Origin of the sequence: Enterococcus crotali, from assembly GCF_000633635.1 — a bacterium.
Taxonomy (GTDB): Bacteria; Bacillota; Bacilli; order Lactobacillales; family Enterococcaceae; genus Enterococcus_L; species Enterococcus_L crotali.
The window spans coordinates 57,672-115,342 of record NZ_AYPQ01000008.1 but is presented as its reverse complement, the minus strand read 5'-3'; the positions used below and the strand labels follow the sequence as shown (position 1 = coordinate 115,342).

54 protein-coding genes and 2 pseudogenes (2 of these 56 cut by a window edge) are annotated in these 57,671 nt (G+C 36.9%); 44 read left to right on the top strand and 12 right to left on the bottom strand.

The genetic code is table 11. From position 1 onward, the window contains the following. The 6 genes from V192_RS21465 to V192_RS0116830 all read left to right on the top strand — a co-directional run. Positions 1–749: the 3' portion of a WxL domain-containing protein gene (locus tag V192_RS21465; protein ID WP_025873465.1), read on the top strand. It extends 241 nt beyond the left edge of the window; the window shows 749 of its 990 coding nt (coding positions 242–990); its start codon lies off the left edge, out of view; the stop codon is at positions 747–749. A 25-nt stretch (positions 750–774) separates the two neighbouring features. After that, positions 775–1,467 (top strand): WxL domain-containing protein, encoded by a 693-nt coding sequence (locus tag V192_RS0116850; RefSeq protein WP_025873464.1) that lies wholly within the window; start codon positions 775–777, stop codon positions 1,465–1,467. Between the two features lie 21 nt (positions 1,468–1,488). After that, entirely contained in the window at positions 1,489–2,118 is a 630-nt protein-coding gene (locus V192_RS0116845; RefSeq protein WP_025873463.1) for a WxL domain-containing protein, read from the top strand. A gap of 23 nt (positions 2,119–2,141) precedes the next feature. Then, the gene (locus tag V192_RS0116840; RefSeq protein ID WP_025873462.1) at positions 2,142–2,855 is read left to right on the top strand and encodes a WxL domain-containing protein; all 714 of its coding nucleotides are present in this window, start codon (positions 2,142–2,144) and stop codon (positions 2,853–2,855) included. Between the two features lie 129 nt (positions 2,856–2,984). After that, entirely contained in the window at positions 2,985–4,091 is a 1,107-nt protein-coding gene (locus V192_RS0116835; RefSeq protein ID WP_025873461.1) for a WxLIP family cell surface protein, read from the top strand. Between the two features lie 34 nt (positions 4,092–4,125). Further along, entirely contained in the window at positions 4,126–6,471 is a 2,346-nt protein-coding gene (locus V192_RS0116830; protein ID WP_025873460.1) for a hypothetical protein, read from the top strand. A 91-nt stretch (positions 6,472–6,562) separates the two neighbouring features. Here the strand turns inward: V192_RS0116830 and V192_RS0116825 are convergent, their stop codons facing one another. Continuing rightward, positions 6,563–7,579, bottom strand: a complete 1,017-nt coding sequence (locus V192_RS0116825) for a LacI family DNA-binding transcriptional regulator (RefSeq protein ID WP_275574556.1) — start codon at positions 7,577–7,579, stop codon at positions 6,563–6,565. 228 nt (positions 7,580–7,807) lie between these two features. On the opposite strand from V192_RS0116825, the pseudogene V192_RS20545 reads away from it, so the two are divergent. From V192_RS20545 to V192_RS0116800, 5 genes and pseudogenes are all read left to right on the top strand, one after another. Beyond that, a pseudogene (locus tag V192_RS20545) lies at positions 7,808–8,433 on the top strand (ribulose-phosphate 3-epimerase). 44 nt (positions 8,434–8,477) lie between these two features. Beyond that, positions 8,478–8,915: a ribose 5-phosphate isomerase B gene (gene rpiB / locus V192_RS0116815; protein ID WP_025873458.1), complete on the top strand. Its 438-nt coding sequence runs from the start codon at positions 8,478–8,480 to the stop codon at positions 8,913–8,915. A 125-nt stretch (positions 8,916–9,040) separates the two neighbouring features. Beyond that, positions 9,041–9,967, top strand: a complete 927-nt coding sequence (locus V192_RS0116810; protein WP_025873457.1) for a sugar phosphate isomerase/epimerase family protein — start codon at positions 9,041–9,043, stop codon at positions 9,965–9,967. Between the two features lie 51 nt (positions 9,968–10,018). Continuing rightward, positions 10,019–11,392: a PTS transporter subunit EIIC gene (locus V192_RS0116805; RefSeq protein WP_025873456.1), complete on the top strand. Its 1,374-nt coding sequence runs from the start codon at positions 10,019–10,021 to the stop codon at positions 11,390–11,392. A gap of 122 nt (positions 11,393–11,514) precedes the next feature. Beyond that, positions 11,515–12,252, top strand: a complete 738-nt coding sequence (locus V192_RS0116800) for a DeoR/GlpR family DNA-binding transcription regulator (protein ID WP_025873455.1) — start codon at positions 11,515–11,517, stop codon at positions 12,250–12,252. An 89-nt stretch (positions 12,253–12,341) separates the two neighbouring features. Here the strand turns inward: V192_RS0116800 and V192_RS0116795 are convergent, their stop codons facing one another. The 3 genes from V192_RS0116795 to V192_RS0116785 all read right to left on the bottom strand — a co-directional run bounded on the left by V192_RS0116795 (position 12,342) and on the right by V192_RS0116785 (position 14,470). Beyond that, a complete protein-coding gene (locus tag V192_RS0116795) occupies positions 12,342–13,112 on the bottom strand; it encodes an ABC transporter permease (RefSeq protein ID WP_025873454.1) in 771 nt (256 codons plus the stop codon). Between the two features lie 119 nt (positions 13,113–13,231). Continuing rightward, a complete protein-coding gene (locus tag V192_RS0116790) occupies positions 13,232–14,143 on the bottom strand; it encodes an ABC transporter ATP-binding protein (RefSeq protein ID WP_029948318.1) in 912 nt (303 codons plus the stop codon). Continuing rightward, entirely contained in the window at positions 14,144–14,470 is a 327-nt protein-coding gene (locus tag V192_RS0116785; protein ID WP_025873453.1) for an ArsR/SmtB family transcription factor, read from the bottom strand. A gap of 240 nt (positions 14,471–14,710) precedes the next feature. On the opposite strand from V192_RS0116785, the gene truA reads away from it, so the two are divergent. Then, positions 14,711–15,454, top strand: coding sequence for a tRNA pseudouridine(38-40) synthase TruA (gene truA / locus V192_RS0116780; RefSeq protein ID WP_025873452.1), 744 nt, complete (start codon positions 14,711–14,713; stop codon positions 15,452–15,454). A gap of 173 nt (positions 15,455–15,627) precedes the next feature. On the opposite strand, the gene V192_RS0116775 is transcribed toward truA, so the two are convergent. Next, entirely contained in the window at positions 15,628–16,500 is an 873-nt protein-coding gene (locus tag V192_RS0116775) for an alpha/beta hydrolase (protein ID WP_025873451.1), read from the bottom strand. 252 nt (positions 16,501–16,752) lie between these two features. On the opposite strand from V192_RS0116775, the gene V192_RS0116770 reads away from it, so the two are divergent. From V192_RS0116770 to V192_RS21010, 3 genes and pseudogenes are all read left to right on the top strand, one after another. Further along, positions 16,753–17,430, top strand: a complete 678-nt coding sequence (locus V192_RS0116770; RefSeq protein ID WP_025873450.1) for a DUF998 domain-containing protein — start codon at positions 16,753–16,755, stop codon at positions 17,428–17,430. A gap of 4 nt (positions 17,431–17,434) precedes the next feature. Continuing rightward, a pseudogene (locus V192_RS21460) lies at positions 17,435–17,533 on the top strand (TMEM175 family protein); the annotation flags it as partial. Between the two features lie 189 nt (positions 17,534–17,722). Next, the gene (locus tag V192_RS21010; protein WP_025873449.1) at positions 17,723–18,688 is read left to right on the top strand and encodes an immunoglobulin-like domain-containing protein; all 966 of its coding nucleotides are present in this window, start codon (positions 17,723–17,725) and stop codon (positions 18,686–18,688) included. Between the two features lie 66 nt (positions 18,689–18,754). Here V192_RS21010 and V192_RS0116755 read toward each other — a convergent pair whose 3' ends face one another. Next, positions 18,755–20,215: a helix-turn-helix domain-containing protein gene (locus V192_RS0116755; protein ID WP_025873448.1), complete on the bottom strand. Its 1,461-nt coding sequence runs from the start codon at positions 20,213–20,215 to the stop codon at positions 18,755–18,757. Between the two features lie 346 nt (positions 20,216–20,561). Here V192_RS0116755 and V192_RS0116750 point away from each other — a divergent pair, with 346 nt between their 5' ends. The 3 genes from V192_RS0116750 to V192_RS0116740 all read left to right on the top strand — a co-directional run bounded on the left by V192_RS0116750 (position 20,562) and on the right by V192_RS0116740 (position 23,444). Beyond that, the gene (locus V192_RS0116750) at positions 20,562–21,485 is read left to right on the top strand and encodes a phosphatase PAP2 family protein (RefSeq protein ID WP_025873447.1); all 924 of its coding nucleotides are present in this window, start codon (positions 20,562–20,564) and stop codon (positions 21,483–21,485) included. 206 nt (positions 21,486–21,691) lie between these two features. After that, entirely contained in the window at positions 21,692–23,005 is a 1,314-nt protein-coding gene (locus V192_RS0116745) for an NCS2 family permease (RefSeq protein ID WP_025873446.1), read from the top strand. A 163-nt stretch (positions 23,006–23,168) separates the two neighbouring features. Next, positions 23,169–23,444, top strand: coding sequence for a hypothetical protein (locus V192_RS0116740; RefSeq protein WP_025873445.1), 276 nt, complete (start codon positions 23,169–23,171; stop codon positions 23,442–23,444). A gap of 368 nt (positions 23,445–23,812) precedes the next feature. Here the strand turns inward: V192_RS0116740 and V192_RS0116735 are convergent, their stop codons facing one another. Further along, positions 23,813–25,369 (bottom strand): WD40/YVTN/BNR-like repeat-containing protein, encoded by a 1,557-nt coding sequence (locus V192_RS0116735; protein WP_025873444.1) that lies wholly within the window; start codon positions 25,367–25,369, stop codon positions 23,813–23,815. Between the two features lie 198 nt (positions 25,370–25,567). On the opposite strand from V192_RS0116735, the gene V192_RS0116730 reads away from it, so the two are divergent. After that, positions 25,568–26,026 carry a GNAT family N-acetyltransferase gene (locus V192_RS0116730; protein WP_239644719.1) on the top strand — a complete coding sequence of 153 codons (459 nt, stop codon included), beginning with the start codon at positions 25,568–25,570 and terminating at the stop codon, positions 26,024–26,026. 18 nt (positions 26,027–26,044) lie between these two features. On the opposite strand, the gene V192_RS0116725 is transcribed toward V192_RS0116730, so the two are convergent. Beyond that, complete coding sequence (locus V192_RS0116725; protein ID WP_025873442.1) at positions 26,045–26,452, bottom strand: Lrp/AsnC family transcriptional regulator; 408 nt, start codon at positions 26,450–26,452, stop codon at positions 26,045–26,047. A gap of 140 nt (positions 26,453–26,592) precedes the next feature. On the opposite strand from V192_RS0116725, the gene V192_RS0116720 reads away from it, so the two are divergent. Continuing rightward, a complete protein-coding gene (locus tag V192_RS0116720) occupies positions 26,593–27,186 on the top strand; it encodes a DJ-1/PfpI family protein (RefSeq protein ID WP_025873441.1) in 594 nt (197 codons plus the stop codon). Between the two features lie 198 nt (positions 27,187–27,384). Next, the gene (locus V192_RS0116715; RefSeq protein WP_025873440.1) at positions 27,385–28,581 is read left to right on the top strand and encodes a DUF998 domain-containing protein; all 1,197 of its coding nucleotides are present in this window, start codon (positions 27,385–27,387) and stop codon (positions 28,579–28,581) included. Between the two features lie 292 nt (positions 28,582–28,873). On the opposite strand, the gene V192_RS0116710 is transcribed toward V192_RS0116715, so the two are convergent. Then, entirely contained in the window at positions 28,874–29,731 is an 858-nt protein-coding gene (locus tag V192_RS0116710) for a sce7725 family protein (protein WP_025873439.1), read from the bottom strand. Continuing rightward, positions 29,731–30,402, bottom strand: coding sequence for a hypothetical protein (locus tag V192_RS0116705; protein WP_025873438.1), 672 nt, complete (start codon positions 30,400–30,402; stop codon positions 29,731–29,733). Before V192_RS0116705 ends, V192_RS0116710 begins: the two co-directional genes overlap by 1 nt. Positions 30,403–30,772: 370 nt before the next feature. Between V192_RS0116705 and V192_RS22940 the strand changes: the two genes are divergently transcribed. From V192_RS22940 to V192_RS0116620, 18 genes are all read left to right on the top strand, one after another. Further along, positions 30,773–32,197: a hypothetical protein gene (locus V192_RS22940; protein WP_338030889.1), complete on the top strand. Its 1,425-nt coding sequence runs from the start codon at positions 30,773–30,775 to the stop codon at positions 32,195–32,197. After that, the gene (locus V192_RS22935; protein ID WP_338030888.1) at positions 32,194–33,789 is read left to right on the top strand and encodes a hypothetical protein; all 1,596 of its coding nucleotides are present in this window, start codon (positions 32,194–32,196) and stop codon (positions 33,787–33,789) included. Before V192_RS22940 ends, V192_RS22935 begins: the two co-directional genes overlap by 4 nt. Then, on the top strand, positions 33,768–34,466 hold the full coding sequence (locus V192_RS22930; RefSeq protein ID WP_338030887.1) for a bacterial Ig-like domain-containing protein: 699 nt from the start codon (positions 33,768–33,770) through the stop codon (positions 34,464–34,466). Before V192_RS22935 ends, V192_RS22930 begins: the two co-directional genes overlap by 22 nt. Beyond that, complete coding sequence (locus V192_RS22925; RefSeq protein WP_338030890.1) at positions 34,373–35,233, top strand: bacterial Ig-like domain-containing protein; 861 nt, start codon at positions 34,373–34,375, stop codon at positions 35,231–35,233. Before V192_RS22930 ends, V192_RS22925 begins: the two co-directional genes overlap by 94 nt. A 103-nt stretch (positions 35,234–35,336) precedes the next feature. After that, entirely contained in the window at positions 35,337–35,939 is a 603-nt protein-coding gene (locus V192_RS0116695; RefSeq protein WP_051581976.1) for a bacterial Ig-like domain-containing protein, read from the top strand. Then, positions 35,940–37,373, top strand: coding sequence for a helix-turn-helix domain-containing protein (locus tag V192_RS0116690; protein WP_025873436.1), 1,434 nt, complete (start codon positions 35,940–35,942; stop codon positions 37,371–37,373). A 1,033-nt stretch (positions 37,374–38,406) separates the two neighbouring features. Then, the gene (locus tag V192_RS0116680; protein ID WP_025873435.1) at positions 38,407–38,730 is read left to right on the top strand and encodes a nitrous oxide-stimulated promoter family protein; all 324 of its coding nucleotides are present in this window, start codon (positions 38,407–38,409) and stop codon (positions 38,728–38,730) included. Beyond that, positions 38,727–39,128 (top strand): YbaN family protein, encoded by a 402-nt coding sequence (locus V192_RS0116675; RefSeq protein WP_025873434.1) that lies wholly within the window; start codon positions 38,727–38,729, stop codon positions 39,126–39,128. Before V192_RS0116680 ends, V192_RS0116675 begins: the two co-directional genes overlap by 4 nt. Then, positions 39,118–40,836: an ABC transporter ATP-binding protein/permease gene (locus V192_RS0116670; RefSeq protein WP_025873433.1), complete on the top strand. Its 1,719-nt coding sequence runs from the start codon at positions 39,118–39,120 to the stop codon at positions 40,834–40,836. Before V192_RS0116675 ends, V192_RS0116670 begins: the two co-directional genes overlap by 11 nt. After that, positions 40,837–42,486, top strand: a complete 1,650-nt coding sequence (locus tag V192_RS0116665; RefSeq protein WP_025873432.1) for an amino acid ABC transporter ATP-binding/permease protein — start codon at positions 40,837–40,839, stop codon at positions 42,484–42,486. A 697-nt stretch (positions 42,487–43,183) separates the two neighbouring features. Then, positions 43,184–44,731, top strand: coding sequence for an ABC-F family ATP-binding cassette domain-containing protein (locus V192_RS0116660; protein WP_025873431.1), 1,548 nt, complete (start codon positions 43,184–43,186; stop codon positions 44,729–44,731). Between the two features lie 11 nt (positions 44,732–44,742). Continuing rightward, positions 44,743–45,144: an FAD-dependent oxidoreductase gene (locus tag V192_RS0116655; protein ID WP_025873430.1), complete on the top strand. Its 402-nt coding sequence runs from the start codon at positions 44,743–44,745 to the stop codon at positions 45,142–45,144. A 31-nt stretch (positions 45,145–45,175) separates the two neighbouring features. Continuing rightward, positions 45,176–46,012: a GNAT family N-acetyltransferase gene (locus V192_RS0116650; protein WP_025873429.1), complete on the top strand. Its 837-nt coding sequence runs from the start codon at positions 45,176–45,178 to the stop codon at positions 46,010–46,012. A 188-nt stretch (positions 46,013–46,200) separates the two neighbouring features. Continuing rightward, positions 46,201–47,013 (top strand): helix-turn-helix domain-containing protein, encoded by an 813-nt coding sequence (locus V192_RS0116645; protein WP_025873428.1) that lies wholly within the window; start codon positions 46,201–46,203, stop codon positions 47,011–47,013. 525 nt (positions 47,014–47,538) lie between these two features. Continuing rightward, positions 47,539–47,856: a PadR family transcriptional regulator gene (locus V192_RS0116635; RefSeq protein WP_025873427.1), complete on the top strand. Its 318-nt coding sequence runs from the start codon at positions 47,539–47,541 to the stop codon at positions 47,854–47,856. Then, complete coding sequence (locus tag V192_RS0116630) at positions 47,849–48,436, top strand: DUF1700 domain-containing protein (RefSeq protein WP_025873426.1); 588 nt, start codon at positions 47,849–47,851, stop codon at positions 48,434–48,436. The genes V192_RS0116635 and V192_RS0116630 overlap by 8 nt, the downstream gene beginning before the upstream one ends. After that, complete coding sequence (locus V192_RS21675; RefSeq protein ID WP_167331084.1) at positions 48,433–48,588, top strand: hypothetical protein; 156 nt, start codon at positions 48,433–48,435, stop codon at positions 48,586–48,588. The genes V192_RS0116630 and V192_RS21675 overlap by 4 nt, the downstream gene beginning before the upstream one ends. Before the next feature lie 185 nt (positions 48,589–48,773). Next, positions 48,774–49,862 carry an acyltransferase family protein gene (locus V192_RS0116620; RefSeq protein WP_025873425.1) on the top strand — a complete coding sequence of 363 codons (1,089 nt, stop codon included), beginning with the start codon at positions 48,774–48,776 and terminating at the stop codon, positions 49,860–49,862. A 152-nt stretch (positions 49,863–50,014) separates the two neighbouring features. Here the strand turns inward: V192_RS0116620 and fabI are convergent, their stop codons facing one another. Continuing rightward, positions 50,015–50,767 (bottom strand): enoyl-ACP reductase FabI, encoded by a 753-nt coding sequence (gene fabI, locus V192_RS0116615; RefSeq protein WP_025873424.1) that lies wholly within the window; start codon positions 50,765–50,767, stop codon positions 50,015–50,017. Between the two features lie 304 nt (positions 50,768–51,071). On the opposite strand from fabI, the gene fabF reads away from it, so the two are divergent. Together fabF and fabZ are read left to right on the top strand one after the other, a co-directional pair. Then, positions 51,072–52,310: a beta-ketoacyl-ACP synthase II gene (fabF, locus tag V192_RS0116610; RefSeq protein WP_025873423.1), complete on the top strand. Its 1,239-nt coding sequence runs from the start codon at positions 51,072–51,074 to the stop codon at positions 52,308–52,310. A gap of 2 nt (positions 52,311–52,312) precedes the next feature. Next, entirely contained in the window at positions 52,313–52,747 is a 435-nt protein-coding gene (gene fabZ / locus V192_RS0116605) for a 3-hydroxyacyl-ACP dehydratase FabZ (protein ID WP_010763756.1), read from the top strand. 92 nt (positions 52,748–52,839) lie between these two features. On the opposite strand, the gene V192_RS0116600 is transcribed toward fabZ, so the two are convergent. Next, positions 52,840–54,516 (bottom strand): PucR family transcriptional regulator, encoded by a 1,677-nt coding sequence (locus tag V192_RS0116600; RefSeq protein ID WP_025873422.1) that lies wholly within the window; start codon positions 54,514–54,516, stop codon positions 52,840–52,842. 170 nt (positions 54,517–54,686) lie between these two features. On the opposite strand from V192_RS0116600, the gene V192_RS0116595 reads away from it, so the two are divergent. The 3 genes in view from V192_RS0116595 to V192_RS0116585 are tightly spaced (at most 49 nt apart) and all read left to right on the top strand, a layout consistent with a single transcriptional unit that may run on beyond the window. After that, positions 54,687–55,577: an oxamate carbamoyltransferase subunit AllH family protein gene (locus V192_RS0116595; protein WP_025873421.1), complete on the top strand. Its 891-nt coding sequence runs from the start codon at positions 54,687–54,689 to the stop codon at positions 55,575–55,577. A 49-nt stretch (positions 55,578–55,626) separates the two neighbouring features. After that, a complete protein-coding gene (fdrA, locus tag V192_RS0116590; protein ID WP_025873420.1) occupies positions 55,627–57,177 on the top strand; it encodes an acyl-CoA synthetase FdrA in 1,551 nt (516 codons plus the stop codon). Further along, positions 57,174–57,671, top strand: partial view of a YlbE family protein gene (locus V192_RS0116585; RefSeq protein WP_025873419.1) — the beginning only. Its footprint extends 927 nt past the window's final position; only the first 498 of its 1,425 coding nucleotides appear in the window; it begins with the start codon at positions 57,174–57,176; the stop codon falls past the right edge of the window. The genes fdrA and V192_RS0116585 overlap by 4 nt, the downstream gene beginning before the upstream one ends.

The following is a 57,671-nucleotide window of genomic DNA, read 5'->3' as shown; positions in this document are numbered from 1 at the left end:
ACTTATGTATAGGAGGCTTGTTATTAATTGCCCTAGTGATGATTATCTATAGTAGAAAAGGAGGAAAAAAAGTGAAAACAAAAGAAAAAGTAATTGCAGGTTTGATTTTATGCGGTGGTATGGGGCTTCTTGCACCAAGCATGGCTAGTGCAACAGCAGCAGAAGGGATTCAAGGTACAGAAGATGGCAAAGGAGCTACTTCATATGGATCTTTGAAACTTGATTCAAATACAGAAGGAACCGTTCCACCGATCCAACCTTCTGTTCCTAGTGGTGAAACAGGGAATACAGGTGCATTGACGATTGATAATGTAAGTCCATTACTATTCGGTGAACACAAAATCGATGGCGGCGAAGCTATTTTTGAAACAATAACAACTACTCCTAACGTTCAAGTATCTGACAGACGTGGTGAGGGCCAAGGCTGGAATTTACAAGTCCGTATGTCTGAGTTTGCAGACAAAGAAGAAAAGACAAAGATTTTAAAAGGAGCAGAAGTCACATTACCTGCCGGTACAGTTGGTAAAAGTGAAGGCAATATCGCACTTCCACCTGAAACCAAAGAAGTAGTGATCGCAGGTAGCGTAGAGAGTGCACAAACACTCTTTTCTGCAAAAGAAAAAACAGGTTTAGGAACTTGGACGGACGAATTCGACGCGTCACAAGTAAAACTAAAAGTTCCTGCTGGGAACTTAAAAGGTGATTACCAAGCAACATTGACTTGGTCATTATTAGATGCACCAAAATAATAACATAGACAGGGAGCAATGAAAAATGAAAACACTAAAATTAACAGTAGTAGCAGCGACACTTTTTTCAACAACATTATTAGGAACAACAGTTTTTGCAGCAGAGGACGAACCAGTAACGCCTGACGAACCAGCTGTTGTAAACAAAGATGTATCAAGAAAAGCACAATTTGTTTTAGAACCAGGTAGTGACGATAACGGACCAGTAGATCCAATCGTACCAATCAAACCACCAACCAATCAAAAAGGAAATTTAACGATCGATGCTGTTTCAAATTTTGACTTTGGTACAAAGAAAATCGATAAAATCACAAGTTCATATGATGCTGTACTTCAAGAAGGCGAAGTTTTAGGTGCGCAAGTAACCGACGTTCGTGGTACAGGTGCTGGCTGGAACTTAACAGCTAAAATCAGTGCTTTTGAAAATGCAGATAAAACAAGAATCCTAAAAGGGGCTGAAGTAACGATCCCAACAGGAAAAGTCAGCACAAATAGCATAGACGATTCAAAACCAGCAGTGGCGCAAGCACTGACATTAAATGAAACAGCAGCAACCGTCTTTTCAGCAGCAAAAGAGAGTGGTATGGGAACATGGGCGAATGAATTTGAAGGCTTAGGCGGCGAAGACTCAAAAGTTCAATTAAAAGTCCCAACAGGAAACTATGCAGATACATACACTGCAGAAATCACTTGGTCACTAGCTGACGCACCTAAATAATAGAGAGAGTAGGAAAAAAGAATGAAAGCAATTAAAACAACCGCATGTCTAGCACTTATGGTAAGTGCAACAGCAATAGCAACACCAGCATTTGCAGAACAAGCAAGTACAGCTGCATCAAAAGCGAATGTTGAAATCATAGCAGGGGATGATACAAATGAAATCATCGATCCAATTGATCCTCCAACTGGGAATAAAGGGCCATTAGTAATCGATGCCGTATCATCATTTGATTTCGGTAAAATTAAATTAGGTACTCTTACAAAAGATGCCGAAGTACCAGAAGGTAAGCAGTTAGGTGTTCAAGTAACAGACAAACGTGGTACAGGTGCAGGCTGGACTCTTTTAGCAAGCATCACTGAATTTGAAAATGCCGATAAAACAAAAACATTAAAAGGAAGCGTTAAAATCCCAGCAGGTAAAGTCAATACATCTGCTTCGGATAGTTCAAAAGCAGCGGTTGCAAGTGGAATCACATTGAATAGCACTGCAGCAACTGTTTTTAGCGCAGCCAAAGACAACGGAATGGGTTCATGGTCTGATTTATTTGAAGGCAATGGCCAAAAAGTAGAATTGTCCGTACCATCTGATGCTTATGTTGCAGCTTATGAAGCAACAATCAACTGGTCATTACAAGACGCACCAAAATAATTTAATAAGAGGAGAAATTAAAAATGAAAAAAACAACAGGATTATTAACAGTCGCATTAATTACAGGAGCTGTTTTATACGCACCACAAGCAATGTTTGCAGAAGAAACAGGAATCAAAGCTGTAGATTCAAAGAATACAGTCAACTTCAAATCTGGAGAAGGCGAAGTAACAAACCCAGTTGATCCAACAGATCCAACAAACCCAGTCGTTCCAACACCAATCGACGTTACCGATCCAGATAACCAAGGGACAGGCAATCAAGGACCGTTATCTATTGACTATGCATCAAATATTAAATTTGGCGAGCAAAAAATTGCCGGTAAAGATATGGTTTATTCAGCAGTCAATAAAGATCCATTCATCCAAGTAACGGATACAAGAGGAACAGGCGCTGGTTGGCATGTCTCTGCAACAGCAACACCCTTCCAAAATGAAGATAAAACAAAAACCCTAAAAGGTGCAGAACTATCTTTTAAAGCTGGACAAGTAAAAGCAACAAGCGATAATTCAGTATCAACAGCACCAACCGCTTCTGATGTTGTCTTTTCTAATACAGATGCAAAACTGGTATTAAATGCTAAAGCCGGTGAAGGCCGTGGTACATGGTTAAATGTTTGGAGTGCAACAGGTGAAAAAAATGAGAATGTTCAGTTGAAAGTATTAGCTGGTTCAGCAGATGCCAATACAGAATACCAAGCAACAATTAGTTGGGAATTAGCAGACGCGCCAAAATAAGGGGTTGATTTTAGCACAATTCTCTAAATAATTTAGTCCAACCAGTAAAGCGATAGAAAAATGAAGTAGGTCATGGGTATGTAGGGTTGATCGTAACTATTTAATAAAGTAATGGAGGCATAAATTAATATGAAGTATAAGGTAACGGCTCTAGTAGCTTTAATAGTTGGATGTTTCTTTTTCAGCCATTCAGCATCTGCTGATACAATGGCCTATTCAGTTAAAGCAAATATTCCAGAGAATCAAATAGATAAGAGTAAAACGTATTTTGATTTAAAAATGACACCAGGACAGAAGCAAGATGTGTCATTAACTATCAGCAACAGTTCCAAAGAAAAAGTAACAATCATCATAACGCCTAATATTGCTGTAACCAATCAAAATGGTGTGATTGATTACAACCAAGAAAAAGTAAAACCAGATGCATCATTAAAAACACCAATTACGGATATCATTTCTGACAAACAAAAAGTCACACTAGAACCACAAGAAACCAAAGATGTTGTTTTTACCCTGCAAATGCCGGAAACGCCTTTTGATGGGACGATCTTAGGTGGATTTTACGTCACCAAGGAAGCAACAGAAAAAGAAGAAAAAGATAGTGAAAGTGTTCAAATCAAAAATCGTTATTCTTATGTTATTGGGATTCAATTACGGGAAAATGAGCAGGCTGTAAAACCTGTACTTCAGTTAAATGATGTCAAACCAACGCTTCAAAACTATCGCACGGCCATTTCAGCAAATCTACAAAATACGCAAGCCACGATCATTAATGATTTGGAGGTAGAAGCGAAAATCAGCAAAAAAGGCAGTACAGAAGTATTATATGAAACAACGAAAAAAGACATGTCGATGGCGCCGAATTCAAACTTCTACTTCCCGATCATGATGGATAATCAACCGTTAAAAGCAGGTAAGTATACCCTACGCCTGAGCGCAAAGGATAAAACAGAAGCGTGGAAATTTGAACAAGATTTTGACATATCACCAGAAGATACGAAAAAACTCAACAAAGAAGCGGTAGATTTAGTCGAAGAGCCAACTGACTGGCTGAAAATCGGACTGATGATCGGCGGAGGTGTTCTGGCACTCCTTGTGGTAGTAGGATTCGTTATCTATCGTCATAAGAAGAAAAAGAAAGAAGCCGAACGTCAAAAAAGATTGCGCAAAAAGAAACAAAAACAAAAAAGGGATCGTCTAGCCAATGAAAAGAAAACTAAAAAAAGACCCCAATGATCGGGAGATAAAACAAAGAGGAGGTGAGAGGAAAATGAAAAAGAAAAGAATATTTTTGTTAAGTGGACTTACATTACTCATGGGACTAGCTGTTTATTCTGCTGTATTTACGAGTAAAATCGCAGCGGAGGAAAAAATACAAGGTCCAGCTACTGTGCAGCCGAAAAGTGCGTCAACCCCTACTACGATGAATGGGCCAAGTCCATTTGCAATGACTAGTGTTTTGGGAAATAGTAAGTTCAACCAATTGAGCGCAAGTGATACCATGCCCGAGGGATATTATTTTTCTGCGAGACCCAATAGAAAGACTAAATATTATAGAGTGAATAAAAAAACTAGAGCAAAATTAGAAGAGTTTAAACACAAGCCGGCGACATGGACTGGTAGTGATCCTAATTATTTTTATCTTAAAAACGGGGAAGGAGCCTATTTTGCTAATGTTGGTGAATATCAGGGGAAAACTGTGGACCTTATGATGAACCTAGAAGATGGGTTTATTTGTATTGTTGGCTACAGTCATCTTGGTTCACAAATGGCGTATAATTTTGGTTCACTTAGTTCTCTTGAAAATATTAGAGCTAATATTACAGCTAATACTACGGTAACTTATTCTTATTTTGATAATGCAACAGGGGAACCGCTTGTTATCAAAGGCTTGTTCAGTAAATATGTTGGTGGTGTTTATAATAAAGCTATTTATGATACTAATCAGGGAGATGGCTTGTATGTTACTGATAAAGCATTAATAAACTATGATACGGCGCTAGAAACCGCAACGAAAACATATCTCATAGAGTCAAAACCTACAGATGGTGCAAAAGATCCTAATTGTTATGTGACGGACACTTTTACCGCTAGTACGTATAAAATATTTACTAACGGAACCTACCGAGACGAATATCTTTCAGGATTGATCTATGCTACCAATCCAGTAGCGAGAATCAAAACGCCGTCTCATTCACTAACTGGTTCACTTGAAGAAGATGGTTCTAAGCATAAAACGTCATTTTCAGTTACGATCAACCAAGAAATTCCTGATCGAATGCCTAACTTTGAAAAATATGGAAGTTTTGAGTATATAATACCAGAAAATGACTTTTACAAAGTAACATCCTTTAGTGCAGTCAATGCTTTAGATGGAAGTAATATAAGTAGTAATTTTACTTTATCAGGTAATAAGCTGCAGATAAAACCAAGCTTCATGAGTACAGATGCATTTTATGGGAAAAATTATGAAATCACGTTGAACTATAGCCTAGATACAACAAAGGATTACTTTAGCTTCTATCAAGATGGTTATTTGGACATACCAGTTGAGCCAATTACCCAAACAACGGATTTAGATGGGAGTCAATTGTCAAATGCGGTAACCTCAAGAATCAAATGGGATTATGAATTAGGCATTGAAGCGAATGATGTTGAGTATGGTCAGGGAGATATCAAGCGATTTAACAAAGATCCTGAGGCGTTTAAAGAAAAAGTTCTGAAAGATTCCGAAGCCAAAGGAACAAACTTAAATTTAAACACGGACATTCCTGTGACAATAACTGACTTTGTTGTCGACTCTAAAGTAGGGACCTATCCGATAACGTTATCTACACAAGATGGCGACATTACATTTACGAAAAAAATCAATGTAAAAGTCAAAGCTGTACCGCCTGTAGTCACCATTCCAGAAGCGGGTACAAGAGTTGTTAGCAGTAAAGGAATGCCTTATTCCTTTAGCGGAACCGTGTCAGATGAAGACAGTGAAGACATGTCACTTTTTGTCACTGTTGATGATGGAGCACCAACGACAATCTGGGAGAAACAGGAAAATACAGAGCTTAACCAGCCAATCGATTTTACCTACGAAATTCCAGGTGCCCAATTGTTAGTTTTGGGAGATCATACCGTGAAAGTTTATGCGAAAGATTCAGAAGGCAATCAATCCGAAGTAGCTCAATTTACCTTAGATGTTCGTGGCTATTTAGCTTTTAAAGATATGCCGCCAGAAACATTGGACTTTGAACAAGCGAAGATCGGTTCAAAAGGTTCTTATTCGAAGTTGAATAAGAGTGTGGATTTTAGCGTAGAAGACTACCGCGGAAGCAATACAAGTTGGAAATTAGTTGGCTCGCTCACCTCAGAACTACAAGATAGTGCCACGAAAACAACCATAAAAGATGGAATCATTTATCGTGATGAGGACGGGAATGAGACACCATTTACCACAGATGCCACCGTGAAATTAAGCACAGGTAAAGCAACTGCAAGCAAAGTCCTTTTCCCAATCAAATGGGGGTCAGATGATAAAGGAATCTTTATCAAAACACCATCAGATGTAAAAAAAGGAACGTATACAGGCGGCATTGAAATGAGTTTAGTCGATGCGCCTTAAAGAAAATGAAAAAAGGTTGTTATATACTATAAATAAAAAAGTTGAAGCTGGCTGATCTTTGCAAAGATCAGCCAGCTTCAACTTTTTTTGACTAGGATGTACTTGATTCTCTTAAAACAAGTGAGACTGGGACAACAATTTGTCGACCGAGTTCTCCTTTATTATTGATCAATTCTAGCAATGTCTCCACTGCGTGAGTGGCGATCAATGCTGTATTTTGTTTAACAGATGAAAGGGAAGGGGTGGTATATTTTCCAGAAGTAGTATCATCAAAGCCGATCAATTTTATTTTTTGCGGGACACTAATATGCTTTTTCTTCAGAAGAAGCAGTAATTCTAAGGCGATCAAATCATTTATCGAAAAAATTCCATCTGTCGTTGGATTCTTTTTCAGAAAAGTATGGAGACTTTTTTCAAAATCAGTACTTTGAATATCGATTGAAAGTAAATGGTGCGCTGGATCGAAGGAGATACTATTTTTCTTCAAGGCATCTTTAAATCCTTTCAACCGTTCCTTGGCACTGGTGGATTTTTGATTATGCATCGCAATCACAGGATGTTGACAGCCTTCACGGATCAATTCTTCTGCGCTTTCAAATGCTCCTTGATAGTGGTTGGATGAGATAAACACAGTGTCTTCCTTCTTTTTCGGTTCCCGATCGATACAGATATAAGGAATTTTCTTTTCCGCACTGGAAGAAGCAAATTCAAACGCCTCAGCTCCAGAAATCACGATCAACCCATCCACGCCTTTTCCTTCTAAGATACGCAAATAAGCCAGCTCCTTTTCCGAACTTCTGGACGTATTACAAATAATCGTGGAATACCCCTTCGCAAATAAGATCTCCTCTAAACGCTGAACCACATCAGAAAAGAAATAGTTACTGATATCCGGCACCAATATGCCAATTGTAAATGATTTGTTCATTCGTAAGTTTTTAGCACTATAATTCATTTTGTAGCCTGTTTCTTCAATGACCTTCAGCACTTTTTTTCTTGTCTCTTCAGAAAAGCGGCCGTTATCATTGATAACTCTTGAAACAGTTGCCACAGAAACCCCTGCTAATTCAGCAATGTCTTTGATTGAATAGTTTTTCATAGCTCGTATCCTCTTGAGTAATCGTTCTCTTTTTTTCTTTGATATTTGCTTATATTTTCTCACAAAAAGCGACTAAATACAAATGTTCAAGTTAAATTATGGTTGACAGGTCAAAATATTGATGATATATTATCCGTAAATAAAGGTAAACGATTACTCAAGTGTTTTTTTAAGGATTGAGTAATCGATATCTCAAAAGAGGAGGAAGTTGTTGTGGCAAAATTATTATGCCCGTCTATGATGTGTGCAGATTTCGCTAATCTAAAACAGGCTACACAAGAGCTTGATCAAGCGGGGATCGATATTTTTCATATGGATTTTATGGACGGCAGTTTTGTTCCTAATTTTGGTATGGGGCTGCAAGATTTTGAATTAGTCCGTTCTGTTACAGATAAGCCGGTAGATGTCCATCTAATGATCCAAGAACCAAGTAAGTATGTGGAGAAATTTGCGAATCTTGGGGCAGATATTATTTATATTCATCCAGAAGCAGACCAACAGGCTGGGCGAACATTGGATATGATTCGGCAAAAGGGTAAAAAGGCTGGGATCGCAATAAATCCAGGAACATCCATTGAAATGATTCAAGAATTATTACCGTTAGTCGATTATGTCATGGTGATGACGGTCAATCCAGCTTTGCAGGCCAAAAGTATTTAGAGTATACAGATTCTAAGATAGAAAAGCTAGTGGGTTTATCAAAAGAATATACGTTTGAAGTGCTGGTCGATGGAGCGATTTCTCCGGAAAAAGTTGAACAACTTAGTAAAATTGGCGTGACTGGTTTTGTCTTAGGAACCTCGGCTTTATTTGGAAAAGCTGGAACCTATGAGGAAACACTTGCAAGATTACGAGAGTGTTAGTAAGGCAGATGTTCAAAAACGAGAGAAATAGGAGGCATCATTGTATGAGATTAGCAATAGGCAGCGATCATGTTGGTTTTGAATTGAAACCGATCATTATCGACTATGTAAAAGCGTTAGGACATGAGATTGAAGATTTTGGACCAGACTCATCAGAACGGACGGACTATCCATTATATGGCAAAAAAGTGGCGGAAGAAGTCGCTTCTGGAAAGTATGACGGAGGAATATTGATTTGCGGTACCGGAGTAGGCATTTCGATTTCAGCGAACAAAGTAAAAGGGATACGGGCAGTTGTTTGCAGTGAACCTTATTCCGCTAAGCTCTCTAAGGAGCATAATAATACCAATATCTTAGCATTTGGCTCTCGCGTAGTTGGCAGCGAACTTGCCAAAATGATTGTAAAAGAATGGTTAGACGCAACTTTTGAAGGGGGAAGGCACGCCAAACGAGTAGAAATGATCCGTCAAATCGAAAATTAAAAGGGCTATTTTGTTCAAATTTGGCTATTTTTGATAAAAAATGGAATAAAATGAAAAATAATGGTTGATAATGAAAAAAAGAGATGCTATTATGGGGGTGTAGAAAAGAAGAGGAGGAGCAAAAAATGAAGTTAGCAACAAGGATCAATTCATTTTTACCAAAATTCAATCATGACATAGCAGCCGTTTTACAAGAATTTAATCGTTTAGGTCTAACCCATGTTGATTTTAATTATCCAGAACATGTGGAAGAAATCTCTGCTAAAAAGATGCAAGAGCTTTTACAGGAAAACAAGTTACAAGCCAATGGCGTAGCACTACGTTTTAGAAGTGAGTTCATCAATGGCGAATTAGGAAATGCGGATCCAAACATTTCTAACAATGCAGTTCAATTATGCAAAGAAGCGTGCGACTACTGCCGCGAAGTCGGTGGAGAAGTGGTCACGATCTGGTTAGGTTTTGACGGCTTTGATTATTCATTTCAAATCGACTATGAAAAAGTTTGGAACCAAATCAAAGCGTGTTTGATCGAAGTGACTGATTATGCACCTGATCTTAAAATCAGTATTGAATACAAACCTTTCCAACCAAGAGCCTATGCATTCTTAGATAGCTTTGGTGTTGCCTTATCGATGATTCATGAAGTAGGGCGCGATAATCTAGGGATTACGTTAGATTATTGCCATATGTTAATGAAACATGAAAATCCAGCCTATGGTGCAAGTATTTTAGGCAGTCGCCAAAAATTATTTGGGGTTCATTTAAATGATGGCTATGGTCTAAACGATGATGGATTGATGATCGGTACAAGTAGTTTGATCAAGACGATCGAATTTATCTACTATACAAAATTACACAATTATGATCATGCTTTTTACTTTGACACATTCCCAATTATTGAAGATCCTGTAGAAGAGTGTGAGAGAAATATCAATATGATCAAAAAAATCGATACGATCATAGATCGATTAGGAATGGACTATATCGCTGGTGTGATCAAACAAAACAGCGCAGTAAAAGTAAGTGATTTAGTATTAGAAATCTTAGCCTAAGATTTCTAATACTTTGTTCCAACAATAAAAGAATTAGGGGAGTGAATGAAGATGGATTTCAAATTAGCAGCAAAGGAAATTTTAGAAAATGTTGGCGGTCCTGATAACTTGGCGAACATGACACATTGTGCTACACGCTTAAGATTAACATTAAAAGATCCTTCTAAAGCAAATGATGAAGCAGTGAAAGAGATCGATGGTGTGGTCAATGTTGTCAATAAAGCGGGACAATATCAAATCTTGATCGGCACCGAAGTACCGAAATTGTATGATGAATTTGAAGCCTTAGTTACAGGCGAAGATGGGAATGTTCAAGTAAATAAAAGTGGGGAGAATTCAGGCAATATTATCAGTAATATTTTTTCAGCGATTTCAGCCATTTTTGCACCATTATTACCTGCTCTTGCTGGTTCTGGAATTTTACGAGGGCTATTGATTTTAGCTGTACAAACGGGTCTTTTATCAGAAAATAGTGGAACTTATAGTATCTTAAATGTTGCTTCAATGAGCGTCTTTTATTTTTTACCAGTATTGTTAGCGTTTACTTCTGCTAGGCGATTCGGTGCGAGTCCTTATTTATCTGCTTTGATTGGGGCAGCATTATTAAATCCAGAATTTATTGCGTTGATGGGAGATACCGGAAACGGGGCAACAACAAGCTTTTTGAAAATACCTGTGGTGTTGATGAATTACAATTCTACGGTTGTTCCGATTATCCTTTCGATTTGGGCATTTTCTTATCTTTATAAGTTTTTAGATGAAAAAGTTCCTGAGACACTAAAATTAGTGGTTGTTCCTTTGATTTCTTTAGCTGTGATGATTCCTTTAACGATTATCGTAATTGGACCAATTGGAGTGTATAGTGGGGAAGCCGTTGCTCAAGTGGTGAATTGGTTGATCGAGCGTAGTAGTATTTTAACCGGTGTATTGATCGGTGGCGGTTGGAGTGTGTTGGTAAGCTTAGGAATCCACTGGGCGGTTAATCCGATCATGATCAACAATGTTTCAACTTATGGCTTTGATTACATTGTGCCTTTTACGTTTGCCTGTAACTTTGCTGTGATCGGGACGACGATCGGTATCTATTTTAAAGCAAGAAATAACAAGTTACGTAGCTTTGCTGTAACAGGTTTAGTAACGATTGCTCTTTCAGCAATTATTGAACCCACGTTATTTGGCTTATTAGTAAAAAATAAAAAATTATTTTTAGCACAAATCATTGGTGGTGCTGTCGGTGGTGCTTATTTAGGACTAATGAAAGTCGTGACAAATGCTTTTGTATTTGGGAGTGTAACGACCTTTCCAGCGTTTGTGACAGATAATGCGTCGAACTTTATTCAAGCAATGATCGGATTGACGATCTCTCTTGTTGTATCAGCAGTTTTAGCCTATATGTTTACAGACAAAGAAGAAACGTTATCTTAGAAGCTAAAAATAACTTCTTTCAAATGTGCTGATTTCGTTACTATTTACTCCTATTTATGGTATTTTAAGAATGGGTATGCTTCTTGAAAGTAACTAGTAATGAAAAATGAGAGGAGTTTCTTATGATTCCATATGTTCGACAAGAAAAAATTATTGAAATACTGGAAAGTAGAGAATTGATAAAAATCGAAGAATTGCAAAAATTGATACCAGAGGTCTCAATTTCTACGCTTAGACGTGATTTGAAAGAACTTGAAGGGGTAAATAAGGTACAGACCTTGTCAGGAGGCGCAGTCAAGCTTTCTTCAAGTGTGTCTGAGTTACCGATGACAACCAAAGCAAGTTTGCAAACCAAAGAAAAACGTTATATCGCTGAACTGGCTGCTCGTGAGGTAGCTGTGGGGGAAACGATTTACTTGGATTCTGGTTCTACCTGTACGACACTGCTAAGAGAACTGCTTAAAAAGAAGATTCGGATCATTACTACAAATACTGATGTTCTCCGTTTGACAGGCGATTTTGAAGCAGAAATCACGATCTTAGGCGGAACCTATGATCCAAAGATTTCATCATTAAGTGGACCGCTAGCTGAAGCAAACATTCAGAAATATGTCTTTGATAAAGCGTTTCTAGGTGCAAATGGCATCGATTTAAAATTTGGTGTAACAACGCCTAATTTAGTTGAAGCAATCAAAAAGAAAACAGTGATCGATCATGCGAAAAAAGCATTTTTATTATGTGATAGCTCTAAATTCCATAAGACATCTGCGGTGAAATCCTTCGATTTAAATGAAGTCGTTTTGATTACAGACAAAGACGATTCTGAGTTAAGTAAAGAGATGAGGATCATTTCTAAATAAAAAAACACAAGAAAAGCACGTCTATATTTTTTTATAGACGTGCTTCATTATATTTCAATAAAGTTCAAAAAAGCTCATAAAATTTGTCATCAGCTTCTCAATCCGCGACCTCGATCAATCAAATACCAACAAACGGCATATAGTACAGAGATGAAAAGAATCAAAATGATCAGAGATAAAATGATCGGTACATCGATCGTACCAAGAAAACCATATCTAAATCCTGAAATCATATATACGATTGGATTGATTTTTGAAATAGCTTGCCAGATCGGCGGCAACATGGATATTGCATAAAATACACCGCCAAGATATGTTAATGGCTGTAAAACAAATGTAGGGACAATTGATACATCATCAAAAGACTGTGCAAAGATTCCATTTAGTAAACCTGCCAATGAAAATAAAATAGCGGTCATCAAAAGGGTAATGATCACGATAGACCATGAATAAACGTGAAGTGGTACAAAGAATAAAGAAATTATCGTTACGAGTGTACCTACTAAAACACTTCGACCAAGTCCACCAAAGACAAATCCCCAAATGATAATGTGTGTTGGAACTGGCGCAACGAGTAATTCTTCAATGTTTTTCTGGAACTTTTGCGAGAAAAAGGAAGAAGAAACATTCGCATAAGAACTTGTGATAACAGACATCATAATAAGTCCAGGTACGATAAACTCCATATAAGAGAAGCCTTCCATCTGTCCAATCCGTCCACCGATCAGATTTCCGAAAATAACAAAATAAAGGGATGTAGTAATGACAGGCGGTACCAAGGTTTGTACCCAAATCCGCAGATATCGATTAGTTTCTTTTACAGCAAGGCTTCTTAGAGCCGTGAAATATAACTTAAACATTTTTATTCTCCTCATTTGTATCAAAGTTTTGATTTTTCAAAAGAAAAACCGAGTGGATGCTTATGCGGTATACCATTCCACTAGCTCAATGCTTAGAAAGTGAAACGAGCATCGGCTGGCTATTTTTCTTCTGTAATTTTTAAAAATAGTTCTTCTAGGCGATTGGATTTATTACGCATAGAGAGAACCTGAACCCCTTGATTGGTAAGCTGTTCAAACAAGCCATTCAATCCTTGATTCCGTTCGATCTCCACCTCAAGAGTCTGTTCATCTTCAAAAATACTTTTATAGCCTATAATTTCTGGTTCCTTGTCAAACGGAGCTAAATCAAAGATAAAGGTTTCAAACTGTAATTTGGAAAGTAAGGATTTCATGCTAGTGTTTTCAATCAATTGACCAGACTGAATAATACCGATATTGCGACAAAGCATTTCGGCTTCTTCAAGGTAATGGGTTGTTAGAATGATGGTTGTGCCATTTTCGTTCAACTCTCTCAGAAAATCCCACATTTCCCGTCTTAGTTCAATATCAACTCCAGCTGTAGGCTCATCTAAAATAAGTAAACGCGGTTCATGCATCAACGCACGAGCAATCATCAATCTACGTTTCATCCCACCTGAAAGCATACGGGCACGTACATTTCGTTTTTCCCATAAATCTGATTGCTTTAGATATTTCTCACTACGTTTCAGCGCTTCTTTTTTCGAAACACCATAGTAACCAGCTTGATTAACGACGATTTGCTCGACTGTCTCAAATGGGTTAAAGTTAAACTCTTGTGGAACAAGCCCAATCTGTTGTTTGGCAAGGACTAACTCATTATCCAGATCATATCCGAAAACCTTTACCTTTCCAGATGTTTTGTTAACAAGAGACGTAATGATGCCAATTGTTGTTGATTTACCAGCACCGTTTGGACCTAACAGCGCATAAAAATCGCCTTCTTCAACGACTAAGTCAATGCCTTTAAGGGCTTCAACACCACTTCCATATACTTTCTTTAAATCGTTTATTTCTAGTGCATACGTCATTTACTCACTATCTCCTTTTATTTCTTTCGTATTCTGGCAAAGACACTCTTCTCCACTGTCAGAAAGTAATTGCACCATAGAACGCATAAAGTCTTTCACAAATTCTTCTCTTAACGTATAGTGATGCCACTGGCCTTGCTTACTTACGGAAACAATACCAGCACTTTCCAAAACTTTCATATGATGAGAAAGAGTGGGCTGCGTAAAATCAAAATGTTTCAATACATCACAGGCACACATACTACTATAAGAAAGCAAATCGATTATTTTCATTCGCTTAGGGTCAGCCATCGCTTTGAGTACTAAAGAAATTTTTTCGTAATCCATGTCCATTCCTCCTGAATATAGATAACTGTCTATGTTTAATATAGATGAATATAAATCTAATGTCAAGCAGTGTTATGGCTGAAAATCGAATAAAAAAGACGAATTAAAATCTAAGCAACTGGCCGATAACTGAAATTTACATACACATGCTTCATCACGTGTAGTAATCCTGTTATAATAGAAGCAACAACTCGTACGATCAATGAAAAAAATTGCGCTTTAAGAGGAGTAAACTAAAAAATGAGAAACATTAAATTAACGATCGAATATGACGGTACAAGATATCTTGGCTGGCAAAGGCTTGGTGATTCGGATAAAACAATTCAAGGGAAAATTGAAAATATTTTAACACAAATGACACGGACAAAAATTGAAATCATAGGTTCTGGTCGAACAGATGCGGGAACGCATGCGAGAGGGCAGATCGCGAATTTTAAAACAGATAGTAACATGCCTCTATCAGAGATGATTGAATTTTTAAATCGTTATTTGCCACAAGATATTGTGGTAAAAAAACTAGAAGAGGTTCCTGAAAGATTTCATGCGCGCTATAATGCAAAAGGGAAAAAATATAGCTATTATATCTGGAACGATAGGGTTCCCTCTGCTTTTGAGCGTAATTATAGTTTTCACTATTCTGAAGAACTGAACGTTGAGCTGATGAATGAAGCGTGTCGTAAATTGATTGGAACCCATGATTTTATTGGTTTTTCTTCTCTTAAAAAGACAAAAAAATCAACTACCCGAACGATTGAGGAAATAGCGATTCAAAAAGAAGGGCAGCTTGTTCATTTTACCTTTGTCGGGGATGGCTTTTTGCATAAAATGATCAGAATCCTGATGGGCACACTCTTAGAAATCGGCTCTGGAACAATGCAATTAGAAGCCATCGATGAAGTATTTGAAAGTAAAATCCGAAGCGAGGCAGGAATGACCGTGCCAGCACAAGGATTGTTTCTAGATGAAGTTTATTATCGTGATTGAGAATTGAAAGCCACACTTAAATTTTGTTGCGCTCTTATTTAGAGGACGAGGATGGGACAGAAGTGTTTGATCCCGAGAAATAAGAAGGAATTCACAAAAAATAATCCCATAACCTGGACGGATAGCCAATTTATGGGGTTATTTTTATGCACGATTATAAAGTAGGATTCAGATTAAATAAAATCTTTGAAAAAAGCAAGTTCTTCCTCATTACACTGCTTAGCAATATCACTTTTTTGATTTAAATGGAAGACATGTCCTAATTCAGAATGATCTTGATTTGCGTAAAGTTGGTAAGCTGTTTCAACCCCTTTAGATCGTAAGAGATCGACCATGGGTTGGGCAAGAGCTTTTAAGGTATCATGTGTAGAAGTTGCAACAAAAGCAGGCGGAAAATCGGCTGTGATGTAGTTTTCTACAGGAAATTGCTCTTTAAGTGTTGGTGTGATCGTTTCACCAAAGTAAAAGGGAAAGTCTTGATTGATTGCACTATTTTCTCCAATGAAGTATGCCCCGCAGTTTAAAGCGACTGCCTTGAAATGAATAGGAGCAGTCTTAAAAGGGAATTTTTGTGCGTAAGTCGGGTTACTCGTTAGTGTGGCATATTGTTCTGCCAGTTGGGCTCCGGCGCTGTCACCAATTAAGAAGAGTTGTTCTAGATCGATATAATAGCTTTTTCCATGTTCAATCAGCCAATTCATCAAAGTATTCGTATCTTCTAAAGGAGCAGGATATTGGTGCTCTGGTGCTAAACGATAGTTGAAATTCACGACGGTAAAGCCTTGTGTTGCTAAATACATTGTATAAAAACGATAAAGCTCTTTATCGCCATAAAAGAATCCGCCGCCATGAATATTGATGATTGTTGGTAGACACTTGTTGGTCCCTTTTGGATAATAGATATCAAACGTATTTTCAATGCCATAAGGCCCGTAAGATAAGTTCTTGAACATTTTTAAAGTATCAGGTTCAGTCAAACCAGCATCACGTTTTTCATCATGCTTTCTTATTTGTCTGCGCATTGTTGGAATATCAAAATTTGCCATAGTTGTTGCCTCCTAAGGAAGTATGTTTCAGATTTTTAGCGATACTTGTAGTATAGATGAGAGCGTTTACTATTGGAAGTAGAAACAACTGCTTTTTTTTATTTCAGCTTATTTTTGAAGGGGGACTTCTGCTTCCGCCGTTTATTCGGTGCTATTTTATAGTTGAAAGAATAAAAATTATTAAATTATCTTATAGTTGCGTATAATTAGAATGTCAGAATGATCAGAGAAATTTAGGGTAGGAGGAGTAATATGAACTTTTTAAAAAAATATGGATTTTACTTTCTATTGTTAGGAGCAATAAGCGATTTTTTAACTCCGTACATCCTAGGTATTTTTTATCCAAAAATGAACCAAATGACGATGGTAATCAGCGTATTCGGTGATGTAGACAGTCCAGTCAGACAAGCATTTTTGATTTGGTCTGTCATATCTGGACTATTTTTTGTTTTAGCAATTTCAGCTGTCTATCAAACTTTTAGTAGTACTTCGCAAAAATTAGCGACCTTACTAGCTTCAGCGATTGGATTTTATGGTGTGGGAGATTGCATTTTCACTGGATTATTCAGCATCAATACAGAACAAGCGAATTGGAATCTATCTACTTGGATCCACAATATTGGCTCGGGCTTAGGTTATGCAGGCTTTTTTCTTTTCCCGCTTTTTTTATATTTTTTTTATCAAAAGCGAGGGGAAACCACCTATAGCAGATTGTATTTGATTTTGTTTTTAATCAGTATTTTTTTTGCAGGGATATATGGGTTGGCACGAATTCCTGTAATCAATCAGTTACCAGTGTTGAATCAAATTGGCTTTTGTCAGCGGATAAGCTTCATTTTTAATTACTTGCCGATAATGATTTTTGCTATAGATCAAATTAAAAATGGCAAAATTAAGCAAGAAAGAATCGGACAAAATAAGGAGTTATAAAAAAATGAAAGAACGAGTAGTAGTATTCGGAGATGCCATCATTGCAATTATTCTAACGATCATGGTTTTAGAGTTACCCATTCAATATGCTGTGAGCGGTGAGTTTAATTTATCTTGAACATGTCATCTTTTTTACGTGAAATGCACTACGTATAATTTTACTTTTTTTATAAAATGAAAGGAATTCTCTGAAATTTAATATAAAATTTTCATCGCAATTCGTATTATCCTTCTAACTGTAAATAGTTGAATTTCAATTCAACAAAAAATTATCAGTAGGAGGTTTTAGATTATGAAGATGAAATCAGTTAAGTTATTAAGTGTAATGGGATCAGTAGTTGGAATTGGACTCTTAGCAAGTGCTTTTAGCGGCAGTCAGTCAACGAATGCATCAATGGATTCTACTACACAAAAAACAGATTGCCAAAAGCCGATGATTTTATTTCCTAATACCTTTGAATTAACGATGGACCAAGCAAAAGAATTTGATCCATTAAATGGCGTAAAAGGCTACGATAATTATGATGGAAATATAACAAATAAAATTAAAGTAGAAGGGCCTAGCGTGATTCAAGCGCCTGGAACCTATACATTTACGTATACATTAAAAGACCTCAGTGGAAATGTAGATAAAGAAGTCAGAAACTATACAGTGATAGACGATCAACCAAAACAAACAGTTGCTGAAAAACACCCCGCTGAGCCAGTTGCTGAAGTTTTAGAAGAAAGTGATCAAGTACAACCCATTGAAACGATTGAAAGTGAAGAGTCACAAGTGACAGCTGAACCGCAAGAAACAGTTACAGAACTTGAAACAATTCCCGTACCACAAGAGCCTAGCAGTTCAAATGTCAGCACTCAAGAATCAGTTACTCCTGCAACAATTAGCTTCTTAGGACAAACGATTCCATTCATTCAATGTAACGGTGCACCAGAAGCACCTAGCGTTGGTGCTGGAACTTGGACAGGAACAGGGGCTGTCAACGACCAATTACCAACTCACTTTATCGGGCACAATCCTGGTGATTTTGCAGGTGTGATGAACATAACTGTGGGAACACCAATAACTGTAGTTGATGGAAATGGAAATGCTAAAACATATGTTGTGTATGAAGTATTGGATGTAGCAGATGACGGGATCAACGCAAATGATCCATCCGATGATACTTGGGCAAGAGTGATAGAAGAGGGTGGAGAACGGATTTCGCTTCAAACATGTATTACAGATACTGTAAACCGAATCGTATTAGCAAGATAATTTCATGAAAAAGACCATTTATTTCAGAAAATCAACTGAAATAAATGGTCTTTTTAGTGTTTACAATCAAGAATTGTCATAAGCGTATAATAAAATATTTCTAAGGTCCGAAGAAAGAGTACTTCTTGAAACAGGAAAAATAGTACTGTCCAGTGAAATCTCATAATCAGCAAGTAATGCTCGCTCACATAAAATCACGTGAGACCAGGATTTAGCATAGATTGGTAATTCCTCCATGGCATAATACATTCGATCATCGATAAATTTATCAGAATGATTGATCCATTTCTCCAAGTGTTCTCGGTATAAAATGTGAGAGAATTCATCTTCTGCAACGACGAAAAAGATTTGTTTTTGCTGGTTTTTCTGTAAAAGCACAGTCGAAATTTGGGAGGTAAACTTATCAATGATCGTATCTGTAAAATCTAAATCTGAATGGATGTATTGTTTTTGCCACTCTTCAAGTATTTTTCGAATTGATAGAATCAAGGTTAATTGTTCATCATTCAAGTAATAATGCTGTTCAACTAAAAAGGATTGAATATTTTGCCAGGTAGAGAGTACAAGGTTGATAAATGGTTTTTCAAACAAGATATTGTTGACTAAATTAACTGAAAAGTATTTTTCAAAATCACGTATAAGTGCACGAATTTCTGGTGAATGCTCAATAATCGTGTGACGTTCATAATCATGATCCATTTTTACAATTAGATAATTAGGAGTATTCAAGGAAATCAGACGATAGGCAGCGGTCAGATAACCGATTTCATCATCAGAAAAAAGTCTCTCTACCTCACTTGGAAAGAAATGAACGATCGTCTTTTTTAGCTCCTTAAAAATGACGCTTTGACGAATTAACTGCAGTTCATCTTCGGGATACTTTAGCGAGTGATCAGTTGAACGGGTCAAAGACAGATAAACATTTACCACTAAGAAGATGTACTCTCGTTTATTGATTTTTATATTGTTGGAAAAACGTTCTAACAGTTCATCAACAAAGTGCTCTGCAGTTTGCCAAAGCTCAGTTTTTGACCACAGTTCTTTGGAATCGACCCTCATCAAAATCGACAAAACAACACTACGATAACGTAATTCATCATGAATAAAATGGTTATTTTCATTCATGATTTTTGCGTGTTTAAAAAAATCTTCCACACTCTTTTTTATTTGAAAGGCTTTTGCAACAGAGACAAATTCATTTTCAACGATGGATAAATAATCAGTGTCGCCAGCTAAATATCTTAAACAAACATTTAAAAATTTCGATTCTGCGTAGATTTTAATAACCAAGGTGTACCGTGTCAAATCACTTAAAAATACGGCAGTTATCGTTTGACTAGTGCTATTTGAATAAAGAATCCAATCATCAAAATAAACTAAAATTTTGTCGAAATCTCGTTTGATCGTATTTGGTGTCACATTTAATCGTTTGGCTGTGTCTTTGATGGAAAGCTCGCGCATTTCAAATAGAAATTCGACTAGTTTTACTCTTCTCATAATATCTTTTTCGATATATTCCTCAATCATGTGTTCACTCCTCATTGGGCTACAGTTTCAAAATAAAAATGGTTCTAGATTATTTACAAATTTTCGGCTGTTTTTTTCAAAAAAGTAGAATCTCTTCACCATTATCTTAATTCTATTCAGCAGTATTTACAAGGAAGGTTCTTAGAAAAGGTAGCTGGAAATTACAGCTGGAGAATGAAAGGATGTAGAAGGATAGCTGAAGTAGAGAGAGTTTTGATTGTTAATGGAAATACTTATGAAGTTGCTCGCTTAAAAAATTTACTCCTTTTTAACGAAATCTATACGAAGAACATACACGAACTCAACACTTCTCTCTTACAATTTAGGGTAGAGAGGGGGTTCATTAATGAACTTTATAAAAGAAAAAAGAGAATTTGCTACACTTATATGTTTAGGAATTTTGCTATTGATCGGCGGGATCTGGGATAAACAAATCAGTCAGGGAGTGATGAATCAGGGATCGTTATTCGGCACTTTTTTTCAAAATTACGGATTGATTTTTCCAGGAATTATTATATTTATGTCTACTCAAATTTTTATTTATTATGCAAAAGAAAGCAATTTACCAAATTTTGGCAAAGGGAGTATTTATTTTATCGCTATTATCGCTGGTTTATATCAAATCTGGCAAATGATCAAAATCATGCTTTTTTATACAGTCAATTCGCTGAATAATCACCAAAATAATCAACCAATAGGTGCTGCTAATAACGATGGTGGTGGAGCAATGAGTTTTCCAAATTGGTTCTTCCCAGCACTCGTTATGCTTTCGGTATTTACTTTTTTAGTAGGCTGCATACTCTGTCATCGCTGGTTAAAAGAAAAAAATCAAGAGGAATTAAATCAATTGGTTTTAGTTGGTTTAGGCGCAATTGTAGCGGTTTATGCTGCGAATACAATAGTAGACGTGATGAAAAATCTTTGGGGCAGATTCCGTCCCTATGAATTGCAAAGTAACTGGGCAGAGTATACAAGCTGGTGGAAGATCAATGGAGCGAATGGTCATAAGTCATTTCCATCAGGACATTCAGAGCAAGCTTGGTTAGCCTTATACTTACCGCTTTTTGTTGATCCTTTGAAGCAAAATAAACGCCAGATACTTGTGATTTTGACAAGTGTGTTCGGTTGTTTGGTGGCTTGGTCAAGGGTTCGAATCGGAGCGCATTTTTTGAGTGATGTAGCGGTTGGTTCTGTGATTGCTATTTTCTTGATTTATGTGTTTTCCCGTCTTTTGAATCAACGATTAGATGGAAAATCTTTATCGGAATAATTTAGTTAGTGATACTGAAATGACGAGTTTTCTTAGTGGAGAAAGCTTGTCATTTTTTGTTTAGATCAACAGGGGTAGATGAAGGACAATTAGCAAGCTTTTTATTTACTTATTCCATTCTTTATTATATGATTGAACACGTTGTTTAAGTAATACATCGCAATTTTACGAACAGTTTATTGTTCATATTTTTAGGAGGATATCAAGTGAAAGAAAAAATTATTTCCTATTTTGAGATCGACAAATTAAATACGACTATGAAGCGTGAATTTCTAGCTGGATTTACGACCTTTATTTCTATGGCGTATATTCTATTTGTTAATCCGACTGTTTTAGGAGCTTCAGGAATGGATGAAGGCGCCGTTTTTACTGCAACAGCTTTAGCTAGTGCATTAGGCTGTATCTTGATGGGGATTTTTGCTAAGTATCCGATTGCAACGGCACCAGCACTTGGAATCAATGCCTTTTTTGCTTATTCTGTTTGTGTTGGGATGGGTGTTCCTTGGGAAACAGCTTTAGCAGGTGTTTTTGTGGCATCTCTGATTTTTATTTTGATCACGATTTTTAAGTTACGTGAATTGATCATTGACGCAATACCGGCTGATTTAAAGTACGCTATTTCTGGTGGTATTGGTTTATTTATTGCTTTTCTAGGATTAAGTGAAGGCGGAATCATCGTTTCGAATGAAGCAACATTGGTGGCTTTAGGACCGTTGAATGTAGGAACAACCTGGCTGACTATTTTTGGTCTAGCGATTACAGCTATTATGATGGTCCGTCGTGTTCCTGGTGGTATTTTTATTGGGATGACAGCAACAACTGTTTTAGGTTTGGTAACAGGGCTGATTCAAGCACCTACTAAAATTATTTCAGCTGCGCCAAGCCTTAAACCGACTTTTTTAGTGGCATTAAAACATATGGGCGATATCAATTCAATCCAGCTGTGGGTCGTTGTTTTGACGTTCTTATTAGTAACATTCTTTGATACGGCGGGAACTTTGGTAGGATTAGCCAATCAAGCAGGCTTTATGAAAGACAATAAAATGCCGCGTGTTGGAAAAGCATTAGCTGCAGATTCAACAGCGATGTTAGCAGGTTCTCTTTTAGGAACGTCTCCAGTTGGTGCCTATGTAGAATCTTCTGCAGGAATCGCAGTTGGTGGGCGTTCTGGATTGACAGCTGTCACAACGGGTCTTTTCTTCATCGTTGGATTATTTTTCTCGCCGTTACTTTCAGTAGTCACGTCTCAAGTAACAGCACCAGCGTTGATCGTTGTAGGTGTGTTGATGGCGCAATCTCTTAGCCAAATCAAATGGAAAGAAATGGAAATCGCCATTCCTTCGTTCTTGATTCTTTTAGGAATGCCTTTGACATATAGTATTTCTGACGGAATTGCACTTGGTTTTATTTTCTATCCAATCACAATGATCGCTGCCAAACGAGGCAAAGAAGTGTCACCGATCATGTACGCATTATTCTTTGTTTTCGTAGGATTCATGTGGATTTTGAACGCTAATTGAACCTAAAATCATAATCAAACAATAGAGCGCGGGCCAAAACTGATTTTTAGTTTTGGTCTCTTTTTATTGAAAATGAGTTGTTTATTATCGAAATATTTAGTACAATTTCAATATAAAGAAAAATATTTTTTTGAACTAAAAAATTATTAGGAGGTCGAGTGTAATGAGTAAAAAATATCTAAATTATGTCGGTGAAATCATCACAGACACGGAATACCATGGATTAGGAGAACCAGAGGGATTTTTGGAAGTTCATATGGATGTTGAGCTACCCTTTAGACTGTATTGCACAATGGGTGATAAGGATTGGGAAGAAGTAACAGAGCAAGGGCGTCTAGCACTGATCGATCAATTACAAGAGAAGAAATCAAAATTTTCTAAAAGTGATTATCGATTTTATACATTAGATTTTTACTTAGCAAGTTTAGGTGGGTTGTAAAATATAACCGAAAATGAAAGCGTTTAATTTTTTTGGAGAATAATGAATTTATGGAATGAGTTTTTTATTTTTATCCCTTTGTGATTATTTGATCAAATGTAGAGTGTTTAATTGACGATAAAAAGAAAAGAGTCCGGGACAAAACTAAAAATCAGTTTTGTTTCGGACTCTAAAACCGAATAAACGGTGGGATCAGAAGAAAATCCTTCGGAAATAAGCTGAGATTCACAAAAATTTGAAGAGCATTTTTCGTGAATCTCAGCTTATTTCTCGGGGTTAAACACTTCTGACCCAACCTCTTCTTTCAGATATAAGTATTCAAGAGTGAGCGATAACATCTAATATTTTATCTTGAAGGAATAGATAGGTTAATCTTCATTTTTAATTCGAGCGACCTGTTTTTTGAACGTCCAAGTTTCACCACCGTCAACAGATTGAAACAGGCAAGAGAACATGACATTGATATCGATATCCTCAGTTTTAAGTAGATTAAATTTAGCTTCTAATGTATTGGCGCTGACTTCTGTAATTTCATTTGGCGATTGGAAAATATCCAAAGCATTTTCTGTATAGCCTTTTGGGATATTGATCAGAGCTTCATTGAAAGAACGACCATAGTTATTTGTGTAGTACAATTTTGTTCGAGTAGCGATAAAGCCAGTAGCTTGTGAAAGGTAGCTGGCATTTTGGATTGGCTGAGAAACTGTAGTTCCATCAAGTTTCGTCCAATTTTTTCCTTGATCAGCTGTGCTGTAAATAGAGATATTTTCGGCAGACATACCGCCATTGGTAGAAAAAATAGCTATGCCACTACCGTTTGCGAAGAATGTAGCTTTTCGATAGCGGAAATTATCTAAGTGATCATCAATACGATTTTTCTGCCAGCTATTCCCATTATCGGTAGATGTCAACAGGTAGGCCGCCACATTATCGGGTGAAAAGATAAACCATGAAAAATCAGATGAAATGTCGAATGATTTATCCATCCAATAACCTACAGGAATGGTGCCAGTTGTCAACGTGTAGTCCCCACCTCGTAGCCACTCTAACTGGAGCGGAACATAGTGCCAGTTTGTTCCAGAATCGGTCGTCATGAACAGCTCGTTTGATTCGGGATTTAGATACAGATCATTGACTTTTTCTGTTTGATGAGCTGGATTATCGCGTGTTTGCTCCGTTACTTCTGTATCTTTTGACATCTTCGTATCCAAAGTAGGTTGTGTCAATTGATCCTCTGTTGTTATCAGACTATTCGTGTCAGTAAAGATCGTAGTGTTAGTGAGATAATAATAAATACCCGCAAAGCATAAGAGCGCAATAAGACTCATAGAAAGTAAGCTTTTTTTCGTCAAACTCCAACCCTTTTTTGTTGGCTGTGATGAAAGCGTACCTTCTTCGCTCCATACAAAAATTTGAGATGCATAGGCACCAAAGAGTAGCGGTCTTTGCCCAATCATTATGCTTTGATCATCAAGAGAGGTCGTGAGAAGACGACAGGATGTTTTTTTAACAGGAACTTCTTTTCCTTGTGGTGAGACTAAATAATAATACTCAGCATCTTGGTATTTAGGAACGGCTAAAAGCATTTTAGGAGCTTGTTTTTCTAGCCAAGTAGTGAAATTAGTTGTGATCGAAAAGAGTTTTCCTGAATAAATAAAGGCGATCACCAAATAAATCAAGGTTAAAAGACAACCGATCCCTAATGCTAAATGGTAAAGAGTTTCCAATTTGTGCAAAGAAATCAAACTGTGAGCCATAGTTCTAGCTTGTTGATAGACAAGTGTTGAAATGCCGAAAAAGAAGAGTGATGAGAGTAGGAAAAGACCGCTTACAATCCGTAATACGTGTTTATATTCTTTTTGATATTGCTGGATAATCGCTTCTTTGACAGATAATAATTCAATAATAAGGAGTTCATAATTCATAGTTAGATACCTCTAAAGTTTATTATATGATTAGATAATGTTTAATCAATCAAGTATAATACGACACTTGTAATCTTACAACTCTATTTTTATATTTTAGGCCTCTGATTAGATAAAAATAAGGTTTTTTATGGTATTCTATTAAGCAAATAGTTGGCTTAGAAGAATGAAAAATAAAATGGTACAAGGAGGCAAATAATGATCAGAATAGAAAAAGTGAACATTAACAATCCAGACTTGTTAGCGCTAATAAAAGAATTAAATGATTTTTTTAATGAAGAGTGGGGAACAGAGGTAGCTCAAAGCTATCAAAATCATCATAATCTTGCTAACATGTCTTGTGCGGTTGTCGCTTACGATAAACAAGAGGCAATTGGATGTGGTTGCTGGAAGTTTTTGGATGAGCAAACGCCAGAAATAAAACGCATGTATGTCAAACCGACAAGTCGTGGCAATGGTGCTGCCAAAGAAATCATTCAAGCGTTAGAAAGCGATATGCGAGAAAAAGGGTATCAACAAGCTGTTCTAGAAACTGGTAAAGACATGCTAAGTGCGATAGGCTTTTATGAAAGAAATGGGTATCAGATCATTCCAAATTATGGCGAGTTTATTGGAGATGAATGGTGTATTTGTATGAAAAAACGATTTGAGCTCTAGCCATAATCATCGAATGAATCATTTTATATACGAGGAAAAAACGATATGTGTTGAAGAATTACCGTATCTTAAAGAATTATCAATAAAGACCTCTAGCATTTCCATTGATGATGTGGTGATGTGAACAAGATAACTATATTTTCCTGCGAGACGATGGCATTCAAGAACATCAGGCTGCTGGCTGCAAAATTCTCTAAATGCTTTGCAATTGCTTGTTTCAAATAAAATAAAAGCTTCGACAGTCTTCCCTAGTTTTTTATAATTGATCTTTGTAGTATATCCTTCAATGATTCCCTTTTCTTCCAGCTTAAGAATTCGTTCTTTCACTGCAGGGCTACTTAAGGAAATGTGCTGTGACAGCTCTGTTATAGAGATCCTAGCATTTTTTTCAAGTAGCTCTAAAATTTGATAATCAATGGAATCCATCGTTGCACCTCTTTCTATAGTGAGAACACTATTATTCCTAATTTATTAAAGTCAAATCAAAGAAATCCCTTTATTTTGATATGTTTTGTTCTTTGAATAAATCATATCATAGTTTAATAGAAGCAGAAAAGAGGGATTTTATGAAAAAAACGTTATTACTTTTAGCAGATGGTTTTGAGGCATATGAGGCAAGTGTTTTTACGGATGTTCTGGGTTGGAATCTTTTTGAAGGAGATGGGTCGACAGAATTGGTTTCAGTGGGACTTCATTCAACAGTAACGTGCACTTGGGGATTGACGTGCCTTCCTAACGCCCAATTATCTGAGATAGAATTAACAGAATTTGATGCATTAGCTATACCGGGCGGATTTGAAGAAGCAAATTTTTATATGGATGCTTATGATGAAACGTTTCTGGATGTTATCCGATATTTTGATCAACAGAAAAAACCGATTGCTGCAATTTGTGTTGCCGCATTATCGGTAGCCAAAAGTGGTGTTTTGAAAAATAGACAAGCAACAACGTATCGTTATCCAGATAATCCTAGACAAGATCAACTTGCAGCTATGGGAGTGTCTGTTTTAAGAGATAAAGCAATTGTTGTAGATAACAACATTATAACGTCTTCATCACCTGCAACTGCTTTAGAAGTTGCTTTTTGGTTACTAGAACAATTAACGAGTAAAGAGAACATGCTGAAAGTGAAAGCTAGAATGGGCTTTAAATCCGAATAAAGGGTTGAGTCAGAAGCAATCCCTTCTTATTTCTCGGGATGAAACACTTCTGACTCAACCTTTTTAAATAGGATCACGGACCTAACGAACTTAACAGCAGACTGTTTTTAAAGGGATAAAAAAACGCATCTATTGCTTTTAATCATAATAAATTTATAATATCTATGAGATGTTAAGTTAGCTTTAGGGGGAAAATGAATGGAAGAAAAAAAATTTAGTATAACGATACCTGAAAAGATAGTAGAAGAATTTGATTTAGAAAATGAAGATGAAGTGACACTAAGTATCAAAGATCAAAAAATAGTGATCGAACCAAAAAAGAAAGCGACTGGCAACCAAACGCTGTCACTAAGATGGTTTTTGATCCCAACGACTATAATCAGTCTAGTATTTTTAGGGTATTTATTTTATACTGACAAAAGTCAAATCGCACTGGTGGGTGCATACTCGATTGCGAATTTTGTCCTTTCATTTGGGGTATTAAGTGGTGTATTTAGTTTTTTGCTTTTTTTCATCAAAGGTAAAAGAAACCAAGTTACAACACAATCAAAGGATATTTATTGGCGGAATTTCCCAGCAATTTTACTTTCATTTATTGTAATTTTGGTTTTCGCCTTACTCGTTTTTTTCAAGACGATCGGTTTGGTTTTTATCGGCGCGACATTCGATCGGTATACAGCGACACTGTTATATTTCGTATTTGTAGGACTAGTCAACTACTTTATGATTTACTCAGCATTGTCGATTACACCAGCTAAACTCACAAATTTGTTGATTTTTGTGATCATTGGTGGTGTCCTACTAGCTATGATTACAAATAAAGATTATCAATGGTGGCAATTTAACTTTAGTTTTTTAGGGACGATCGAAGCTAAAGATAGTTGGCAATTTAATGTAACGTTGATGTTTTCCTCACTGTTGATGATCGCATTGATCGATGGATTATTCGTTGAACTGCAAAAAGCGATCCCACATAGTAGAAGGCTCACGATTTTACGAGTTCTTTTAACGTTAACGGCTCTGGATCTTGGTGCGGTGGGTTTGTTTCCTTATACCGAAACTGGACCCTTTCAAGGCGTTCATAATCAAGTGGCTGGCTATTTAGTTTATTTGATTGTCATTTTGATTGTGGGGATCAAGTGGTTATTACCAAATGTAACGAAAGAGTTCCTGTCGATTTCGTATATGATTGCGGCCACATTAGTTGTGGTTGTGGTGTTATTTCAATGGACAAGCTATCTTTCACTGACGGCATTTGAGTTATTATCGTTTATGTTGGCCTTTAGTTGGATCGTTTTACTGCTTCAAAATTTGCAGAAAATGGCGCAAAATATTAACAATACATTTCAGGTCAAGCTTAATGTTGATACTGAAAAACAAGTGTCAAACGAGTAAGAACCTCATTTGAGATAAGTAGAAGAGATAAGAGGAGTTAACGGAAGTTGCCAATTAGTTTATTTCCGAAACCTTCAAAGCTTAGTCCTTTAGTACTTTAGTACTTAGAAAATAAAGGAAGCAATGGGGATCGTCGAATCACTTTGTATTTCGTGATTTACACCGAAGTTAATGCAATCGAAATGAAGTGCAGTAGCGGCTTCTGATTTCACCATCTATTTGACTTTCGTTCCCGAGACAAAACTGATTTTTAGTTTTGTCTCGGGCTTTTCTGTCTTTGCGCAGGTTGCTCTCATCTATTTAGATAACGAGACATCAACTCCATATGATGCATGACAGCCGCTTTTCTCATCACACCCATTCCGGGGAATTTATCTTTAGAAACTGCTTCAAACAGCAATTCAAGCCCTAATGTCGGTGTTTCACCAAATAACTTGTCTCTCCACGTTTCAACTTCAGCCATCAGTTCAAAAAATTTATCTTTTTGAGTTATAGCTTCTTCACTTGAAAGGAAATGATGAATTCGCAATCGATCATGCTCAAAATAGACTAGATGTAAGCTCAAGATTTTTGAAGGATAGTTATGTTCATAGTAAATTCGGCTATCGATAGAGAAATCACTAAATCCCACAAAACCATTTTTACGAAAGGTCAAATGAGTATCTGAAAAAAATTCATCCGCACATTCTTGATAAAAACTTGATTTAGGCAATCTTGTAAAAACATCTTGTGAAAGAATCTTTTCGCCTTTAATTTTTTGTAGGAGACGAAATTCTTTTGGAATCAGAACTTTTGCTTGATTTGACTGCCAATCGCTCTGTAATGCCGGTGTTGAGTTACCGATCACCAACAATTGAGGTTTTTCGTTTAAGGTTTCGATCGGTTGTTCAACGATCATAGCTTTACGCAGAGACAATGACTGTAGATAAAAGAGACCATCCTCCGTTAAAAAATCTCCTGCTTGAGGATTTTGAATAAGATAAAAAGAATGATGTTCTTTTTGGAACAGATCAATGAACTTTTTTAATGCCTTTGAATTTTTAACTGGTTCGATGATTGGCAAAATCTGAGCAGACAGACGCTTCTGTTCTACTAATGCCGTCAAAGCGAATAAATCAAACTGCTTGCCGCGAAAATAGGGATAATACATTAGTTTTCCTCCAAAAGACGTTGTTCTAATTCAAGATAAGCTTCACGAGTTGCGTCCAATTCACTTTTTAAAGCTTCGACTGCTTGATCACAAATATCTTCAACGAAGCGATCATAAAAATTCACTCCACCGCCAAACAAATCATAATCGGGTTGTCTTTTCTTTAATTCTTTATAAATCTGATCAGTCGAAAAGACCCGTAAGCCTCGTGCTGTTTGCTTTGCTTTTCCGACTTCACGGGCTTGGGCTGTGATCAAACGAAAAAGTAATTCTTGTTCATTGACTAAAAGTGCTTGCTTTTGCGGCTTCTTCTCTATTGTGAAATAACCAGGTAGCATTTGTTCCTCTGTAGAAAGATACTGGTGATAAACCATAGCGCCTACGTGGCTAGGAATTTCTGCTTTTATTTTTTCAAAAAGAGCAACGGGCAATACAAAGTAATTATAGTGTCCGATAAAAGACAGCTTTGCTTTTGAACGGAAATCGGCCTTGCTTGCCTTTAATTCATAACAACGCCATTCAAATTGATTCTCAGCAGTTAAGCTGCAACTTAACGTATCAACAATGCCTTGTTCATCGGGCATGGTCACTTCCTCAACCACGATCGCTCCATTTTCCCGACAATAGTAATAAAGAACTTCTTCCATCTGGGTCGTTAATGATGTTTTCATCGTGAACTCCTTTTTTTCTTTTATTCTACTATAAAACGTATGTTCGTAAAAATAAAGTGTTTTTTTACTTTAGGAGGAATAAGCTATTAATTTATTAATACTTATGATTAAATTGGTCTTTGATTGAATTATTTACAAATTTTTTTTATATTTATAGAAATAATTTTTTCATCAATAGATTGATTTTCAATTAGGTGAATCTTGGGATAAAGACTGTAGCAGTCTTTATTTATTGGAAAAAGATTGATTTAGCTAGGAATAACAAGGCATATGTTTTTATTTTTTATTAAAATATAAAAAAATAATCATAATAAACAGAAAAAAAGGATATTATAGAATTATATGAGCCTATTAAAAAAGGAGTTTATCCATGAAAAAAAGAAAATTACATATATTTATGCTTGCAGTATTACTCACGCAAAGCCTTAGTTCAACTGTAAGTGCATTTGCAACAACTACTGATATAGACAAAAATTCTCAAAGTGAACAGTCAACAGATTCACAAGTACAACAAGATCCCCCAACAGATTTGCCAAGTAATGAGGAAAAAAACTCGATAGAAAATACAAAGACAAATGAAACCGATGAATCAGTAGAAAGTGAAACGTCAACTACTCTGCAGGACAATAATCAAGTAGATGGAACGGACCAGTCAACGAAAGATACAACAGGGATTTCCGAAACAAAGACTGCAAAGACGAATGCCGCGATTGAAGATGAGCTTTTAACTAGTATGACAATTACGAACATGGAAGGCGTCGAATATAGTCAAAGTAAGGTAAACAGACTTTTGAACACAACACCTGTTACCGCCAAGCTGAAGTTTGTGATCGAAGCTAAGGATTATGCACCAGGCTCGATTTATACAATGACCTTACCTGATCATTTAGGCTATTCAGATATCAGTGGCCAAGTAGCAAATGTCGGAGCAGATTGGTCTGTCGATGCCCAAAGTAAAACGCTGACGATCCTATTCAATCAACGTGTGACAGAGACGCAGTTTAATTTAGACTTAAAAAGCTATGTATATACAGATGTTGAACCTTTAGTGACGATCAATACACCGGGTCAAACAACAAATCAATACAATTTTGATCTGTATGAAGAGGTAGCTCCTATAAAATATGAAGAAACGACTAACAAGTACGGTATCCAAGGGAATATTTATTATAACTTGGATCGGGTATTATCAGGTAGTCAGATATTAGAAGTCGTGATGTCAGATACACCTGGATCAACGTTTACTAATATCTCAAAAGAGCAGATGAGTGTATTTTCATATGATGTAGATGTCAACGGGAATGTGATTGCAGATTCAAAACAAGCCTTAGAAAAAGACAAGGATTATACCATTGATGAAGACAATGCATACCGAGGAGCAGTCACGATTACACATATGGATCAACAAAAAGCCTACGCTTTATCTGTTGATCGCGCCTTAGCGTTGGAAAATGTTTCTACATATTCCTATAGTTTTTACAATCAATATCCTACGACGAAATTAGGCACAGTCAGTTTAAACCGTTCCTCCACACAATATGGCGGACTTGAATTTACTGCTAAAACAAGTAAAGATCAAAAATTGTTAAAAGAAAATAATTTAGGCTCATTGCAAAGTGTTAGTTTCCAATCAAAAGGAAATTATTATGTCTATATTTACAACCTTCCTACACAAACCAAAGTAGGAGAACAAATCATTTTGGAAAGTAAAAATGGGCAAAAAATCACTGACTATCAACTTTCAGCTACTGATACAGAGTACAAGGCAGTTTCGATCACTGATTTTTTGAGGTGAAAGAAGCAGAGAACAAATTAATTTTAACAGCAACAAAAGATAGTGTTTTAAGGATAAAAGCAGAGAAACTGGTCATTCCTTTTGATCAAAAAGACATTGATATTACGCTTAGTACTCCTGTTGTCAACGATGGGAAAGGAATAATGCTGGTGTCAGATCAATACCTTCAGCCAATATCCATCGTCAATCCTAACAATGTAGAAACGGCTTGGGGGAACTATGATCAAAACGGAGCCTATATGGGTGATACAACAATAGCGATCGAAGGAAGCGATAAAAATCCTGTAAAAAATGCAACGATCAAAATTGAACACCCAAACTATTTACAATTAAGAGCACCAAAGGGAGCTTATTCTTATTACAAACTAGATAGAGATTATACGATAACGGCGGTCGAAGGTGGTTCACTGCTCAAGTTTACAACGCCTGTCACGCACTCATTCAATCTGGATTTAGGGTTCAATTATATCCCAGATAGTCTTGAAAAAAGTAAGAGTATTCCTATTGATACCCTTGCTGTGACGCTAAGTGCGGATGACTATGAAGCAGTAGAAACGACAGTTAGAACAGGCAGAAAAATGTACTCAGAACGAACACTTCAAGCAAGTAAAAATCAATTTTTAGTAAATGCAAGAAATGATTCATTTGATAACTTGAGTATAACAACTAAAGTCCCTGCCGGTGTAGATGTGACTTTTGATATTTATGATGTTTCAAATGACCAAGTGGAATCAATTTATCCGCAGTATTGGGATCGGGGGCAATATTTTGATAACCCTTTAGCGCCTACTAGCGCGGCGTATCCAAAAATTACGTTTGATGAGGCGACGAATAGTTATAATTTCGATTTTGGTAAAACATCAAAGCGTTACATCATTGAATATAAATATGCCAATGGCTGGATCGATACTAAAACAATCAATGTAACCGGAAGTGCTGCTGAACCATTATATGGAAATCAAATCATGTCAGCGACTGTTTCTGTAAACAACGAAGGTGCAGAAATCTTATCTGCCAATCAAACCAGTCATGAGTCCTTGAAAAACGTAACAAAAAATGAAATCAAAACCAAGAATATTAATGACAGAACACGTAGTGTCAAAAATCCAACCTTCGATATTAAAACGAAAGGCAATACGAATGCTGGAATCGATTTAAATTCCATTATGATCGAAGGGGTCCCGCAAGATGCGTATAGAGTCGAGCAAACTGAGACAGGCGCTCAAATCATTTTTGAAGAGTATACGCTAACTGAAAATATCACAATTACGTATAACACAGTTTCCAAAAATGCTGGACAGATTTCCACTGAAACCATCATTCGCGCAGATAATCTCGAACAAATGACAGAAACTCGTAGAACAGTGACAACAACACCGCTTGTTTTAAGGTTCTCTGATGGAGATGCAGAAGGAATCGTATATTTGGCTCAAGCACAATTTCGCGCGTATAATGAAAAAGACCAAGCGATCTATATTCCAAATGTTTCATTTGAATTAGTCGATAATGTGACACACAACCAAACGGAGTTACTACAGATGAAAATGGTGAATACACCTTTGATGCGATCATGTCTGGTGAATACACATTAAGAGCAACCAATATCCCAGCAGGTTATACGATTGCTGATGAATACATCAACGGCAAAGCAATCAAATTAATGAAAGATACGAATTTATTCGAAATTCCTCTTAAAGAAACAATAGATCAAACGAGTGTCAGTGCACAAGATTCAACGATCTATGTAGGAACAAAATGGCAACCAGAAGATAATTTTATAAAAGCTACAGACAGCGAGGGGAATTTAGTTACATTTGATCAAATCACAGTTGAGGGAACCGTAGACACTGAAAAGGTTGGTAAATACGAAATCACTTACCGCAATCAAGCCAAAGAAGCGAAAGTCACTGTTTCTGTCGTTGACGATCAGAAAACGCTCGTTGTCAAAGATTCAACGATTTATGTAGGCGATTCATGGCAAGCAAAAGATAATTTTGTATCAGCGACAAATGATAACGGAGAAAAAATTCCGTTTGACGAGATAACTTTTTCAGGAACTGTTGATACAACAAAAGAAGGTACCCATGAAGTAACGTATCGTTTGATGGACAATCAAAAGTTGCTAAAATCACTGTCTTGTCAAACAAAACCACAGTTTATGGTAAGGACTCAACGATTTCTGTCGGTACAACGTGGAGTCCAGCAGATAATTTTGTATCAGCAACAGATAAAACAGGAAAAACTGTTGCTTTTGACCAAATCGCTGTAACAGGAACTGTTGATATAAGTAAAGTTGGCGATTATGAAGTCACGTATGAAAACCAAGGACAAAAAGATCAAGTGATCGTTCATGTCGTTGCGACACAAGAAACGCTTGCTGTCAGAGATTCGACGATTTATGTAGGAGATACTTGGAAAGCGGCAGATAACTTTGTATCAGCAACAGATGAAACAGGACAAAACATTTCGATCCAAACAGTTACAGTGGCAGGAACTGTCGATACAACAAAAGCAGGCATCTATGAAGTTGTATACGGAAATGGACGCCTAAAGGAAACCGCCAAGATTACAGTAAAAGCGGATCAATCGACGTTAGTCGTAAAAGACTCTACTATTTACGTGGGAGATGATTGGCAGAGTGCAGACAACTTTGTGTCAGCAACTGATCGCGATGGCAAAGCCATTTCTTTTGACGAAATAGAAGTAACAGGACACGTTGAGACAAAAGAAAAAGGTGAAAATCAAGTCTCTTACACCGTTCAAACAGCTCAAAAAGCTGACAAAAGTAATGCTAAAAAAGAGGCGAAAACTCAAAAGTCGATAACAGCGACCGCAAAAATCACAGTGCTCGAAAGAAATTCATCCAAACCAAATGAAACAGATAAGCATCAAACGCAGAGTTCTAAGCAAAACAAACAAAAACATCTACCTAAAGCTGGTGAAACAGGCAATCACTATGTTCGTCTGATTGGATGGCTCGCTATTTTGATCACAATCATCAGTGTGATCCGATTAAGAAAACGTAGAACAGATTAGCTGAACGATAAGAAGGATCGGGGCGGGGACAAAAACAGTGCGTAAACTGATTTTGGCCCATGCTCTATTCAATTCTATTAGAACCTTGGAGGCATAAGAATAGATGATAAACAAACCATTGATAATAGGGACCGCCTTATTGTTTTCATCAGCGCTTTTTTTTCATTTCGATACATGTTACGGAGAAGAAGCAACTGCTCCTGGAAAATATAAAATGACCTACGAAGTGGATGGGAAAGTAGAAACAGCTACAGTTGAAGTAAAAGAAAATCAGACAGAATTGTTACTAAAAGACATCACCATCAGGCAAAACGAAAATTGGTCTCCGCTAGACAACGTAGTTTCATTAAAGGATAAGGACGGCGAAAGGTTAGCATTGGAACAAGTAACAGTCAAACATAATGTGAACACCCAAGAACCAGGGATTTACTTTGTTAAGTTCTCATATGAAAATTATGATGCTACTGCTAAAGTATCTGTTGATCAATTTACCAGTTCTGACTATAAAAAAAGAGTAAAAGATCGCTATTCCCCAAATGGCTCTCAAACAAGAATCATGCTGAACGATGAACTGTTAAAAGATAAACCTCAACAAATATTAAACACAAACACTTCCGGAGGAGGGACTCAAATGGAGTCCACAAGTTTTGGAAATATGTTGGGTTTCCTATCAGGAACACTTCTGTATGGAACAAGGAGAGTATAAATGGATTTCTTGTTATTAGACGACCGCGCGAATTTAAAGCTAGCAATTATCCGAAAACTAGAACAACACTATTCATTTTCGGAGCGTAAAGATACTTTATGTGAGCAATTGGCTATCTCTCAATATCTTTTGGAACGAAGTATTTTGGAAATAAATGAAGATCTGAAAAGGTTTGACTTGAATGATGATATGGAATTGATCGAACAAAATAATGAAGTCATTTTATTTCAAGAGGCTCAAATATCATCAAGTATTATTGAGGAAAATTATTTAAAAGATTCTATGGAATTGACCTTATTACAAACCATTTTTTTTAACCAATTTGCTTCAATCAAAAAATATGGAGAAGAACATAGTATGAGTCGCACGGTCGTTTATAAAATTGTAGATAGAATTCGGCAAGAGCTTGCTCAATATGACATAAAGCTATCAAAAACCTTTCAATTAGTTGGCGATGAAATGAAGATCCGTCAGTATTTTACGATGCTTTACTACCGAATATATAAGGATTCAGACGAGTTATACAATCAATCGGATATCTTAGCGGTCAATGAAATTATTACTGCTATTAAACCTTATTGTGAAGAAGTAAACACCTTCTATTTGTTTAAGCATTATTTATTTGTCATGCTAGAACGAGTGAAGAAAAAACGGAAATGCTTTTTGTCTGGTAATTTTTATTCCGCTGAATTTGATAAAGAAAATGGAGTGTATCATACGATCGATCAATGGATCAAGCGGACAATCACTGGAACAAATCGAGAGATAGCGGTTGAAGTAAGAGGAATTCAGAGTCAGTTATCTGTTTACCAAAGCGAGCTGGGGCATTTTGAAGATGAGTGGATCGAAGCTTGTACGCAACAGTTAAAAAAACAAATTCTTATGTACCCACAACTGATGATGAAAAGTCAGAGGTTGGAGAGCGAATTGGATCGGCTGATTTATCAACATTACTATACAACACCTTTGATTGATCTGACGCTGCGAGTGATGGACTTAGAATTTTTTCATGAACGTTACCCAATCATTTTTGAGATTTGCCATACTTTTATTTATCAATTGAAAAAAGAAGAGTTTAAATTTAGTAAAAAATCACTTTTCTTCAATTTACTGCTCGTACTTTCAGAGCAATATGATCAAGAGAGTGAGAAAAGCACGATTAATATATATGTGAATTTTACGCAAGGTGAAAAGTATAATCGATTTATCCAAAAACAAATTCAAATTTTCGATTCTTTTAGTATAAATTTTCAACCAATCATTCGTCCGGATACAGATCTGATCGTCTCTGACTATCTTCCCCAAACTACTTTTTCAGCACGAACTCTGATCTGGTTGGCTCCACCTAGAGCCAGTGATTGGCGTAATTTTGGTAATGAGATCGTTCAAATCAATCGGAACTTGCAACTCAATAAAAAGCGAATAAAGCAATAGTTATTAAGAGGGATTGAGATATAATTTTTTGCCTACGGTCAATGCTAGTCAAAAGGTGAATAAATGAGGAGCAAAGACCAAGCTCTGATGACAAAGGAAAACCCGTACGATGCGTTTTAAGCATTGCACGGGTTTTCGTCTGTTTGATACCTGGCAAGCTAAAAGATTGCTGTAACTTGTCTTGTATTTTGTAGGTACTCAAATTTAAATGCGCTTTGTCGTAATTATATATGTAAAAGTGGAACTAAAAAATAATTCGATCAATCGCTTCAGATACAAGCATTGTGACAAATGCGTATATTTTACTGTTTTTTTTGAATTTTTTAGTTGTTTTTTCTTTAGTCATTGTAGACCTCCTTTAGGTGTAACTTAATAATAGAGGAATCAAACCAAAAGCGACATCGATAAAGTGTGTTTTTTTATTACAATTTTGAAATATGGAACGTTAGTTAGTTTGAAATATTTTGCGATCTAGTTGTTATTTTTAATATTTTACTGTTTGAAATAAGAGCTGAAGTAAAAATAAATAGCTACTGATAATCATTCTCAATTGGTTTCCCATGTGTTATACTGAACAAGATGGAAGTAGCGGTAATTTTGTTACGGTGTTATTTGGCTATTCAGAGCTGACCGAGCCTGTACCACTTTTAATGTTATCTAGCTATACAGGCTAAACTCTAGGAAAAAAGATAAAAGCTGTCTGTGACTAAAAGCGTCACAGTCATCTTTTCCTATTTTTCTACGAGTTAAGACGAGCCTGTACCGCTTTTAATGTTGTCTAGCTATACAGGCTAGCTCTTCGGAAAAAAGATAAAATCTAAATGAGGCAGAAAGCGCCTCAGTTATATTTTCCTATTTTTCATTCAGAGCTGACCAAGCCTGTATCGCTTTTAATGTTATCTAGCTATACAGGCTAAACTCTAGGAAAAAAGATAAAAGCTGTCTGTGACTAAAAGCGTCACAGTCATCTTTTCCTATTTTTCAATCAGAGCTGACCGAGCCTGTACCGCTTTTAATTTAGGAGGTTACTTAATTGAGGGAGAAAAATTCTGGACCTATTATTCTGGAGGAGATTCGTTTAATGGAGGTTATGATCCAAGTTTATTATCATAAGCAAGAGGATGACTTGATCCCGAAAGATAGGATGTTGAATTATGCAAGAAAACGATTGGAATTTTGTCAGTTTGGAGAGCAAAAGACGACTTGTCAAAAATGTCCCGTTCATTGTTATCAGCCTAACTATCGAGAACAAATGAAAAAAATTATGCGTTATTCAGGTCCACGGATGTTGTTTAAGCATCCAATTCTAACGTTAAAACATGCGTATCGAGGATTGACAAGGAGTGTGACAAAATGAAGAAGTGGTTATTTATTGTATTAGGTTCGTTGATGTTTGGGTTGGGAACATTAGGGATCTTTCTGCCGTTTTTACCGACAACTGTTTTTTATTTATTGACTGGCTTTTTCTGGATAAGAAGTTCGGATAAGCTGTATCAAAAATTTGTTGGTTCTGAAAGCTATCAAAAATATGTTCAGGAGGCTTTGGTAAATAAGAATATCACAACTAAAGGAATGATTCGGATGTTTCTGATGATGTTGCTTGTTTTTTTGATTCCGGGCTTATTGGTGAATAATTTGCTGATGCGAATGACGTTAGCTATTGTATATGTTGTACATGTCATTGGTTTAACTTGGTACTTGAAAGGGCGAAAGGCACAGGCTGTGTCTGATTTAGGTGATGTAAATGATCGATAAGCGACTTTTTCGTCTGACTGAAAAGAAAAATCTGTTTAAATTGGTGCTAGCTCGGCTTTTAAACTTAATGATGTCGATCATTATGTGGCTGACGATTGCAGAGCAATTAGCTAGTTATTTGGATCTGGGAATACTGAACAGGAATAAATTGATTCTCACGTTGATCAGTATACTGTTACTCAAACTGTTATTGACAAAGTGGATGGAACAACTAACCTATCAAGCATCCTCTGAGCTACGACTAGCAATGCGTAAAGCTGTTATGGAAAAAGCGTTTCGGCTTGGTAAAGGACAAGGGCAGTTGACCTCTGCTTCATTAGCGCAATTATCTGTAGATGGAATCGAACAATTGGAAATATACTATGCTCGTTTTTTACCGCAATTATTTTATTGTTTATTTGCTTCTTTATTGATTTTTTCAGCATTGGTTGGTTTTGCATGGCAGCCTGCTGTGATTCTTTTAGTCTGTATGCCATTGATTCCAGTGATCATTATGAGTGTAATGAAAATTGCCAAACGGATTTTAAGTGGTTATTGGACTCAATACACGGATTTAGGGACAAAATTTCATGAGAATTTAAGTGGTTTGAGCACGTTAAAAGCTTACAACCAAGATGAAGCAAAACAAGTTGAAGCGGCTAATGATGCAGAGAAATTTAGAAAAGTGACGATGAGTTTACTTTCGATGCAGTTGAATTCTATTACGATTATGGATATTGTTTCTTATTGTGGCGCGGCTTTAGGGATCGGGCTGGCATTGTTTGCTTATCAGCAACAGACATTATCCCTTGTTGGCATGCTGATGTTTATTTTATTGAGCGCAGAATTCTTTATTCCTATGCGCCAACTAGGGTCATTATTCCATGTTGCAATGAATGGTATTAGTGCGTGTAAAAAGCTATTTACCTATTTGGAGTTGCCGGAACAAGAATTTGGTGAGGTTGTTTTGTCATCATCTTTAGAACAGTTAAAAATGGAACAGGTCAATTTCAAGTATGCTGAATCCAAAACGTTGGCATTGAGGAATGTGTCATTAACGATCAAACGTGGTGAATTTACTGCTTTAGTAGGTAAATCAGGTTCTGGTAAGAGCACGATCGTAAAGGTATTAATGCACCAATTGTCTCAATACGAAGGGAATATCTACTGGAATCAGGATGAACTTAGGACGTTAGCTAAAGAAGCGATTCAACAAAAGGCGGTTCTTGTTGATAATCATGGGTACCTTTATCCGACGACTATCAAAGAAAATTTGTTGTTAGGGAATAAACACACTTCAGATGAAGAATTATGGCATGTCCTAGAAAAAGTTCAGTTACTGGATTTTGTCCAACAGTTGCCTGGAAAATTACAAGAGTCATTGAATGAAAATGGCGGTAATTTATCCGGTGGACAACGGCAGCGCTTATTACTAGCCAGAGCATTACTTAAAGGTGGGGAGCTGTATATTTTTGATGAGATCACTTCTGGGATTGACTTAAATAGTGAGCAAATTATTTTGAAATGCTTACAAGAACTAGCTCAAAAAACGATCGTTATCTTCATTTCTCATCGACTTTATAACGTATTGAATGCAGATCAAGTAATCGTTTTTGAGGAGGGGGAAATAATTGAAGCAGGATCACCGACCCAACTTCAAACAGAATCTGTTTATTTTAAAAACTATTTCAAGCAAGAGCAATCCTTGATCAACGGAGGGGAACAATAAATGAAAGAATATAAGTTGATTCGCTGGCTGTTGGCTTTTGTTAGTCATGTAAAAGGGAAAGTGTTATTGGCAGTAACCCTTGGCATCATTAGTAATCTGTCGGTTGTTGCGATTCCTATAATTGGGGTTCGTGAGGTATTGGAGATCGAAAAGGGACAAGCTGAGGAACCGTTGCAGGCATTGTTTTTGATGGTGATTTGTGGAATTGTGCGTGGTGTTACAAGATATGGTGAACAGTATTTGAACCATGATATTGCGTTTCGTTTATTAGCAGACATTAGACAAGAAATCTTTGCGACGATCCGTTCACTGGGGCCAGCCAAATTGCTAGGAAAAAAGAGTGGTGATTTAGTTGCAGCTATTACGACCGATGTTGAGGCGTTGGAAGTCTTTTTTGCACATACGATTTCACCAGTGTTGATTGCCGTAGGTACGACGGTCATCACTGTTGGGTATTTATGGTGGGATAATAGTGTGCTGGCTCTGATTTTGTTGTTGGGTCAATTGCTCGTAGGTATTGTGATTCCAATCGTTGGTTATCGAAGCAGCCAAGCGTTGGGAGACGAATATCAAAACGCCTTTGTAGCTCTCAATCAAAATGTAATGGAGAATGCAGCAAGCTTACAGGATATTACGCAATACTCTATCGAAGCAAAGCAATTAAAAAAATTAGATGAAGCAGGAAATCGATTGAATGTCCAATACAAAAGAAGGCTTGCCCAAGAAAGTACGCTTAGAATTTTAAGCGAAATCGTTCTTTTAGCAACCGCTGTTTGTATTTTGGTGGTCGGGATGCAACTAGATTTGTCAGCGTCTACTGTATTGACAGGGACGGTTTTGAGTTTAAGTTCATTTGGCTCTGTATTGGCTTTGAGTGGTTTAGGTAGTGCCTTACTGACTACGCTTGCAAGTGGACGCCGTTTATTTGCGTTAACAATGGAACAACCCGATGTTGATTTTTCAACGAGTCAAAAAGAGCTTTCGAATTTTGAAAAAACTCACGTAGATAATGTGTCATTTTCTTATTCTGCCGAAAAGGAAGCAGTCCTTTCTGAGTTGTCTCTTTCAATCGAAAAGGGTGCGGTCATTGGAATCGGTGGACAAAGTGGGAATGGGAAAAGTACCTTAGTAAAATTATTGATGCGTTATTGGGATCCACAGTCTGGTCAAATCAGGTTTGATCAAACGAATATCAAGACCATTCAAGAAAACTCCTTGCATCAAATTGAAGGCGTGATGGAACAAGCAACATTTATCTTTGATGATACAGTGGCCAATAATATTGGTTTGGGTAAAAAACAAGCAACGCAAGCAGAAATTGAGATATCAGCCAAACAAGCCTCACTGCATGAGTGGATCATGTCTTTACCAGAACAATATGAGACGAAAATCGGCGGAAATAATCGCAGTATCTCGGATGGTGAACGACAACGTGTCGGTTTAGCGCGCTTATTTCTTCATGATGCCCCATTCTTGCTTCTGGATGAGCCGACAAGTAATTTGGATTATTTGAATGAACAAGCCATCTTACAGACCTTGACGAAGGAAATAGAGGAAAAAACAGTTCTGGTGATTTCTCATCGGGATACAACATTGGAAATCACGGATCAACGTTATGAATTATCGGATGGCAAGTTGTGTAAATTATAAGAGTCATAACAAAGCATGAGGTTGAGACAGAAGCTTATTTTCGAAGGATTTGCTTTTCTCCTAGCCTTATGTTTTTTTTATTTTTGTGCTAAAGCGCTGTGGAGGTTATGAAAGGACAAAAGGAGTAATGAGAACAATACGTGCGCCTTTTTGATTACTTGTAAAAGGGACGTTATCTGAAAAGAATATTTTGTATCCTTTATTAGTTATAAACGGTTCTGTGGGCAACGCCTTCTTTACTATGCGTTATAGATGTTGGTGATAGCGGAGTGACCGTCATCTCTATTGTTTTTGCAGCAATCGGTATTGCTTAAGTAAAGGCAAAACATTAACTGAGTAGAGCAATTGGCGTGAATTGTCAAATAAAGCTGAATTTGACTATTTTTTTCCAAAATGGTAGAGTAACACCTGAGGAAGGTGTTTCAAATGTACGTATTATATATTTCAACTCTTAGCTCCCTACAACTTATTTTTGATGAAGTGTTGTATGGAGCTTAATCGAAAAGCGTAAGAGCTTTTCTTATTCATCAGTAAATTTAGTATACTAAAAAAGATAGCACATGCTTGCTATGTATTTAGTCTGCTTATTTACTGAAGAATATATAGATTAAAAAGGCCCTAGACATTTTGTCTATGGGTCTTTTTTCTATGTTCTTTAGTAAAAATCAAACGAAACCACATGAAAGAGGAAAATAGAATGGAATTATTACAAGTCAAAGATTTAAGCTATGCCGTACCAGATAAACAGCTTTACGAAAACAGCTCATTTACATTAAGAAGCAAGGAACATATGGGAATCGTCGGTAAAAACGGTGCCGGTAAAAGTACGTTATTGAAGATGCTTTTAGGCGATGTATTACCAGATGAAGGGTCGATTACTTGGAATCCAGCTGCGACATTAGGTTATTTAGACCAATATGTGGATATGGATCAATCACAAACCATCAATGAATTTCTAAGATCGGCGTATCAAGAACTATTTGATACTGAAAAAGAGATGCTAAAACTATACGAAACCTACGGGGAAACAGGCGATGATCAATTATTGGCAAGAGCCGCAACCTATCAGGAACAACTAGAGATCAAAGGATTGTATCAAGTCGAAAATGATATCAGTAAGGCTGTCACAGGGCTTGGTATCAGCGATGGTGATGCAGATCAAACATTGAGTGCATTGAACCGCGGCGACCAAATCAAGGTCATTTTAGCAAAATTGCTACTGGAAAAACCGTCAGTCTTGATCTTAGATGAGCCAACAAACTACTTGGATCAAGAACACATTGAATGGCTGACAGAGTACTTAAATACTTTTGAAAATGCCTTTATCATTGTTTCTCACGATACTAATTTCTTGAGTAACATCGCAACATGTATTTGTGATATTGATTTTGGTTCGATCAAAAAATATCATAGTAACTATACTGAATTCTTAAAACAAAAAGCCCATCTGGCTGAAGCGTATCAAAGTCAATTTGAAGCGCAACAACGAAAAATCAAGGAGACAGAAGCGTTTATTCAGAAAAATATTGCTGGTATCAAGACAAAAATGGCGCAAGGTCGCAGAAAGCATTTGGAAAAGATGGATCGTTTGAAAGAACCTGAAAAGAAAGTGAAGTCAAATTTTTCCTTTAAACTAATGCCTCAAAGCTCGCCTAATGTGATGATGATCGACGAACTGACTGTGGGCTATAAAGAACCCTTGCTGACCGTCCGTGATCTGCAAGTAAAAAAAGGAGAGAAAATAGTGATCACTGGTGCAGATGGTCTAGGTAAATCGACTCTAGTGAAAACACTTCTTTCGATGGTACCCGCAATTTCTGGAAAAGCTCATTTTTCTCCTCAAGTTGTTGTAGGTTATCACTCACAAGAAATCGAATGGGAAAATACTGAATGGACACCGATCGAAGCATTAGCGAATAAATACACGAAGCTGACCTATGAAGATGTCCGCCGTGAATTGGCGAAATGCGGCTTGAAACGAGAGATTGCCTCAAAAAATCTTTATATGTTGAGTGGTGGGGAACAGTCGAAGGTGAAGTTGTGTGATTTGACTATGCAGCCAAGTAACTTCCTGATTTTAGACGAACCGACCAATCATCTAGACGTTGATTCAAGAAAAGCTCTTCAAGATGCCTTAAAAGCGTTTAGAGGCAGTGTTTTATTGATCTCAAATGATGAACAATTTTATTCAACGATTGCTGATCAGGTTTACACGGTTGCTGACAAGCATCTTATTCGACAATGAGGTGCGTTTAGATGAGTTTAGCAAGAGTGACGGACTATCTTTTGTATCAACTTCCAATGAGAGAAGCAAAAGGACAGCCAATATCCGAAAAACAACTGGCTGACCGGATCTTGATCATTGGCAGCGGTAATTTAGAATGCAGGATTGCGATTGATTTAGCCGAGCAGGGAAAAGAAGTGACTATTTTAGAGAATTCTGATGAAATTTTGTCAGATTGTTTCGCTTTTGCAGCCCGAGCTGAGCTTATGAATAAATTAGAGAATTTGGTCGTAACGATCGTTTTAGAAACCTCTTTGATTGCCATTAAGAAAAATCAAGTTTGCCTTTGTAATCAAGATGGATTTGAATCACAGCTTACAGTCGACAACATTATTGTTTCAAAAAACTATGAATATTCTCAAAATCGTTTATAGTTAAAGAAACCAAGCAAAAAGGAGAACAATGATGTTTATAACAATAGACCAAGCTGATTTTCAGCAAGTAGTAGACACATGGAATCAAGGATTTAGTGATTATCTGTTACCGATCCGTGTCGATCAAGCTGCTTTGGAGCACAGAATCCAATCGTTTGGGCTCTCGAAAAAACTTTCAGCCATTTTTTTGATTGATGGTGAATATGCAGGGATCATTCTTTTAGGGATTCAAACTTTTGGAGAAAACAAAGTAATGTGGGTTGGTGGGATGGCCGTGGTTCCCAAGTATCGCAGAAATAAAGTGGCATCTAAATTGATTGATTACGCTGAAAGCCTGGCAAGAGAAAACCAATGCGATCACTTGATTCTGGAGGTGATTGCAGCAAATGAACGCGCCAAAAAACTGTATGAAGCAAAAGGTTTGAAAGTTGTAAATGAGCTGGCGGTGGGCTCCGTTGATGTGCCTGTACGATCAAAAGCTGCAACTGTCATTCACTTTCAATCAGTTTCACCGAAAGAACAAGCTATGACTGAAAATCAATGGACACCGTGGCAAAACCGTTCTATTTTTGCAGATAAAAATTATGCTATCTATCAAAATAGTACAAAAATCGGTTCACTTAGCTTTAATTTAGCAGAGGAAGCTTCGAGGAATTTATTGATCATTAAACAAGTACAGCTTTTCGATGAGCAGAACCGAGCATTAATCACGGATATCTTACTCGCTTTAAAAGAACAAGAAAAGAGTGCTTTTATTAAATTAAACAACTTTGATATGGCAACACCTGAATATAGCGAGTTACAAAAAATTGGTGTAGCATTACAGCTTACACAATTTCAATTAGCCAAACAGTTAAACAGAAAATAAGGGGCAGTTGTCCTAAAGAAAAGCGTTACTGCATTCATTGACCACTATGAATGCGGTAACGTTTTTCATTGTAAATGCTGTTAAATCAGCGTGCAACGTATCGTTGCACATAACGATATTGTATAATAAACAAAAGCAACGCATTTATGCGGCAAGAACTCTAGACGTTCAAAAGGGAGTGGATTATAGTGACTGTAGAAATTGGAAAACAAATTAAAAAGTTCCGTCAAGAACAAGAAATCTCGCAGCAGGAATTAGCAGAGCATTTGAATATTTCACGTCAAACAATTTCTAAATGGGAGCTGGGGAAAAGTCTTCCAGATTTGGAAAAAGTCATAAGACTTTCTGAGTATTTCAATATCAGTGTGGATGTTCTTTTAGGACGTAAAAAGCCTGGCTTCTTTAGAGGATTGTTCGACGGAAAAGAAAGAAGGCAAAGCTTTATGGATCAAAGTAAAGAAGGAAAAAATAGTACAGCATTCTCAAGTGCTTATGTACAAGATATCCAACCATTATTTTCGGAAGGAAAACGCGTAAATACATTTATAAAAATTGAAGAAGAGCTCTTTCCTAAAGCGACATTTTCAAAATTGATGGGGTATGCAAACTGTTTGTGTGGTTTTAATAGCGAGACTGTTTCGATCGATCAAATCGGAAAGTTTAAACTGGCTGTTAATATTCCTGTAGAGCAATCAATCGCTACTTTTCCATTGATTGAGATTGTAGAGATCAATCTCCAGTTTAGAAAATATTTTCGAAATGTTGGTGGTAACTTTGTGACATTGATTGATATTGTAACCAAAGACCAAAGCTATTATTTTTGGGTAGAATCTTTAAGCGTTGCTCATGCGATTTGGCATCATGAGCTATTTTCTTCAGTACGGATCAATGTAGATAAAGTATTTCAAAAGGCCTTAGATTTAGAAAATCAGGAAGAGGCTGTTGAGGGAATTCGTGATAAGGCAGAAAATATTCCACTATTTTACGGAACAGCCCAATAAATAAGCTCTTGTCTAAGGATAATAATGCAAGGTTTAGAGAGGATGAGCAGTTATAGATCGCACTAACTGGCGGGAATAGTTCGGATGTATTTAGCGATGGCAAGGATGTCCATCGAGATCTTAAGCCGCAAAGCCCAACCGTTCATCGGCTGCTAAAGCAACTGACAAATGGAAAGAGTAATTTGTCACCTGAATTTTACGGCATAAAAAATGGCCGAGAAGGTCTATCATTTATGTTTGGGCAAATGATTGATGACTATCCTAAAGGGAGTAGTTTAGAGGAAAAAAAGCAATCGTTTTGAGCTTAATATAAAGAGAAGTAAACTAACGATGAATCTAAACAATACTTTTATCCTCCAAAAATGTTTTTTATTAGGCGTGCTAAGAATATATTCTTGCTACGTAGAGAAATGCGATTAATCAAGCACCTATCGATATCAATTTTACACGAAAGTAAAGGGGGAAAAGTACCCCTTGACGCATTATACTATGTAATGTATAGTAATGTGTATCAGGAGGTATAATATGGATTCACAATTAAAAAAGGGTTTACTAGAATACTGTATTTTAGCCATTTTAAAAAAATCTGATTCCTACGGTTATCAAATCATCAAAGATTTATCTAACGTAATAACAATTTCAGAATCAACATTATACCCAATCTTGAAACGGTTAGAAACGAAAGAAGAATTAGAGACGTATTCGATGGAGCACAATAGTCGTTTAAGAAAATATTATCGAATTACCGATAACGGTAGAGAGAAAATCAAAGAATTTATTCAAGAATGGGATGAAGTGATGCAGGTGTATCATTTTATTGAAATGGGGGAGAAAAATGAATAAACAAGAATTTTTGTATCAATTAGAAGAAGGGTTGATTCGTCTAGATGCATCAGAGAGAGATCAGTTTGTACTTTATTATGATGAGCTGATTGAAGATTACTTAGAAGATGGTGCAAGCGAAGAGGAAGCAGTCAACAAGTTGGGAAAACCGTCGAGGATCGCAAGCAAAATTTTAGAAGAAGCGTTTGAAGAAGGAAGCTTTCAACAGAAAAAAAGGCTAAGTCCTTTGATGGTTATGTTACTTATTATTGGTTTTCCTTTGTGGGGAAGTATTTTATTAACGGCTATCTTACTCGTATTAACTGTGTATATCATTATTTGGTGTCTCCCTTTTACAACAGGAATGTTTGCTGTAATTGGTTTAGCAGCTTCAATATTTAGTGTATGCGCTAGTTTTTTCGCCTTGCAAGATGGTCTGTATATAGCTGTTACGCAAATGGGGATCAGCATTTTTATCTTAGGTCTATCTTTACTTAGTGGTTTAGCGACAAAAAACATGGCAGATCACTTTATCAAGGCGTCAAAGGGGTTCTCAAGTAAAATAGTCAACGTGTTTGAAGGTCGGGGGTTGTCACTATGATAAACAAAAAATCATTAATGAAAATCGGAATTAGCTTAACTGTTTTAGGATTGGTGCTTGCTATGATCGGTTTTGCACTGTCTGGCGGGCAAATTGATAAATACAAATTTGAACAACATTCATGGTATCGAACATTTTACTTTAAATTATAAAAAATTATGATGGTTTGAAGCATTTTGCGGAAAAATTTCTGGAAGATGTTTCTTTTTTTATGGAAATCGAAGAAATAGTCCTAAAGCAGTGAGTCAATATCAGACTTTAAGCCGATAAAACGAAGGCTCTACTTTGTTATACTTAAAAAAAAGGATGTTCAATCGTATTTCTATAAGAGTCAGGGGTGAGTGGTATAAATCAGCAAGTCAAAGAACAAAAAATGAGTAATAATGGAATCGATCTAATAAAGTATGCTGCGGCGATTCTGATTATCTGTTTTCACTGTGAACGAGTGATTCAAGATCCAATGCTTCATCATTTGTTTAAAAATGTGTTGTGTCGGGTCGCTGTGCCGTTTTTCTTTATATCTTCCAGTTACTTTGTCAGAAGAGGACAAAGTGGCTCTCCAAGCTATTTGAAACGCTATTTGCGATCGTCGGTTCAATCATATTTATTTTGGAGCTTAATTTATCTGCCAATCGGTTTTATGTGGATTCAGGAGAATTATTCCCTTGGCGCTGAATTGTACCCTGTGGCATTGCTTGCAGGCTTAGTTTATACAGGGACTTACTATCATCTTTGGTACATACCTGCAATGTTTTTTGGGATGATCATTGCTCACTGGCTAATCAAGAAAAAAGGGTATATTCCGTTATTTGCGCTGACGTTCGTGCTATATCTTTTTGGGTCGTTGGAAACGTATTACGGATATATTCATAATAAACAACTGAAATTATTTTTTGATCAATATTTGAATGTGTTTATCACAACTCGTAATGGTTTATTCTTTGCATTGATATTTGTAGCTGTGGGCTACTTTTTATGGGATTATCGTGAAAAGATAGCTGGTTTCCAGAAGTATTTTAGCCTATTGTTGATTCTTTCAGGACTGATTTTAGTGAGCGAAGGACTGATCGTTTATGCAAATATGGGGATCGATAAAAATTTTATGTGGTCGCTGATTCCATTTACAGCTGTGTTCTTTTGTTGGAGTTTAACCTTGCAAGTAAAGCTAACTATTGATTTTAAGCATTTGAGGCATTTAGGCAAGTATTACTTTTTTATCCATCCATTGTGTATTTTGTGGGCCGCTAGCTTGGTAGAAAGCTATGATTTTTTTGCTAGTAGTTGGTTGCAACTAGTTATGACCTTGATTGCTACTCATCTGCTAAGTACGCTAGCGATTGCTATAAGTAAGGCGTTGCCGTATTACTATTTTGATTTGCAATTGATGTTGAGAATCAATCATAGTTATATCCAAAAATTGATTTAGAAATGTTTGTTAGGAGAAAAGATAAGAGTGAGCAGGATATAACTCTTCGAGTCGTCTCCCGCTCACATAGAATCTAGATAAACAGTGGGAGCAGAAGCGATTCCTACATGGTTCTCAGGATTAAACGCTTCTGTCTCATTCTCATTATTTTTCTACGTTAGATGAACGCCTTTATCCACATAAATAATATCCCCTACAATACCAGCAGCTAATTCGCTGACTAAAAAGGCACAAGTATTACCGACTTCTTCAATCGTGACACCTGCTTTGTCTGGTGTACGACCTTCTGAAATTTTAATCAATTGATCGTAATCTTTTACACCTGTTACGGCAAGTGTTTTGATAGCGCCAGCCGAAATTCCATTCACGCGGATCTTATCTGCCGCAAATTCATAAGCTAAATATTTTACGGCAGTCTCTAAAGAAGCTTTGGCGATCCCCATCATATTGTAATTAGGAATAGCTCTTTCAGAACCTAAGTAAGTCATCGTAACGATACCTGAACCAGGATTTAACATTGGTTTTGCATGATGAGCAACAGCTAAAAGTGAGTAGCTGCTGATATCTTGAGCCAATAAGAATCCAGAACGACTGATGTCACTTACATTACCATCTAACTCTTCTTTGTTAGCAAAGGCAATGGCGTGTACTAGACCATCGATCTTGTCATATTTTTCTTGGATTGTTTGGAATGCTTGGGCAATCGACTCGTCAGAAGCCACATCACATTCAACCAATAAATCTGTTGGTTCGGCTAATTTTAATAATTGTTTTTTCATACGTTCGTTTTGGTAGGTATAAATAATATCAGCACCTTGCTCCTTCAATGCTTTGGCACAGCCCCACGCGATACTTCTTTTGTTTGCTACGCCCATTACGACGACTTTTTTATTTTTTAGAAACATATGGTTTTTTCCCCTTTTAAAATTATTTTTTGTGTGTGAAAAAGGTCTCACAGCTTAACAAAATCTAAAGATATGATTTTATTTAAGTTGACGGATAAAATTGCAACTGGTATTATCTGTGTTGAGAATGATAAAAAAATTCTCTAACAGATAAGCAACATCCATACAGACATTTTATCGGATGTCTGAATTATTAACTATAATACTTTGAAAGTCAAACTATTTTACTTAAATTTAAACAAAAAAGTATTGGTTAAGCAAGTTTTTTTTAATTTGATAGTCAAAATATTAGCGGAGGTGCACGATGAAACGAGTTGTAATAACTGGAATGGGAGCGGTGACTCCTTTAGGAAATACGGTCAAAGAGTATTGGCAAAATCTGGTTAACGGAAAATTAGGAATCGCTAAAATTACGAAGTTTGATTCTGAAGATACAGGTGTGGCACTGGCTGGTGAGGTAAAAGATTTTGACCCAAGTGACGTTCTTGATCGTAAAGAACAAAAAAGGATGGATCTATTTTCTCAATATGGCTTAGTTGCTGCGATGGAAGCTTGGAAGATGAGTGGCTTAACGCAAGAAACGATTGATCCAAAACGTTTTGGTGTCATCGTTGGAAGTGGTATCGGTGGTATGACGACCTTACAAGATCAAGTGAGAGTCATGGATAAAAAAGGTGCCAAACGAGTAACACCATTTTTTGTACCAATGGTGATCGCTAATATGGCATCTGGTAACATTTCAATCAAATTAGGTGCTAAAGGTCCTTCTCAAACGATCGTGACAGCTTGTGCTTCGGCAACTAATGCGATTGGTGAAGCCTTCCGCACGATCAAATATGGATTGGCTGATATGATGATCACAGGTGGAACAGAGGCGACGATTTGTGAAATCGGTATTGCTGGGTTTGCTGCTTTAAGCGCCTTGAATACGACAGAAGATCCTACAAGAGCATCTATTCCATTTGATAAAGAACGACATGGTTTTGTGATGGGTGAAGGTGCTGGCATGTTGATGCTGGAAGAACTTGAGCATGCGCAAAAACGTGGTGCAACGATTTTAGGTGAAGTCGTAGGATATGGTAGCAATTGTGATGCCAGCCATATGACAGCACCATTGAAAGATGGAAGCGGCGCAGCCGATGCAATCGAATTAGCCTTAGCCGAAGCGTCTATCGATGCCTCAGCAATAGGCTATGTCAATGCACATGGCACTTCAACACCAGCCAATGATGCTGCTGAAACGGCTGCACTAAAACGTGTCTTTGGTGAACGTGCTTACGATATTCCAATTTCAAGCACGAAGAGTATGACTGGGCATCTTTTAGGTGCAGCAGGAGGAATTGAAGCAATTGCTTGTGTGAAGACGTTACAAGAAGGCATTGCCCATCCGACAGTCGGTTATCAAGAAGCTGATCCGGAATGTGATTTAGATTATGTAACAGCAGGCTCACGTCCCGTACAAGCAGAATATGCTATCAGCAATTCATTTGGCTTTGGCGGACACAACGGCGTTATTTGTATAAAGAAATGGGAGGAAAATTAACAATGACAAGATTAATGAATGCAACAGAAATTATGGAAATGATTCCAAACCGTTACCCAATTTGTTTTATCGATTATGTGGATGAAATTATTCCAGAGAAAAAAATCATCGCTACAAAAAATGTAACGATCAATGAAGAGTTTTTCCAAGGACATTTCCCTGGAAATCCAACAATGCCAGGTGTTTTGATTATTGAAGCATTAGCACAAGTTGGTTCGATCTTGATTTTGAAAATGGAGCAGTTTAACGGAGAAACAGCTTATATCGGTGGAATCAATAAAGCGAAATTCCGTCAAAAAGTTGTTCCAGGAGATGTATTGAAATTACATTTTGAAATCGTAAAAATCAGAGATTATGTAGGAATCGGAAAAGCAACTGCTTTTGTTGAAGATAAAAAAGTTTGTGAATGTGAATTGACATTTATTGTAGGTAGATAATAAGTCAAAGAATAAAAAATGGGATAGAAGTTATTAACCATATCTAAGCAGACTAGAACACAGCTCGTTGAGTTATGTTCTAGTCTGCTTTTTTAGTGGTGTAATTCATATAATTTCAATGCTAATTGCAATGCAAACGTATTTTTCTCTTGTTCCAAATCTACTGGTAGTAGTCCTTTGATTTTTTCAATCCGATAAAGCAACGTATTTCGATGAATAAATAAGGCTCTAGACGTTGTAGCGATATTTAAATGATGAGCTAGATAAGCTTTTAATGTTGGCGTGAAGCTCGTTTTATTTTCCTGATCATAAGTCAGCAAGGTGCTTAAATAGTGGGTGTAAAATTTTCTTCCTTGTTCTTTTGAAATCGAATCCACTAAAAAAGAATCAAAATAAAAATCATTGAAAAAATAAATTTTCTCTTCTTTTGCATCATCTTCTAGCAGTTGGATGACTTTTTTTGCTTCTTCAAAGCTTTGAGACAATTCCAGAATCGGTAAAGTAGAACCAATGGTGCAGAAAATGTCTCGTTCAGACTGTCCTTGCTGTTCCAAATAAATTCGAATCCGCTCTGCTGTATCGGATACTTCATTGTGCGTTTTTAAGGAGCTTAATTTAGGATCAGTTCCTAATAGTATCACCAACTGATTTTTGCGGCTAAATAGGTGAAGATGTGGAAAACGATTAGACGTATAAGTTGTCAGAGACGATAGTAAACTTTTCATTAAGCGATCTTCTGATTGCTTTTTTTCCATTAAAGAATCTGACGTAGGACCAATAGTCTGGATGGAAAGGATCAAAACAGTATAATTCAAATTTGGATCGATCGTTGTATCATAAGTAGCCAAAGCATCTAAGTCCTTGATTTGACCCGATAATAATTGATCGAAAAAATCACGGCGAATTCTATTTTCCGTGCGCTCGATTTCTAAAAGCCGCATTTGTTCTAATGCAAATGCCATTGAACCATTTTCTAAAGCGACATAATCGAGGTCTGTCAACGGACGTTCTATTAGATAAACTAAAATAAAGCCATAGTGGATCGTATCAAAATAAACAGGCATGATCACACAAGGATATTCTTGTTCCTCAAAAGAAAGAGCACGAGTGATCGGTTTTTGGATTCGTTCAAAATTAGTTGGTAAATCTGTAATTGTTTGGATTGGGAAAGTAAAGGTATCTCCATTTTTTTTGATCGTTTCTTGAATCAATGGTTGTTTTTGATCACTGACAGCAGTTACTGACCAGTCAGTATCTACTAATACAACTGGGTTATTGACCATTTCCGCTAAACCAGAAGCAATTTTTTTCATACCGCCACCATGTAGAGAAATTTCAAAAAACTGTGAATGAATATCCAGCGACGCTTGATTCAACTCATTCATTCGGCCGGAAATTTCAGCCATGACAATATTCATGATCTTTGAAAAGGCGATCCCATAAGGAATTTCTATAAGGGGTAAACCAAGTTCATCTGCTAAATTTCGCATAGATTCAGGAATTCCTTTTAAATAGATGTGTGGTTTGATGCAAATTGCAGAACAATTGATTTCTTTAAAACGTTGGATAAAACGCTTTTGGATTTCGGCATTTTCGCTAAAAAAATACCCAGAGGTAATCAGTAATTCACCTGCAGACAACCAATCAGAAGCATCCGGATTATCTAAAATGTTTACGCCCGTGATTTTATTAGCTAGCCCTTTTTTTCCAGCGACTAATTGGAAGGTTTTAAATGGGGCAAGCTGCAGAAAGTTTTTGACCGTTAACATGGATACACCATCTTTCTAAATTATAATTTCGTTACATTAACTATACGGTAATTGGTTAAAGTGTACAACTGATAAATAAAATATTCGGCTAATCTATCCGTATATGAAAGGGCTTTCTTGGTGTAAATTAAATAGTGTAAAGAAGATAAGTAGGTAAGGAAGTGAGTAAGATGCGTACGTACCAATCCCTTTCTGGTTCTAGCAATTTTTTATTTGAGATTCAAAATAGGCAGTGGGAAGGAGTGATTCATAGCACGTTCAACCGAACCTTAAATATCATTTGCGATTCTGGTGAAATATACACACTAGCAGCAGAAGAATTGGACAATGCGCCCAATACATTGAGAGTAACTGATTTTTTTTCGGATCGACCGAAGCTGCTTGTGAGAACGCCTGTTTTCTCTAAAAAAGGCCAGTTAGTGATTGGCGAGGTTGCGGCTATCAACACTCAGGATGCTAAAATATGGCAGTATCCAACGATTAAATTTCCAGACAAACAAGGGTACTCAAAAATACGTATGCGTGTTGAGCAACTTAATGAATGGCTGAGCCGAGTCGAAAATCATGATGGTGGTTATTTATTAAACAATACTCAAGGAACAAAATACGAGCAAATGATCCATACGATGCTTTTGAAAGAATCAAAGCAATTATTATCTTATTTGAAAGAAAAGGAATTATTTCAAGCAATGAAGCAATTAAAGCGAGTAATTGGCTTAGGTCCTGGTTTAACGCCATCCGGTGATGATTTTCTAGTTGGGTTAGCCCTGATCTTTACCACTGCTGATTATCCTTATCATTCACTAAAGCAGTGGTTGATAAACAGTCGAAATGAGATGGAAAAAAGAACCAATATTATCAGTTTTTCCGCATTAGATTGGGCAATCAAAGGAGAAGCACGAGAGCGGATCGGTTCATTTTTAAATGAATTGTTTTATGGAGAAGATGAGGCTGTTTTGAAATCAAAAATGTTCGCTGTTTTAGCGATCGGTTCAACATCTGGCGGAGATATGCTGACAGGGATGTTGGCAGGGATAAAATTAACATTAGACTTGGATTGAACGATGCTAAACGAGCTCGTTCAGCTTTTAAATTAAGGAGGAACCTCTAATGACAATCAGTATCAAAATTCAACCGAATACCTATATTGATTCGGTATCACTAATGGCTTTATCAACGAAAGCGAATCAGTTAGCAGGTGTTGATCAAGCAATTATTGCCATGGCAACAGAAATGAACAAAGAAGTGATGAAAAATGTGGGACTATTTACAGATGAAATTGCCCAAGCTCAAACAAGCGATTTGATTATCGCTTTAGAGGCCAAAGAAGAACAAGATTCGGCTGAATTGATCGAAAAAATCGAAACGCTGATGACAGAGAAAAAAGAAAAGAGCTCTAGTCAAACGACTGAAAGCTATACGACGATTGAGACGGCGAAAAAGGCTATTCCAGAAGCAAATTTAGCTGTAATTTCTGTTAACGGTCAGTATGCCGTTCGTGAAGCAAGAAAAGCATTGAATAATGATCTACATGTGATGATGTTTAGTGATAACGTGAGTGTAGACGAGGAAATCGAATTAAAAGATCTAGCACATGAAAAAGGTTTATTGATGATGGGACCGGATTGTGGAACGGCAATCATCAACAACGTTGGGTTATGTTTTGCGAATAACGTTCGAAAAGGTAGCATCGGTATTGTTGGTGCTTCCGGCACAGGGAGTCAAGAAATCAGCGTTAGAATCCATGAATTTGGCGAAGGAGTTTCCCAATTGATTGGCACAGGTGGACGAGATTTAAGTGAAGCAGTTGGCGGAAAAATGATGCTAGATGCGATCGATGCGCTAGAAGCAGATGTAGATACAAAAGTGATCATTTTAATTTCTAAACCACCGGCAAAAATAGTGGAAGAAAAGATTCTAGCTAGAGTCAGAAAGGCTGATAAACCTGTAGTTATCTGGTTCATCGGGAGTGAACCGAGAGAAGATGAAGCGGGGATCTATTTTGAAAAAATGTCTAAGGCTGCTGCTTTGAAAGCTGTAACTTTAGCTGGAATCGATCAAAATAGTTTAGATGTTCATCCATTAAACTTACCGTTGATCGATGAAGTTCAAGCAAAATTGACTCCAGAACAAAAATACATTCGCGGATTATTTACAGGTGGAACCCTCTGTGATGAGGCGATGTTTACTGCAAAAGAACGTTTTTCTGACGTGTTTAGCAATATCGCGACTGATCAAGAACACCTTTTACATTTTGGTGATGCGAGCAAAGCGCATACTTTTATCGATTTCGGTGCAGATGAATTTACCAATGGCAAACCTCATCCAATGATCGATCCATCTAATCGAATCGCTCGTTTTAAAGAAGAAGCTGAAGATCCAACCGTCGGCGTGATTCTAATGGATTTTGTACTAGGATATGGTGCGCATCCAGATCCAGTTGGCGTAATGGTGCCAGCGATGAAAGCAGCAAAAGAAAAAGCTGCTTTGCAAGGTCGTCATCTAGAAATCATCGGATACGTGTTAGGAACAGATTTAGATAAACAAAATATCAACGAACAAGTAGAAAAATTGACATCGATTGGTGCAATATATGCAAGCAGTAGTCAAAATGCTGGCTTACTAGCAAGAGAATTTGTTGTGAAAGGAGCAGAACAATGAGTAAAATTACTGAATTATTTCAAGAAGAACCTGTTATTATCGATCTTGGTATTGAATCATTTCAAGAAGAGTTGATCGAGCAACAAGTAAAGGCAACCTATTTAAACTGGGCTCCTCCAGGACAAGGAAAAGCCAGTATTTTAGCCGCTTTAGAAAAAATCGAAACGCCTGAAAACTTAGAAAAAATCAAAAAAGCCAATGAGGAGGCTGTGCATCGAATCATTTCGTCTCAAATTTCGTTGATTGGCTATGATCAAGCAATCAATGTTGTACCAGGCATGACTAAAAACACCATTCTACATGCTGGTCCACCGATCACTTGGGATAGAATGAACGGCCCAATGAAAGGAGCAGTCAAAGGAGCCTTAGTTTTTGAAGGCTTAGCAAAAGATTTAGACGATGCTGAACGAGTGGCAGCTTCTGGTGAAATCATCTTCTCCCCATGCCATGAACATCAAAGCGTTGGCTCGATGGCAGGAGTAACCTCTGCATCT

Excerpts from the sequence above, each read along its gene's own strand:
- V192_RS0116850 (WP_025873464.1), top strand. The coding sequence starts at position 775 with ATGAAAACACTAAAATTAACAGTAGTAGCAGCGACACTTTTTTCAACA.
- V192_RS0116845 (WP_025873463.1), top strand. The coding sequence starts at position 1,489 with ATGAAAGCAATTAAAACAACCGCATGTCTAGCACTTATGGTAAGTGCA.
- V192_RS0116840 (WP_025873462.1), top strand. The coding sequence starts at position 2,142 with ATGAAAAAAACAACAGGATTATTAACAGTCGCATTAATTACAGGAGCT.
- V192_RS0116835 (WP_025873461.1), top strand. The coding sequence starts at position 2,985 with ATGAAGTATAAGGTAACGGCTCTAGTAGCTTTAATAGTTGGATGTTTC.
- V192_RS0116830 (WP_025873460.1), top strand. The coding sequence starts at position 4,126 with ATGAAAAAGAAAAGAATATTTTTGTTAAGTGGACTTACATTACTCATG.
- rpiB (WP_025873458.1), top strand. The coding sequence starts at position 8,478 with ATGAGATTAGCAATAGGCAGCGATCATGTTGGTTTTGAATTGAAACCG.
- V192_RS0116810 (WP_025873457.1), top strand. The coding sequence starts at position 9,041 with ATGAAGTTAGCAACAAGGATCAATTCATTTTTACCAAAATTCAATCAT.
- V192_RS0116805 (WP_025873456.1), top strand. The coding sequence starts at position 10,019 with ATGGATTTCAAATTAGCAGCAAAGGAAATTTTAGAAAATGTTGGCGGT.
- V192_RS0116800 (WP_025873455.1), top strand. The coding sequence starts at position 11,515 with ATGATTCCATATGTTCGACAAGAAAAAATTATTGAAATACTGGAAAGT.
- V192_RS0116795 (WP_025873454.1), bottom strand. The coding sequence starts at position 13,112 with ATGTTTAAGTTATATTTCACGGCTCTAAGAAGCCTTGCTGTAAAAGAA.
- V192_RS0116790 (WP_029948318.1), bottom strand. The coding sequence starts at position 14,143 with ATGACGTATGCACTAGAAATAAACGATTTAAAGAAAGTATATGGAAGT.
- V192_RS0116785 (WP_025873453.1), bottom strand. The coding sequence starts at position 14,470 with ATGGATTACGAAAAAATTTCTTTAGTACTCAAAGCGATGGCTGACCCT.
- truA (WP_025873452.1), top strand. The coding sequence starts at position 14,711 with ATGAGAAACATTAAATTAACGATCGAATATGACGGTACAAGATATCTT.
- V192_RS0116775 (WP_025873451.1), bottom strand. The coding sequence starts at position 16,500 with ATGGCAAATTTTGATATTCCAACAATGCGCAGACAAATAAGAAAGCAT.
- V192_RS0116770 (WP_025873450.1), top strand. The coding sequence starts at position 16,753 with ATGAACTTTTTAAAAAAATATGGATTTTACTTTCTATTGTTAGGAGCA.
- V192_RS21010 (WP_025873449.1), top strand. The coding sequence starts at position 17,723 with ATGAAGATGAAATCAGTTAAGTTATTAAGTGTAATGGGATCAGTAGTT.
- V192_RS0116755 (WP_025873448.1), bottom strand. The coding sequence starts at position 20,215 with ATGATTGAGGAATATATCGAAAAAGATATTATGAGAAGAGTAAAACTA.
- V192_RS0116750 (WP_025873447.1), top strand. The coding sequence starts at position 20,562 with ATGAACTTTATAAAAGAAAAAAGAGAATTTGCTACACTTATATGTTTA.
- V192_RS0116740 (WP_025873445.1), top strand. The coding sequence starts at position 23,169 with ATGAGTAAAAAATATCTAAATTATGTCGGTGAAATCATCACAGACACG.
- V192_RS0116735 (WP_025873444.1), bottom strand. The coding sequence starts at position 25,369 with ATGAATTATGAACTCCTTATTATTGAATTATTATCTGTCAAAGAAGCG.
- V192_RS0116730 (WP_239644719.1), top strand. The coding sequence starts at position 25,568 with ATGATCAGAATAGAAAAAGTGAACATTAACAATCCAGACTTGTTAGCG.
- V192_RS0116725 (WP_025873442.1), bottom strand. The coding sequence starts at position 26,452 with ATGGATTCCATTGATTATCAAATTTTAGAGCTACTTGAAAAAAATGCT.
- V192_RS0116720 (WP_025873441.1), top strand. The coding sequence starts at position 26,593 with ATGAAAAAAACGTTATTACTTTTAGCAGATGGTTTTGAGGCATATGAG.
- V192_RS0116715 (WP_025873440.1), top strand. The coding sequence starts at position 27,385 with ATGGAAGAAAAAAAATTTAGTATAACGATACCTGAAAAGATAGTAGAA.
- V192_RS0116710 (WP_025873439.1), bottom strand. The coding sequence starts at position 29,731 with ATGTATTATCCCTATTTTCGCGGCAAGCAGTTTGATTTATTCGCTTTG.
- V192_RS0116705 (WP_025873438.1), bottom strand. The coding sequence starts at position 30,402 with ATGAAAACATCATTAACGACCCAGATGGAAGAAGTTCTTTATTACTAT.
- V192_RS22940 (WP_338030889.1), top strand. The coding sequence starts at position 30,773 with ATGAAAAAAAGAAAATTACATATATTTATGCTTGCAGTATTACTCACG.
- V192_RS22930 (WP_338030887.1), top strand. The coding sequence starts at position 33,768 with ATGTCTGGTGAATACACATTAAGAGCAACCAATATCCCAGCAGGTTAT.
- V192_RS0116695 (WP_051581976.1), top strand. The coding sequence starts at position 35,337 with ATGATAAACAAACCATTGATAATAGGGACCGCCTTATTGTTTTCATCA.
- V192_RS0116690 (WP_025873436.1), top strand. The coding sequence starts at position 35,940 with ATGGATTTCTTGTTATTAGACGACCGCGCGAATTTAAAGCTAGCAATT.
- V192_RS0116675 (WP_025873434.1), top strand. The coding sequence starts at position 38,727 with ATGAAGAAGTGGTTATTTATTGTATTAGGTTCGTTGATGTTTGGGTTG.
- V192_RS0116670 (WP_025873433.1), top strand. The coding sequence starts at position 39,118 with ATGATCGATAAGCGACTTTTTCGTCTGACTGAAAAGAAAAATCTGTTT.
- V192_RS0116665 (WP_025873432.1), top strand. The coding sequence starts at position 40,837 with ATGAAAGAATATAAGTTGATTCGCTGGCTGTTGGCTTTTGTTAGTCAT.
- V192_RS0116660 (WP_025873431.1), top strand. The coding sequence starts at position 43,184 with ATGGAATTATTACAAGTCAAAGATTTAAGCTATGCCGTACCAGATAAA.
- V192_RS0116655 (WP_025873430.1), top strand. The coding sequence starts at position 44,743 with ATGAGTTTAGCAAGAGTGACGGACTATCTTTTGTATCAACTTCCAATG.
- V192_RS0116650 (WP_025873429.1), top strand. The coding sequence starts at position 45,176 with ATGTTTATAACAATAGACCAAGCTGATTTTCAGCAAGTAGTAGACACA.
- V192_RS0116635 (WP_025873427.1), top strand. The coding sequence starts at position 47,539 with ATGGATTCACAATTAAAAAAGGGTTTACTAGAATACTGTATTTTAGCC.
- V192_RS0116630 (WP_025873426.1), top strand. The coding sequence starts at position 47,849 with ATGAATAAACAAGAATTTTTGTATCAATTAGAAGAAGGGTTGATTCGT.
- V192_RS21675 (WP_167331084.1), top strand. The coding sequence starts at position 48,433 with ATGATAAACAAAAAATCATTAATGAAAATCGGAATTAGCTTAACTGTT.
- fabI (WP_025873424.1), bottom strand. The coding sequence starts at position 50,767 with ATGTTTCTAAAAAATAAAAAAGTCGTCGTAATGGGCGTAGCAAACAAA.
- fabF (WP_025873423.1), top strand. The coding sequence starts at position 51,072 with ATGAAACGAGTTGTAATAACTGGAATGGGAGCGGTGACTCCTTTAGGA.
- fabZ (WP_010763756.1), top strand. The coding sequence starts at position 52,313 with ATGACAAGATTAATGAATGCAACAGAAATTATGGAAATGATTCCAAAC.
- V192_RS0116600 (WP_025873422.1), bottom strand. The coding sequence starts at position 54,516 with ATGTTAACGGTCAAAAACTTTCTGCAGCTTGCCCCATTTAAAACCTTC.
- V192_RS0116595 (WP_025873421.1), top strand. The coding sequence starts at position 54,687 with ATGCGTACGTACCAATCCCTTTCTGGTTCTAGCAATTTTTTATTTGAG.
- fdrA (WP_025873420.1), top strand. The coding sequence starts at position 55,627 with ATGACAATCAGTATCAAAATTCAACCGAATACCTATATTGATTCGGTA.